52 protein-coding genes and 1 pseudogene (2 of these 53 running past the window's edge) are annotated in these 57671 nt (G+C 68.0%); 33 read left to right on the top strand and 20 right to left on the bottom strand.

The features are described from left to right. The 5 genes from rpsK to truA form a co-directional block, all read left to right on the top strand. On the top strand, positions 1-74 hold the 3' portion of the coding sequence (gene rpsK, locus ACWEKR_RS16770) for a 30S ribosomal protein S11 (protein ID WP_039795647.1). Its footprint begins 340 nt before the window's first position; the window shows 74 of its 414 coding nt (coding positions 341-414); its start codon lies off the left edge, out of view; its stop codon occupies positions 72-74. 20 nt (positions 75-94) lie between these two features. Then, positions 95-700 carry a 30S ribosomal protein S4 gene (gene rpsD / locus ACWEKR_RS16775; RefSeq protein ID WP_452355208.1) on the top strand — a complete coding sequence of 202 codons (606 nt, stop codon included), beginning with the start codon at positions 95-97 and terminating at the stop codon, positions 698-700. Between the two features lie 106 nt (positions 701-806). Further along, the gene (locus ACWEKR_RS16780; RefSeq protein ID WP_039796155.1) at positions 807-1865 is read left to right on the top strand and encodes a DNA-directed RNA polymerase subunit alpha; all 1059 of its coding nucleotides are present in this window, start codon (positions 807-809) and stop codon (positions 1863-1865) included. A 127-nt stretch (positions 1866-1992) separates the two neighbouring features. Continuing rightward, a complete protein-coding gene (rplQ, locus tag ACWEKR_RS16785; RefSeq protein WP_452355209.1) occupies positions 1993-2511 on the top strand; it encodes a 50S ribosomal protein L17 in 519 nt (172 codons plus the stop codon). A gap of 97 nt (positions 2512-2608) precedes the next feature. After that, positions 2609-3478 (top strand): tRNA pseudouridine(38-40) synthase TruA, encoded by an 870-nt coding sequence (gene truA / locus ACWEKR_RS16790; RefSeq protein WP_452355328.1) that lies wholly within the window; start codon positions 2609-2611, stop codon positions 3476-3478. Between the two features lie 147 nt (positions 3479-3625). Here truA and ACWEKR_RS16795 read toward each other — a convergent pair. Then, positions 3626-4057 (bottom strand): annotated as a pseudogene (locus ACWEKR_RS16795) (Hsp20/alpha crystallin family protein); the annotation flags it as partial. A gap of 173 nt (positions 4058-4230) precedes the next feature. Between ACWEKR_RS16795 and ACWEKR_RS16800 the strand changes: the two are divergent. The 5 genes from ACWEKR_RS16800 (at position 4231) to ACWEKR_RS16820 (ending at position 9721) form a co-directional block, all read left to right on the top strand. Then, entirely contained in the window at positions 4231-5064 is an 834-nt protein-coding gene (locus tag ACWEKR_RS16800; RefSeq protein WP_452355210.1) for an LLM class F420-dependent oxidoreductase, read from the top strand. A gap of 168 nt (positions 5065-5232) precedes the next feature. After that, positions 5233-6582, top strand: coding sequence for an MFS transporter (locus ACWEKR_RS16805; protein WP_452355211.1), 1350 nt, complete (start codon positions 5233-5235; stop codon positions 6580-6582). A 46-nt stretch (positions 6583-6628) separates the two neighbouring features. Further along, positions 6629-7288 (top strand): response regulator transcription factor, encoded by a 660-nt coding sequence (locus ACWEKR_RS16810; protein WP_159839700.1) that lies wholly within the window; start codon positions 6629-6631, stop codon positions 7286-7288. Between the two features lie 28 nt (positions 7289-7316). After that, positions 7317-8789 carry a sensor histidine kinase gene (locus ACWEKR_RS16815; protein ID WP_452355212.1) on the top strand — a complete coding sequence of 491 codons (1473 nt, stop codon included), beginning with the start codon at positions 7317-7319 and terminating at the stop codon, positions 8787-8789. Beyond that, complete coding sequence (locus tag ACWEKR_RS16820; RefSeq protein WP_452355213.1) at positions 8786-9721, top strand: TAXI family TRAP transporter solute-binding subunit; 936 nt, start codon at positions 8786-8788, stop codon at positions 9719-9721. The genes ACWEKR_RS16815 and ACWEKR_RS16820 overlap by 4 nt, the downstream gene beginning before the upstream one ends. Before the next feature lie 5 nt (positions 9722-9726). Here the strand turns inward: ACWEKR_RS16820 and ACWEKR_RS16825 are convergent, their stop codons facing one another. Then, positions 9727-10050, bottom strand: a complete 324-nt coding sequence (locus tag ACWEKR_RS16825; protein WP_195084603.1) for a metal-sensitive transcriptional regulator — start codon at positions 10048-10050, stop codon at positions 9727-9729. Positions 10051-10248: 198 nt separating this feature from the next. Between ACWEKR_RS16825 and ACWEKR_RS16830 the strand changes: the two genes are divergently transcribed. Both ACWEKR_RS16830 and ACWEKR_RS16835 read left to right on the top strand, forming a co-directional pair. Next, entirely contained in the window at positions 10249-11058 is an 810-nt protein-coding gene (locus ACWEKR_RS16830) for an S-methyl-5'-thioadenosine phosphorylase (protein ID WP_452355214.1), read from the top strand. A gap of 400 nt (positions 11059-11458) precedes the next feature. Further along, complete coding sequence (locus tag ACWEKR_RS16835) at positions 11459-12019, top strand: NADPH-dependent FMN reductase (RefSeq protein WP_452355215.1); 561 nt, start codon at positions 11459-11461, stop codon at positions 12017-12019. A 73-nt stretch (positions 12020-12092) separates the two neighbouring features. Here ACWEKR_RS16835 and eccE read toward each other — a convergent pair whose 3' ends face one another. Further along, a complete protein-coding gene (gene eccE / locus ACWEKR_RS16840; protein WP_452355216.1) occupies positions 12093-13736 on the bottom strand; it encodes a type VII secretion protein EccE in 1644 nt (547 codons plus the stop codon). A 112-nt stretch (positions 13737-13848) separates the two neighbouring features. Here eccE and eccB point away from each other — a divergent pair, with 112 nt between their 5' ends. Beyond that, positions 13849-15339, top strand: coding sequence for a type VII secretion protein EccB (gene eccB, locus ACWEKR_RS16845; RefSeq protein WP_452355217.1), 1491 nt, complete (start codon positions 13849-13851; stop codon positions 15337-15339). 51 nt (positions 15340-15390) lie between these two features. On the opposite strand, the gene ACWEKR_RS16850 is transcribed toward eccB, so the two are convergent. Then, positions 15391-15693, bottom strand: a complete 303-nt coding sequence (locus ACWEKR_RS16850) for a hypothetical protein (protein WP_452355218.1) — start codon at positions 15691-15693, stop codon at positions 15391-15393. Further along, on the bottom strand, positions 15693-16052 hold the full coding sequence (locus ACWEKR_RS16855) for a hypothetical protein (protein WP_452355219.1): 360 nt from the start codon (positions 16050-16052) through the stop codon (positions 15693-15695). The genes ACWEKR_RS16850 and ACWEKR_RS16855 overlap by 1 nt, the downstream gene beginning before the upstream one ends. 291 nt (positions 16053-16343) lie before the next feature. On the opposite strand from ACWEKR_RS16855, the gene ACWEKR_RS16860 reads away from it, so the two are divergent. The 5 genes from ACWEKR_RS16860 to ACWEKR_RS16880 all read left to right on the top strand — a co-directional run bounded on the left by ACWEKR_RS16860 (position 16344) and on the right by ACWEKR_RS16880 (position 20363). After that, positions 16344-17666 (top strand): helix-turn-helix domain-containing protein, encoded by a 1323-nt coding sequence (locus tag ACWEKR_RS16860; RefSeq protein ID WP_452355329.1) that lies wholly within the window; start codon positions 16344-16346, stop codon positions 17664-17666. A gap of 214 nt (positions 17667-17880) precedes the next feature. After that, on the top strand, positions 17881-18402 hold the full coding sequence (locus tag ACWEKR_RS16865; protein ID WP_452355220.1) for a DUF3558 domain-containing protein: 522 nt from the start codon (positions 17881-17883) through the stop codon (positions 18400-18402). A 26-nt stretch (positions 18403-18428) separates the two neighbouring features. Then, positions 18429-18800 carry a hypothetical protein gene (locus ACWEKR_RS16870; RefSeq protein ID WP_452355221.1) on the top strand — a complete coding sequence of 124 codons (372 nt, stop codon included), beginning with the start codon at positions 18429-18431 and terminating at the stop codon, positions 18798-18800. A gap of 15 nt (positions 18801-18815) precedes the next feature. Next, on the top strand, positions 18816-20123 hold the full coding sequence (locus ACWEKR_RS16875; RefSeq protein ID WP_452355222.1) for a hypothetical protein: 1308 nt from the start codon (positions 18816-18818) through the stop codon (positions 20121-20123). 102 nt (positions 20124-20225) lie between these two features. Further along, entirely contained in the window at positions 20226-20363 is a 138-nt protein-coding gene (locus ACWEKR_RS16880; RefSeq protein ID WP_452355223.1) for a hypothetical protein, read from the top strand. 155 nt (positions 20364-20518) lie between these two features. Here ACWEKR_RS16880 and ACWEKR_RS16885 read toward each other — a convergent pair whose 3' ends face one another. The 5 genes from ACWEKR_RS16885 to eccD all read right to left on the bottom strand — a co-directional run bounded on the left by ACWEKR_RS16885 (position 20519) and on the right by eccD (position 26095). Beyond that, positions 20519-20989: a hypothetical protein gene (locus ACWEKR_RS16885; protein WP_452355224.1), complete on the bottom strand. Its 471-nt coding sequence runs from the start codon at positions 20987-20989 to the stop codon at positions 20519-20521. Next, entirely contained in the window at positions 20986-22206 is a 1221-nt protein-coding gene (locus ACWEKR_RS16890; protein ID WP_452355225.1) for a hypothetical protein, read from the bottom strand. The genes ACWEKR_RS16885 and ACWEKR_RS16890 overlap by 4 nt, the downstream gene beginning before the upstream one ends. A gap of 22 nt (positions 22207-22228) precedes the next feature. Beyond that, positions 22229-23035: a hypothetical protein gene (locus ACWEKR_RS16895; RefSeq protein WP_452355226.1), complete on the bottom strand. Its 807-nt coding sequence runs from the start codon at positions 23033-23035 to the stop codon at positions 22229-22231. Between the two features lie 116 nt (positions 23036-23151). After that, positions 23152-24618, bottom strand: coding sequence for a type VII secretion-associated serine protease mycosin (gene mycP, locus ACWEKR_RS16900; protein ID WP_452355227.1), 1467 nt, complete (start codon positions 24616-24618; stop codon positions 23152-23154). Positions 24619-24628: 10 nt separating this feature from the next. Further along, complete coding sequence (gene eccD / locus ACWEKR_RS16905) at positions 24629-26095, bottom strand: type VII secretion integral membrane protein EccD (RefSeq protein ID WP_452355228.1); 1467 nt, start codon at positions 26093-26095, stop codon at positions 24629-24631. Between the two features lie 170 nt (positions 26096-26265). Here eccD and eccCa point away from each other — a divergent pair, with 170 nt between their 5' ends. Together eccCa and ACWEKR_RS16915 are read left to right on the top strand one after the other, a co-directional pair. Beyond that, positions 26266-30297: a type VII secretion protein EccCa gene (gene eccCa, locus ACWEKR_RS16910; RefSeq protein ID WP_452355229.1), complete on the top strand. Its 4032-nt coding sequence runs from the start codon at positions 26266-26268 to the stop codon at positions 30295-30297. Next, positions 30297-31733 (top strand): type VII secretion-associated protein, encoded by a 1437-nt coding sequence (locus ACWEKR_RS16915; RefSeq protein ID WP_452355230.1) that lies wholly within the window; start codon positions 30297-30299, stop codon positions 31731-31733. The genes eccCa and ACWEKR_RS16915 overlap by 1 nt, the downstream gene beginning before the upstream one ends. A 98-nt stretch (positions 31734-31831) precedes the next feature. Here ACWEKR_RS16915 and ACWEKR_RS16920 read toward each other — a convergent pair whose 3' ends face one another. From ACWEKR_RS16920 to ACWEKR_RS16945, 6 genes are all read right to left on the bottom strand, one after another. After that, positions 31832-32134, bottom strand: a complete 303-nt coding sequence (locus ACWEKR_RS16920; protein ID WP_039795677.1) for a WXG100 family type VII secretion target — start codon at positions 32132-32134, stop codon at positions 31832-31834. A 36-nt stretch (positions 32135-32170) separates the two neighbouring features. Next, a complete protein-coding gene (locus tag ACWEKR_RS16925; protein WP_039795679.1) occupies positions 32171-32488 on the bottom strand; it encodes a WXG100 family type VII secretion target in 318 nt (105 codons plus the stop codon). A gap of 410 nt (positions 32489-32898) precedes the next feature. Then, positions 32899-34434, bottom strand: coding sequence for a protein kinase domain-containing protein (locus ACWEKR_RS16930; protein WP_452355231.1), 1536 nt, complete (start codon positions 34432-34434; stop codon positions 32899-32901). Between the two features lie 82 nt (positions 34435-34516). Beyond that, positions 34517-35746 (bottom strand): DUF7373 family lipoprotein, encoded by a 1230-nt coding sequence (locus tag ACWEKR_RS16935; RefSeq protein WP_452355232.1) that lies wholly within the window; start codon positions 35744-35746, stop codon positions 34517-34519. After that, entirely contained in the window at positions 35743-36942 is a 1200-nt protein-coding gene (locus tag ACWEKR_RS16940; protein ID WP_228829429.1) for a DUF7373 family lipoprotein, read from the bottom strand. Before ACWEKR_RS16940 ends, ACWEKR_RS16935 begins: the two co-directional genes overlap by 4 nt. A gap of 111 nt (positions 36943-37053) precedes the next feature. Then, complete coding sequence (locus tag ACWEKR_RS16945; RefSeq protein ID WP_452355233.1) at positions 37054-38259, bottom strand: DUF7373 family lipoprotein; 1206 nt, start codon at positions 38257-38259, stop codon at positions 37054-37056. A 142-nt stretch (positions 38260-38401) separates the two neighbouring features. Here ACWEKR_RS16945 and ACWEKR_RS16950 point away from each other — a divergent pair, with 142 nt between their 5' ends. Then, entirely contained in the window at positions 38402-39748 is a 1347-nt protein-coding gene (locus ACWEKR_RS16950) for an FHA domain-containing protein (RefSeq protein WP_452355234.1), read from the top strand. A gap of 9 nt (positions 39749-39757) precedes the next feature. On the opposite strand, the gene ACWEKR_RS16955 is transcribed toward ACWEKR_RS16950, so the two are convergent. Next, positions 39758-41203 carry a metallopeptidase gene (locus ACWEKR_RS16955; protein ID WP_452355235.1) on the bottom strand — a complete coding sequence of 482 codons (1446 nt, stop codon included), beginning with the start codon at positions 41201-41203 and terminating at the stop codon, positions 39758-39760. A 107-nt stretch (positions 41204-41310) separates the two neighbouring features. On the opposite strand from ACWEKR_RS16955, the gene ACWEKR_RS16960 reads away from it, so the two are divergent. From ACWEKR_RS16960 to glmM, 5 genes are all read left to right on the top strand, one after another. Beyond that, positions 41311-43809 carry an FHA domain-containing protein gene (locus ACWEKR_RS16960; protein WP_452355236.1) on the top strand — a complete coding sequence of 833 codons (2499 nt, stop codon included), beginning with the start codon at positions 41311-41313 and terminating at the stop codon, positions 43807-43809. A 91-nt stretch (positions 43810-43900) separates the two neighbouring features. Beyond that, complete coding sequence (locus ACWEKR_RS16965) at positions 43901-45595, top strand: hypothetical protein (RefSeq protein ID WP_452355237.1); 1695 nt, start codon at positions 43901-43903, stop codon at positions 45593-45595. A gap of 174 nt (positions 45596-45769) precedes the next feature. Beyond that, positions 45770-46213: a 50S ribosomal protein L13 gene (gene rplM / locus ACWEKR_RS16970; protein ID WP_040864934.1), complete on the top strand. Its 444-nt coding sequence runs from the start codon at positions 45770-45772 to the stop codon at positions 46211-46213. After that, positions 46210-46719, top strand: coding sequence for a 30S ribosomal protein S9 (gene rpsI / locus ACWEKR_RS16975; protein ID WP_159839607.1), 510 nt, complete (start codon positions 46210-46212; stop codon positions 46717-46719). Before rplM ends, rpsI begins: the two co-directional genes overlap by 4 nt. 215 nt (positions 46720-46934) lie before the next feature. Further along, positions 46935-48311 carry a phosphoglucosamine mutase gene (gene glmM, locus ACWEKR_RS16980; RefSeq protein ID WP_452355238.1) on the top strand — a complete coding sequence of 459 codons (1377 nt, stop codon included), beginning with the start codon at positions 46935-46937 and terminating at the stop codon, positions 48309-48311. A gap of 74 nt (positions 48312-48385) precedes the next feature. Here the strand turns inward: glmM and ACWEKR_RS16985 are convergent, their stop codons facing one another. Beyond that, positions 48386-50041, bottom strand: coding sequence for an ABC-F family ATP-binding cassette domain-containing protein (locus tag ACWEKR_RS16985; RefSeq protein ID WP_452355239.1), 1656 nt, complete (start codon positions 50039-50041; stop codon positions 48386-48388). A 147-nt stretch (positions 50042-50188) separates the two neighbouring features. Here ACWEKR_RS16985 and ACWEKR_RS16990 point away from each other — a divergent pair, with 147 nt between their 5' ends. From ACWEKR_RS16990 to ACWEKR_RS17010, 5 genes are all read left to right on the top strand, one after another. Beyond that, a complete protein-coding gene (locus tag ACWEKR_RS16990; protein WP_039795694.1) occupies positions 50189-50380 on the top strand; it encodes a PspC domain-containing protein in 192 nt (63 codons plus the stop codon). A gap of 96 nt (positions 50381-50476) precedes the next feature. Beyond that, positions 50477-50785, top strand: a complete 309-nt coding sequence (locus ACWEKR_RS16995) for a DUF6802 family protein (protein ID WP_159839602.1) — start codon at positions 50477-50479, stop codon at positions 50783-50785. Between the two features lie 126 nt (positions 50786-50911). Continuing rightward, positions 50912-51223 (top strand): hypothetical protein, encoded by a 312-nt coding sequence (locus tag ACWEKR_RS17000; protein WP_452355240.1) that lies wholly within the window; start codon positions 50912-50914, stop codon positions 51221-51223. Positions 51224-51281: 58 nt separating this feature from the next. Beyond that, positions 51282-53072 carry a hypothetical protein gene (locus tag ACWEKR_RS17005; RefSeq protein WP_452355241.1) on the top strand — a complete coding sequence of 597 codons (1791 nt, stop codon included), beginning with the start codon at positions 51282-51284 and terminating at the stop codon, positions 53070-53072. A 47-nt stretch (positions 53073-53119) separates the two neighbouring features. Further along, positions 53120-53470 (top strand): hypothetical protein, encoded by a 351-nt coding sequence (locus ACWEKR_RS17010; RefSeq protein WP_195084627.1) that lies wholly within the window; start codon positions 53120-53122, stop codon positions 53468-53470. A gap of 29 nt (positions 53471-53499) precedes the next feature. On the opposite strand, the gene ACWEKR_RS17015 is transcribed toward ACWEKR_RS17010, so the two are convergent. Beyond that, on the bottom strand, positions 53500-54357 hold the full coding sequence (locus tag ACWEKR_RS17015; RefSeq protein WP_452355242.1) for a poly(ethylene terephthalate) hydrolase family protein: 858 nt from the start codon (positions 54355-54357) through the stop codon (positions 53500-53502). A gap of 36 nt (positions 54358-54393) precedes the next feature. Here ACWEKR_RS17015 and glmS point away from each other — a divergent pair, with 36 nt between their 5' ends. Beyond that, on the top strand, positions 54394-56271 hold the full coding sequence (glmS, locus tag ACWEKR_RS17020) for a glutamine--fructose-6-phosphate transaminase (isomerizing) (protein WP_452355243.1): 1878 nt from the start codon (positions 54394-54396) through the stop codon (positions 56269-56271). Positions 56272-56330: 59 nt separating this feature from the next. Here glmS and ACWEKR_RS17025 read toward each other — a convergent pair whose 3' ends face one another. Further along, a complete protein-coding gene (locus tag ACWEKR_RS17025) occupies positions 56331-57518 on the bottom strand; it encodes an MFS transporter (RefSeq protein ID WP_452355244.1) in 1188 nt (395 codons plus the stop codon). 135 nt (positions 57519-57653) lie between these two features. On the opposite strand from ACWEKR_RS17025, the gene ACWEKR_RS17030 reads away from it, so the two are divergent. Further along, positions 57654-57671, top strand: partial view of a MarR family winged helix-turn-helix transcriptional regulator gene (locus ACWEKR_RS17030; RefSeq protein WP_195084628.1) — the 5' end (the start) only. The gene runs 474 nt beyond the window's last position; 18 of the gene's 492 nt are visible here — the first part of the coding sequence; its start codon is at positions 57654-57656; its stop codon lies off the right edge, out of view.

The raw sequence follows: 57671 nt of genomic DNA on the forward strand, positions 1-57671 counted from the left end.
AGGTGGGCACGATCTCCGATGTCACCCCGCAGCCGCACAACGGCTGCCGTCCGCCCAAGCGGCGTCGCGTCTAGCGGGAAAGGAATAACGAACAATGGCTCGTTACACAGGCCCTATCACCCGCAAGTCGCGCCGTCTGCGCGTCGACCTCGTCGGCGGCGACCAGGCGTTCGAGCGTCGCCCCTACCCGCCCGGCCAGCACGGCCGCGCGCGGATCAAGGAGAGCGAGTACCTGCTCCAGCTGCAGGAGAAGCAGAAGGCCCGCTTCTCCTACGGCGTCATGGAGAAGCAGTTCCGCCGGTACTACGAAGAGGCCAACCGCCTCAAGGGCAAGACCGGTGACAACCTGCTGCGTCTGCTCGAGACCCGCCTGGACAACGTCGTGTACCGCGCCGGTCTGGCGCGTACCCGCCGGCAGGCTCGCCAGCTGGTCTCGCACGGCCACTTCCTGGTGAACAACAAGAAGGTCGACGTTCCCAGCTTCCAGGTCACCCAGTACGACATCATCGATGTCAAGGAGAAGTCGCTGGGCACCCTGCCGTTCCAGGTGGCCCGCGAGACCATCGGCGACCGTCCGGTCCCGGGCTGGCTGCAGGTGATCCCGGGCCGGCTGCGGATCCTGGTCCACCAGTTGCCGGAGCGCGCCCAGATCGATGTGCCGCTGCAGGAACAGCTGATCGTCGAGTACTACTCGAAGTAACACGGCACACGTGCTGCTGGTGCGTGGTCGCTCTGGATGGGCGGCCACGCACAACCCCTGAGACGAGGCGTCAAATAGCGGGCGCCCAAAAAGGAGGATGATCCCCATGCTGATTTCACAGCGTCCGACGCTGACCGAAGAGGTCGTCGCCGAGAACCGCTCGAAGTTCACCATCGAACCGCTCGAGCCGGGCTTCGGTTACACCCTCGGCAACTCGCTGCGGCGTACCCTGCTGTCCTCGATTCCGGGGGCGGCGGTCACCAGCATCCGCATCGACGGTGTCCTGCACGAGTTCACCACTGTCCCGGGCGTGAAGGAGGATGTCACCGACATCATCCTGAACCTCAAGGGCCTGGTCGTGTCCTCGGAGGAGGACGAGCCGGTCACGATGTACGTGCGCAAGCAGGGCCCGGGCACCGTCACCGCCGGTGACATCGTCCCGCCCAGCGGCGTCGTGGTGCACAACCCGGACATGCACATCGCGACCCTGAACGACAAGGGCAAGCTGGAGATCGAGCTCGTCGTCGAGCGCGGTCGCGGCTACGTCCCCGCCGTGCAGAACAAGGCGTCCGGCGCGGAAATCGGCCGGATCCCGGTGGATTCGATCTACTCGCCGGTGCTCAAGGTGACCTACAAGGTCGAGGCCACCCGCGTCGAGCAGCGCACCGACTTCGACCGGCTCATCCTGGACGTGGAGACGAAGAACTCCATCAGCGCGCGGGACGCGCTCGCCTCGGCGGGCAAGACCCTGGTCGAGCTCTTCGGCCTGGCCCGTGAGCTGAACGTCGAAGCCGAGGGCATCGAGATCGGCCCCTCGCCGGCCGAGGCGGACCACATCGCCTCGTTCGGCCTGCCGATCGAGGACCTGGACCTCACCGTCCGGTCCTACAACTGCCTCAAGCGCGAGGGTGTGCACACCGTCGGCGAGCTGGTCGCCCGCACCGAGTCGGATCTGCTGGACATTCGCAACTTCGGCCAGAAGTCCATCGACGAGGTCAAGGTCAAGCTGCACGCGCTGGGCCTCTCGCTGAAGGACAGCCCGGCGTCGTTCGATCCGTCCAGCGTGGTCGGCTACGACGCGAGCACCGGCACGTGGAGCGACAGCGGCACGTTCAGCGACACCGATGGCGGCGAGCAGGACTACGCCGAGACCGAACAGCTCTAGGCCGCCGGGGTAGGCGCCCCGGCCCGGCCTCGTACCCGCGGCGTGAGCGACGCGCCCGGAGGCGGTAGCAGAGCGTAACCACGCAGGGCGCCGGGAGCGCCGCAAAAAGACACAGGAGAACACCACAATGCCCAAGCCCAAGAAGGGTGCCCGCTTCGGCGGGTCGGCGTCGCACCAGAAGGCGATCTTCGCGAATCTGGCCACGGCGCTCTTCGAGCACGGCCGGATCACCACCACCGAGGCCAAGGCCAAGGCCGTGCGTCCCTACGCGGAGAAGCTGATCACCAAGGCGAAGGGCGGCACCCTGGCCGACCGTCGCGAGGTGCTGAAGGTGATCCGCAACAAGGACGTCGTGCACGAACTGTTCGCGCAGATCGGCCCGTCGTTCGAGGGGCGCGAGGGTGGCTACACCCGCATCACCAAGACGCTGCCGCGTAAGGGTGACAACGCGCCGATGGCGATCATCGAGCTGGTCCGGGAGAAGACCGTGACCAACGAGGCCGATCGCGCTCGTCGTGTGGCCGCGTCGAAGAAGACGGAGGAGGCTCCGGCCGCCGAGGTCGTCGAGGCGCAGTCCGACGAGGCCGCTGCCGAGGCCGAGGCTCCGGCTGCCGACGAGGCCGCCGAGGACAAGAAGGACGCCTGACGCTGAGCGTCGGAGTTCGCGCACGAGCCCGCCACCCGAACTGGGTCGGCGGGCTCGTTCGTTTCGACCAGGGGATCATGTGACCGTGGAGGAATCGATGCCGGACCGGCCGCGCGTGGACGCGCCGGGCGTACCCGAGTCGTCGCGGGTCCGGGTGCGGCTGGACATCGCCTACGACGGCACGGATTTCATCGGCTGGGCCCGCCAGCCCGGTTTGCGCACCGTGCAGGGTGTGCTGGAGGACGCGCTGAGCAAGGTGTTCCGCGAGCCGATCCAGCTGACCGTGGCGGGGCGGACGGACGCGGGCGTGCACGCCGAGGGCCAAGTCGCGCATTTCGACACCTCCGGCGAACTGGACGCGGGAAAACTGGTGCACCGGATGGCGCGATTCCTGCCGAAGGACGTGCGGATCAAGCAGGCCGGACCGGCCGCGCCGGAGTTCGACGCCCGTTTTTCCGCAGTCCGCCGCCACTACGCCTATCGGTTGACCACCGCGCCGTACGGGGCCGAGCCGCTGCACGCCCGCAGTGTGGTCGCCTGCCGATCCGGCGTCGATGTCGAAGCCATGCGGGTGGCTTCACGAAAGCTGCTGGGGCTGCACAACTTCGCCGCGTTCTGCCGGCGCAGGGAGGGTGCGACGACGGTCCGGGAGTTGCAGCGCTTCGATTGGGTGCGCGACGGCGATCTGCTGGTCGCCTACGTCAGCGCCGACGCGTTCTGCTGGTCGATGGTTCGCAGCCTGGTCGGCGCGGTCCTCGCCGTCGGCGAGGGGCGGCGCGCACCGGAATGGGTGGGCGATCTGTTGCGGGAGACGGAGCGTTCCAGTTCGGTCACCGTCGCGCCCGCACATGGTTTGAGCCTGATCGGCGTCGACTACCCCGCCGACGAAGAACTCGCCGCACGCAACGCGCAGACACGCGAGATGCGGTCGGTTCCGGTTCCGGGCGGAGGTTGTTGCGGCGAGTGAGGACGTCGGCGGACTACCCGCACCCGTGGGTGGGTGCGGGTAGCGGCACGGTTACTTCGACGACTGCGGATATTGCTGCTGCGACTGTCCTGGCTGCTGACTCTGTTCCTGCTGCGTCGGCGACATCTGCCCGGACCGGCTCGATTGCGCTTCGATGGTCCTCGGTTCCTGGGACGCCCCGGAGATCTGGATGCGGCGCGGCTTCGCCCGCTCCGCGATGGGGATCGTCACCGACAGCACGCCGTTGTTGTAGGTCGCGCTGATGTTCTCGACGTCGACATTCTCGCCGAGGGACACCTGGCGCATGAAGGTGCCCGCGAAGCGTTCCGAGGCGATCCACTGGACGCCTTCCTCGCTCGGCACGGTGCGTTGCGCCCGCAGGGTGAGCGTGCCGTTGTCGACGCTGACGTCGATCGAGCCGGGGTCGACGCCGGGCAGGTCTGCGTTCAAGACGTAGTGATCTCCCGCTTTGAACAGATCCATCGGCATGAATCGTGGTGCGCGTCCGGTGCCGGCGCTCTCACCCAGCAATTGGCGGGCGACGGTGTCGATGTCGTGGAATGGATCAAATCGAAGCACAGCAATCACCTCCATCTCCTAGTGGTGGCGACCGCCACAGCGGCGGGCGCCGATAGCTGTGCAATAGCCACAGTAGCCCTCGGTAATCGGGAGAGCGTCGACCTGACAGGGTTGGCAAGCGGAAGATCCGCGGAGCCGGAATAGCCGCCTCCGGGCACGTGTTGGCTCGGGACATGGCATTCGACAGTCTCGGACGGTTCGGAGTGTGGCGGGCGTTCAACGGGTTCAGCCCAGCGGACGCACGGGAATTGGAGCAGCTGGGCTACGGCGCGCTGTGGCTGGGGGCCTCACCCCCGGCCGATCTGGCAGTGGTGGAACCGCTGCTCGAGGCGACCGAAACGATCACCGTGGCCACCAGCATCGTCAACATCTGGGCGGCGCCCGCGAAGGAAGTGGCCGATTCGTTCCATCGGATCGAGGCGCGTTTCCCCGGGCGGTTCCTGCTCGGCATCGGTGCGGGCCACCCGGAGCACACCGGCGAGTACCGCAAGCCGTACGACGCGCTGGTCGAGTATCTCGATGACCTCGACGCCGCGGGAGTACCCGCGCAGCGCCGCGCGGTGGCCGCGCTCGGCCCGCGCGTGTTGAAGCTGGCCGCCGAGCGGTCCCTGGGCGCGCTGCCCTACTTCGTGCCCTCGGCACACACCGCGAAGGCCCGCGAGATCGTCGGGCCGGACGCACTGGTGGCGACCGAGCACAAGGTGGTGCTGACCGATGACGCCCGCGCGGCGCACACCGTCGCCGACGAGACCGTCGGGTTCTACCTGGGCCTGACCAACTATGTGTCGAATCTGCGCCGGTTCGGCTTCACCGACGCCGACCTCACCGTTCCGCCCGGTGATCGCCTATTCGACGCCGTCATCGCGCACGGCACACCGGAGCGGATCGCCGACCGGCTGGTCGAACACCTGGACGCGGGCGCCGATCACGTCGCGGTGCAGATCCTCGGCGACAACTACCTCCCCGCGCTGCGAACCCTCGCCCCGCTGCTGACCGAACGATCCTGACCGGTCCGACGGAAGCTTCTCCGGCCCCCGGCCTCGCGCCGGGGGCCGGATCTGTTTTCCGATCGTCCTAAGGGATTGTTAGGAAGCCGCGAGAGCCATTCCGTACGCATGTGACTGTCGACACACTGATCTGCGACGACGTGATGAGGCGTCGGAGAAGGAGATCTTGTGACTACGACACAGCCCGTGGGCGAGCGCCGGGTGGTCGCGAACGTTTTGCGCGGCTCCATCGGCAATCTGGTCGAGTGGTACGACTGGTATGTCTACACGGCTTTCGGCCTGTATTTCGCCCAAGTGTTCTTTCCCAAGGGTGATCCGGTCGCGCAACTGCTGTCTACTGCGGCGGTGTTCTCGGTCGGCTTTCTCATGCGCCCGCTCGGGGGTTGGGCGCTCGGATGGTATGCGGACCGATTCGGGCGGCGCTCGGCGCTGACGCTGTCGGTGACGGTGATGGCGGCGGGGTCGCTGCTGATCGCCGTGACACCCGGCTATCAGACCATCGGTCTGGCGGCACCGATGATCCTGTTGATCGCTCGGTTGCTACAGGGGCTTTCGGTGGGCGGCGAATACGCGACGAGTGCCACCTACCTGTCCGAAGTGGCCTCGGTGGGACGGCGCGGATTCTATTCCAGTTTTCAGTACGTGACACTGGTAGCCGGGCAGCTGACCGCTCTCGGCGTACAGATCATCTTGCAACAGGCGCTGACGTCGGATCAGATGCACGCGTGGGGATGGCGGATTCCGTTCTTGATCGGTGCGGGTGGCGCGATCGTGGTCATGGTGCTGCGGCGCGGGATGGACGAGTCGGAATCGTTCCGCGCGCAAGCAGCGCACGGCGAGAAGTCCGGTGAGGCGCGCGGCTCGTTCCGCGTGCTGCTGCAGTATCCGCGCGAGTGCCTGTTGGTCGTCGGTTTGACGCTCGGCGGCACCGTGGCGTTCTACACCTTCACCACGTACATCCAGAAGTTCATGGTCTACACCAGTGGCATCGCCAAGCCGACGGTGGCGTGGATCAACTTCCTCGCGCTGTTGGTCTTCGTGGTGCTGCAGCCGCTGGCAGGCGGCCTGTCCGACCGCATCGGCCGCCGCAAGTTGTTGATCTTCTTCGGCGTGACAGGAACGCTGCTGACCGTTCCCATCATGGGGCTGCTCGCGCACACCACCAATCCGATCGCCGCGTGGGGCCTGATGATGGCGGCGTTGGTAATCGTCACCGGCTACACGTCGATCAACGCGATCGTGAAGGCCGAATTGTTCCCGACGAAAATCCGTGCGCTCGGCGTCGGGCTTCCCTATGCGCTGACCGTCGCCATCTTCGGCGGTACTGCCGAGCTGATCGCGCTTGCACTGAAGAAAGCGGACCTCGAAGCGGTGTTCTTCTTCTATGTCGCGGGCTGCATCGCCATCTCGCTGATCACCTACTACTTCATGCGGGAGACCTCGGCCTCGTCGGCGATCGACGCGGCCGAGCCCGCCGATGCCGGGCCGGGACGGCCGATGGTCACCGTGCGTGACTGACCGACCGGCACACGCGCCGATCCGCCCGCTGTGGGAGGATCGGCGCGTGCGGCTTGCGGTGGTCGAGGACGACGACGGCGTGGGAGACGCGCTGGTCGAAGCGCTCAACGCCCGCGGGTACCGCGCCGAACGCAAGCGCCGCGGCGCGGATCTGCTGATCGCCCACCGCGACTACGACGCGGTGATCCTCGACCTCGGACTGCCCGACGGCGACGGTCTGCAGGTGCTGCGCCGGCTGCGCGAGGTGAGTTCGGTTCCGGTGCTGATCCTGACCGCCCGCAGCGACGAGCGCTCGATCGTGCGGGGTCTGCGCGGGGGCGCCGACGACTATCTGGTGAAGCCGCCTCGGATCGCCGAACTGGTCGCGCGGCTGGAGACCGTCGCCAGGCGAGCGGCCGCAGCGGCGCGGCAGGCGCAGTCGGTGATCGTCACCGGTGATGTGCGGGTCGATCTGGGCGCCCGCGTGGTGGAGGTGGCCGGGGAGCCGGTGTCGCTGACCCAGAAGGAGTTCGAGTTGGTCGAGGCGCTGGTGGAACGGCCCGGTGCGGCGGTGAGCCGCCAGCAGTTGATGGACCGCATCTGGGGTGACGCCTTCGTCGCGGTCTCGCGTTCGCTGGACGTGCACATGACCGGCTTGCGGGCGAAACTCAACCGGCCCGGCCTGATCACCACCATCCGCGGATACGGATACCGGTGGGGGCAGTGAGCACGGTCCGGTGGGCCGGAGGTAGGCCATGCGGCGTCGCCTGCTCGTCGCGCTGACGCTGTTCGCGGCCATCGCGGTGCTCGGCTTCGCGGTCCCGCTGTCGCTGACCGTCGCCACCAGCCGCACCCAGCAGCTGGTGCTGGCGCGCTCTGGAGACGCCGATCGCTTCGCCACCCTGGCGGACAACGCCGTCACCGCCGGGGACAGCCGAGCGCTGGCCGACGAGGTGCTTCGCTATCACGAGTTGTACGGCGACAACGTGCTCGTGGTCGACGCCACGGGCGCGACGACCGTGAACGCGGGGGCGGACGTGGACGATGCCGGCATCATCGCGGCGGTGGCGGCCGCGCGCCGCAACCAGCGCCCGCACGCGGCGGACAAACTGACGCCGTGGGGCGCGCGGACCATGCTGGTGGCGCGGCCGGTCGGAACCGGCGTGCAGGTGAACGGAGCCGTGGTGATCGAGGCGTCCACCGCACGTGCCCGGGGCGACATCGCGCGGACCTGGGCGATGATCGTGCTCGGCGGCGTCGTCGCGATGGGTCTGTTCGTGCTGCTGGCGGTGACGATCGGCCGCTGGGTGCTGCGGCCGTTGGCGGCGCTGTCGCACGGTGTGGCGGAGTTGACCGCGGCACTGCCCAAACCGCGCGCCGACACTGTCGCTCCGGTATCGATCGCGGGACGCTACGGGGGGCCGCCGGAGATGCGCGCGTTGGCGGAATCCTTCGACGCCATGGCGTTGGCCGTGGCCGATTCGGCGGACGCGCAACGTCAGCTGGTCGCCGACACCGCGCACGCGATGCGCAACCCGCTGGCGGCGTTGACCATCCGCCTCGACTCCCTGGAACCCGCGATCCCGGCGAGCGCGGCGGGCACCTTCCGCGGCGCGGGCGCCGAGGTCGACCGGCTCACCGCACTGCTCGACGGCCTGCTCACGCTGGCCGTCGCCGAGACGCCCGCGGCATTCGACCTCGCGCGCACCACCGAGGGCGACGACCAGTGCGACGCCGTGCAGGTGGTGGCCGACCGCTTCGACGCCTGGTGCTCGGCGTTCGTGGCGGCCGGACAGGAGCTGCGGGTGGCGCCCGCGACGGCTCGCGCGGCGACGCTGGGCGATGCGGTCGACACCGGTAGTGCCGCGAGCGAGCACGCCGAAGTCGCGGTTCCGGCCGACGTGCTCGCGCAAATCCTCGACGTACCGTTGAGCAACGCGACGCGCTACGCGGGGGTGGGTGCGCGTGTCGAGCTGATCGTCACGACCGAGCCGGGCTGGGTCACGGTGACCGTCCGCGACGACGGCATCGGTGTTCCCCCCACCGAAATAGACAAGCTGACCACGCGTTTCTTCCGCGGATCGTCCGCCGGGGCCGGTGGCTCCGGGCTGGGCCTGCCGATCGCCGCGGCGTTGGCGCAGGCCCGCGGCGGCGTGCTCACCGTGGCGGCGGTACGTCCGCACGGCCTCGCGGTGACCGTGCGATTGCCGGCGGCGGAGGCCCGATGACCGGCCGGGAACCGATCGTCCGGCGCGGCATCGGCCGGCGCGCTTTTCTCGCGCTGGCCGTCGCGGCGGGTGTCGCGGGGTGCGCGCCGGGCGATCGGGGCGCCACCGTGCGATTGGCTTCCGGTGAGGTAGGCGGTTTCTATCACGCCTTCGCGGGGTTGCTGGGTCTGGCCGCCGCTGACCTCGGAGACGTGCGGATCGAGCGGATCACCACCTCGGGCTCGCAAGCCAATCTGGCGTTGCTCGCGCGCGGTGAGGTCGATGCCGCGCTCACGCTCGCGGATTCCGTCCGCGACAGTGCCGGTCAGGTGTTCGCGCTGGGGCGGGTCTACGAGAACTACCTGCAGTTGGTCGTGCGCTCGGACAGCGCGATCGGTTCGGTGGCGGATCTGCGCGGGACGCGAGTGAGCCTGGGTGCGGAGGGATCGGGTGCGGCCCTCACCGGCGAACGGATCCTGCGCGTCGCTGGACTCGACCCGGGCGCCGACGTGGCGATCGCCCATCGGCCCTTGTCAGCAGCGGTAGCTGCCCTCGACGCGGGCGAAGCCGATGCGCTCTTGTGGGCGGGCGGTGTGCCGACCGCCCTGCTCGCGGTGCCGAGCCGGATGCGGCTGGTGGACATGGGCGAACTGGCCACGCCGATGCGAGAGCTGTTCGGGCCGGTGTACGACCGGGTCGCGATCCCCGCGGACGCCTATCCGGGCGGTGCCGCGGTGCACACCATCGGGGTGGCGAATCTGCTGCTCGCCGCGGTCGGCATGCCCGACGAGGTGGCCGCTTCGATCGTCGAACTGCTGGTCTGGCACGCCGACGCACTCGTGCCCACCGAAGCGGCGGGCACCCAATTCCTCGACGGCCGGTCGCTGATCAGCACCGGGCCCATCCCGCTGCACCCGGGCGCAGCGGCGGTCTATCGCCGCTGGCACGGTTAGCCGCGTCAGGACCGGACCAAGCGGGCGATGGCGTCGGTGGCCTCCTTGATCTTGGCTTCCGCTTCCGGGCCGCCCGCGACGGCGGCGTCCACCACGCAGTGGCTGATGTGGTCCTCGAGCAGGCCCATCGCCACCGCTTGCAGGGCTTTGGTCATGGCGGAGACCTGGGTGAGGATGTCGATGCAGTACTTCTCCTCCTCGACCATCCGCTGCAGACCGCGGGCCTGGCCCTCGATGCGTCGCAGCCGCTTGAGGTAGTCGTCCTTGGCGGTGATGTAGCCGTGCGCGGCGTGGTCGCCCGCCGTGTGGTCGTGGGGGGAATCCGCCACCGATGTCTCCTCGCTGCCTGCCGGTCGCCGGAACCGGATTAATACCCCCCTAGGGTACAGCTATCGGGTCGTCTTGTCAGGTCCGGCGGCTGACGACGGCGTCGACCGGTCCGTGAGCAGCCTCGGGGCCGCCACGGAAGCAGGGTAACGCGGATCCCGGCGCACGACCGCCGGCGCGGGGACGAGACAATTGGATCTATGAGTTCGCACCCTCGGCCCGCGCTCGCCGTCATCGGCGGCAGCGGCTTCTACGATTTCTTCGACAACGAGGCGACCACTGTCGAGGTCGAGACACCTTATGGTTCCCCGAGCGCCGGAATCGCCGTCGGAGAGGTCGAGGGCAGGCCGGTGGCGTTCTTGCCGCGCCACGGCAAGAACCACGAGTTCGCGCCGCACACCTTGCCCTACCGGGCCAATTTGTGGGCCCTGCGCTCGCTGGGCGTGCGTCGCATCTTCGCGCCCTGCGCCGTCGGCAGCCTGCGGGCGGACTGGGGACCTGGCACGGTCGCGGTGCCGGATCAGCTGGTCGACCGGACTTCCGGTCGCTCGCAGACCTACTTCGACGGCGGCGGCATCCACGTGTCCTTCGCCGACCCGTACTGCGAGGAGCTGCGCGCCGCCGCCATCAAGGCCCAGTCCGACGAGCTGCACATGATGCACGCGGCCACGATGGTGGTGGTCGAGGGCCCGCGCTTCTCCACCCGCGCCGAGAGCCGGTGGTTCGCCGCGCAGGGCTGGGAACTGGTGAACATGACCGGCCACCCGGAAGCGGTGCTCGCCCGCGAACTCGAGATGTGCTACGCCGCCGTGGCGCTCGTGACCGACCTGGACGCCGGTCTGGAAGAAGGCGAGGGAGTGCACGCCGTCGACGTGTTCGCCGAGTTCAAGCGCAACCTCACGCCGTTCAAGGAGCTCATCCGTCGCGCGGTGGCCGCGGTGGACGGCACCGACACGTGCGACCGGTGCCGCGTCCACGCGGAAGTGTCGCTGCCGTTCGAGCTGCCCTGAGTTTGATGCGGAGGCTGGTCACCAGGGCAGCGGCGTTCCTCGGCGGGCACCGGGCACTGCTCGCCGCGGAGTGACCGGGGGCGGATCGTCGAGCGAGTGCACGGGCCGGACTCGCGGGCACCGAAAGGGGTCGTGTGCGACGCCGGAGCGATCGCTCCGCTGCTGGACAGAGTGGGCTACCCGCAGCTGATCCGGCAGCCGCGATCTGCGCGCCGCCGGGGGGCGGTGAGCTGTGCGTGTGCGGGTGGTGTGGCTATGTCGAGCCTATGGTGGTCCGCTCGGGCAGGGTATCCGGCGCGCTCGGGGCGGTGAGTTCGCCGATGCTGCGCAGCCGGTTCGACGTAATGTGCCGAGCCCGCCGGTGCGTGAGGACGGACGGGTACCGCGTTAGGCTCGCGCGGTGGATACCCCGTTGCGGCTCGAGGTCATCGTGGCCAGTGTGCGTCCGGAGCGGTTCGCGCCGGTGGTCGCGGACTGGTTCCTGCGCACCGTGCGCGACCATACCGAATTCGACACGGGCGTCATTGATCTCGCGCACACACCCTTGCCGGTGGAACTCACCGAGAACGACGAAACCGCGGCTTATCGTGCGCGTCTGCGGGATGCCGACGCATTCGTCGTCGTCACCTCGGAGTACAACCACGGCTATCCGGCGTCGCTGAAGACGGCGTTGGACACCGCCAAACACGAGTGGCGCGCGAAACCTATCGGCTTCGTCTCCTACGGGGGGCTCTCCGGCGGTCTGCGTGCGGTGGAACAGTTGCGTCAGGTCGTCGCGGAGATCCATATGGTTTCCGTCCGCGAGACGGTCAGCTTCCATCAGGCCAAGAAGCGGTTCGACGAGACGGGAGAGACCCGCGACGGCGCCGCGATCGATGCAGCGGAACGAATGCTCCGTCAATTGGCGTGGTGGGGACGCACATTACGAGCCGCGCGGACCGAAGACCCGTACCCGGGCTGAACCCATCGCCACGAACGGCGGACCGAGGCGCCCTCGTCGCAAAGGATCGCCGCACCGGCCATCCGGGTGAGTTCTATTGCGGCTGCATAGCCCGACGTCCACGCGGCTGGCCGATGTAGGTGGCCTCGGCGGGGATCGACACCAGCGTGAGGTCGACCTGTGCCGTCCCCGTGCGCAGCACCACGTGGTTGCCGATCGCGCCCGGCTGGTGGATGGCCAGGTCGGGACGGCTGGCGGGCCAGCCCATCGGATCGCCCGTCACATAGACGGTGGTGACACCCGCGTGCGGTGCGGGTGCGAGCACGCCGTCCACCACCGTGGCGGTGAAACCCGCGTCGGACTGGTGGGTTTCGACCGCGATGGTCAGCCGCTCCGGATTGCCGATCGTGGTGACCAGGTTCTCCCATGCCCGCGCCCGGTCGGTGCGAATGAGGATCCGCTCACCGACCGCCAGCGCGCGGAAGACCAACTGCTGCGCCAGATACAACTCGCCCGCGACATACACCGTCGAGATGCCCGCGCCCACGATACGGACCGCGACGCCGTTGCCTTCGTCGTCCGATCCGATCAACTGTCCGCAGCCGGAGGAGGGCAGATGCAGATCGTCGACGATGTCGATGAGGTGCTCGATCATCGGGACGGTGTCGTCCACACCAGGAACCCCGATGGGCAGATGGGCCAGCAGGCTGTCGCGGTGGCGTCCGTTCATCGAGATCATGCCCGGCAGTTCGGAGCGTTCCGGCAGCTCCCGCGCGGTCAGGCGCCAGGCGGCGCCGATGCCGACCGAGGCGGCCGAACTGCCGGGGCGCAGCCGCACCGCCACCGTCGTGCCGCGCGAAGGCGCTACCCACAGCTGGGCGAGCAAGTCGGATTCCAGTCGTTTGGGATCCAGTGCGCTGCCGACGTTCACGCTGTTGCCGATTTCGGCGTAGCGCCAGCGATGTTCGAGCGTGCGCGGGTCGTAGCCGCTGGTGATCTGCAGGACCGCTTGGCGGATCTCGGGTGCGGTCAGGATGCGGGCGTTGCAGTCGGCGTCCTCCAGCGTGCGCATGATGCGCTGGGTGGCGATGGTGACTGCGCGCGAGGCGCCTTCGGCTCCGCCGCCGCGCCGGTCCGCGGCCTCCGGGCAGGCCACCGCGTCGAAGCTGATCGCCAGCCACACCGTGCGATGGGCGGTGGCGGGCAGCGGGCCGAGCAGCGATTCGTAGATCTTGCCAGCGGGGGTGCCGGAGCGGCTGCGGTGGCCGTGGCTGATGATGTCGATGCCGCTGAGCAGGATGTCGTGCTGGTTCAGGCATTTCGCCAGCTCGGCGAGCGGAAGCAAGTGCGAGGCGTGCACCGTGGTGCGGGCGATCCTGGTCAGTCCGCCGGGCGGGGGAAGCACCTCGACCACCGTCACCACGCGGCTGCCGTCCCAGAACAGGCCGAGCGAACGTCCGTCCGCGCCACGGAAATCGACGGTGTCGCCGATCTCGTAGTCACGGTGGGTCAGGTAGCGCCACCACGTGGCGACCCAGTCCAGCAGGGTTCGTTTGGCGACGGGAATCAGCGGGATCAGCCCGACGACCAGCGCGACGGCGAATGCGGCGAGACCCGGCAGGCCGGCGAACAGCGCGGCAACCGCGGCGAGCAGCCCGATGACTTGCGCGATCAGCAGGTTCTGCATCGAGACGCGCCCGAAGAGCGGTCGTGGTCCCGCGCCTGCCGGTTCCGCCATCGTCGTCCCCCAAGTACCCAGTGTCGGCCGGTGCGCTGTGGCCGAGCTGAACAAACGTCCCCGGGAACTGTACTGTGTTCGGCGAACGTGAGCACTGTTCGGGGGAGGAATAATGCCTTCAAAACCCACCACACGCTGGCAGGTGAGCGGCTACCGCTTTCTGGTCCGGCGGATGGAGCACGCCTTGGTGCGCCGGGACGTGCGAATGCTGCACGACCCCATGCGTTCCCAGTCCCGCGCGTACGCGGCCGGCCTGATCCTGGCGTGCGTCGTGCTGGCCGGATGCGGCGTGCTCGCGTTGCTGCGTCCGCAGGGCAAGATCGGCGACGACAACAAGATCCTGATCGGCAAGGACTCCGGCGCCGTCTACGTGGTGCTCGACGACGTGGTGCACCCCGCCCTCAACCTCGCCTCCGCCCGCCTGGCCGCGGGCGAGGCGGCCAAGCCCGCGACCGTGAAGGAGTCCGAGCTCGGGAAGAAGCCGCGCGGCCAATTGATCGGCATCCCAGGCGCTCCCGGCTCACTGCACTTCGACAAGGAGGGCGAGGGACGGGCCTGGACGGTGTGCGACTCGTTGAAGACGGACGGCACCGACGACCGCAGCACCTCCGTTCTCATCGGCGACCCGGAACTCGGTGACAAGGCGTCGGCGACAGGTCGGGACAAGGCGCTCCTGGTGAAGGGCAAGGACGCGACGTATCTGATCTGGAACAAGACGCGTGCTCGCGTAGATATGAACGAACCGGCCGTCACAGGCGCCTTGGGAATCCGCGGCATGACCCCGCGCCCGATCAGCGAAGGTCTGTTGAACGCTATTCCCGAGGTGGACGCGATCGTCCCGCCGAAGATCGATGATCCGGGCGGGCAGCCCGGCTACTCGATCAACGGCCTGCGAATCGGCACCGTCGTCCAGGTGGCAGGCAAGTCGAACCAGAACTTCGTCATCCTGCACAACGGCTTGCAGCCCATCAGCCCGTTCACCGCCGAAGTCATCCGCAGCTCGCAGCGCAACCCGGATCACGGCGCCGCCATCGGTGACTTCGAGCAGACGCATGCGCCGGAGTCCAGGGCGTTGAAGGTCGACACCTATCCCGAGGTAGCGCCGACCATCATCCAGCCCACCACTAGACCGGTGAGTTGCCTGTCCTGGAAACCCATTCCAGGAGTCGCGAGCAATGCCGACGTCGCTGTGCGTGCGGAACTCACCCTCATCGACGGCAGCGACCTGCCGATGTCCGGCAGCGCCAGGCTGGTTCCGCTCGCCCAGGCCGACGGCAGGGGCGACAACGTGGATTCCGTGTACTTCAAGCCGGGCTCGGGCGCCTTCGTCCAGACCACCGGAATCGAACCGGACAGCCGCCGTAAGGACAGCATGTTCTACGTCGCCGACACCGGTGTCCGCTTCGGCATCAGGGACAACGACGCTGCGAAGGCGCTCGGCATGGACAAGGAATCGGGCGTGACTCCCGAACCCGCGCCCTGGCCGATCGTCGGACTGCTCGCGAGCGGACCCACCCTGAGCCGCGAGGCCGCCATGGTCGCCCACGACGGTGTCGCCCCGGACCCGGCCCCCGCCAAGCAACCCATCGCCTCGGCCAAGTAGTCGACTGCCGACTCTGTGTGCCGGCGCCCTCAGTGGCTGAGATAGTGGCATTCACCGGAAGTACCTCGCCGGTTTCATGCGCCCCGCATCGATGAGCACGTCGATGGCTGCGGCCTTGGCGCCGCAGGTGCGGGCGTCGCAGTCCCTGTGGTCCTGTGTCACCCAGTGGGCTTCCTCCACCGGGTACGGCCTGCGCGGCGCGGCATGGGGTCCGGTGCGTCGGCGGGATGGGCCGGTGCGGTCGGATGCGGGCGATGCGCTGTCGATCATCCAGGGCAGCACCCAGAACAGCAGGATGAGCAGTCCGGCGACGGCGGCCGCGACGATCAATGCGACTGCGAGTTCCGCGGGCACTACTGCCCACTTCCGTCGGGTCGCTGGTAGGCGAGCGCCCAGTTGTATTCCGGGCTGATAGTGATCAGGGAACAGACTCGGCAGATGCGGCCGGGGCTGCCGATGTGCTCGAGGGTCGGCGTGATCACCGCGGCGACATCGAGGCGGCGGACGACAATCAGCAGCCGGTGCAGCGGATCGTGGACGCCGGGGTTCATCCGCACGGTCTTCACCAAGTCGTAGCCGAGCCGGGCAGCCAGTGCCAGGATCGCCCGCTCGTCGTGCTCCCACCCCTGCCCGCTCACGTCGTCACGCAGGTAGCCCAGTGCTTTGGGGCGGACGTACGGGATGTCCGGCAGCGCCTCGTGTGGCCGTGTCATGCGGTGTCCCCTTCGGGTCGACGGTCGATTGAGCGTCCGGCGCCGGGGGCTTGCGCCACCGACCCGCAACCCTTTGCGGCCGATGTGCCGTGGACATGGCATCGGCCCGGCGCCGGAGCCACCGATAGCCTCGGTTCCCGCGTGCGGTGCGGCGACTGCCTCGGGCGATCAAGTCGATTGCGCGGTATCTGCCGTTTGCCGCCGCGAATTGCCTTGCCATGAATAGAGTCCGGCTATCGCGTATCGCTTCGCATCAGGGGGACGAATGTGACCGATTCACCTTTCATCGCAGTGTGGGAGTCGCCGCGATTCCGGCAGTTGCTCGCCTCGGGCAAGCCCGGTCCGGCGCTGGCTCTCGTCCGCAAGCAGATGGGCTTGTCCCAAGCGGATTTCGCGGAATTGCTGCACTGGGATCGAACGCATGCCGGAAGAGTCGAACGGGGTGAGGTCGGCACGATCTTCGATGTGCGGGAACTGATCCGCGCGGCGGACGCACTGGGCATACCACGGACCGCGCTGCTGCCCCTCTTGCTCGAGGATGCCGATGCGGGGACCATCGAGGGCGGGGGCGGCGAAGGAGTCGATGACGTGGATCGCAGGCAATTCGTCCAGACAGCGACGATCGCGGTGACGACGACGGGTGCGGCGGCCGACCTGCCGTGGTCGGGTTCGGTACGAGTCGGGGCTGGGCATATCGCATATCTGCAAAGGATGCGTGAGCGGCTGTGGGAGCACGACAACGTATACGGTGGTGGCAGGATTGCCGATTTCGCAATACGTCAATACTCCCTGGTTCGTCGTCTGGTCGATCACGGTGAGTACGGTTCCGGCATCGGCGCGGAGTTGATCGATACGGCCTGTCGCCTGGCCGGTTTGGCGGGCTGGGTCGCCGAAGACAGCGGTTGGGTCGACCTGGCGAGGCGGTTCTACGCGGAGGCAGTCCTTCTCGCCGAACAACGCGGAAAGGAAGAGCTGCTGGAGGACGCCATCGCGAACATGTCCTTCCTCGCCACAGAACGTCCGACAAGCCGTGAGCCGGTACGGCTGGCCCAACGTGCAAGCGAACTTGCACGCCGAATCCCTTCAGCGCGCCTGAATGCGCTCCGTGCCGCAAGAGAAGCCCTGGCACACGCGGCGGTTGGCGAGCACCGCGAATTCGAACAGACCATGATCCGCGCCTGGCGGGAAGTGGACCGCGGTCTCGATGATTCCGAAGACCCGATCTGGTTGCACTTCGTCACACCGGCCGAGATCCGCTCCATTGAGGCCAGAGGCCGATCATACCTAGGGCAGCACCGCAGGGCGGCAACCGTCTATCGCGAGGCGATCAGTAGTGAAGGAACTATGCCACTCCGAGACGAGGCGTCATATCGTGCCTACTTCGCCGCGTCGCTTGCCGGCCTCGGTGATCTCAACGCGGCAGTAACCGAGGGGAATAGAGCCGTTTCGCTATTGGAAGGTCCGGTCAGCTCCTCGCGCTTGGTGCAAGAGCTTCGACCGGTGCGGGTCGGTGCCTCGCGGTTGCGAGGAGACGATGCCGAACACTTCCGTCACCGCTTCGACGCGTTGTGTGTTTCGGCTGCGGGGCACGGTGGTTCCTTCCGATCGACGTAGGTCCATCCCGTTCCGGCGTGCTACGACAGCCGGGAGCAGCAGGGGGCGTGGTCTGGCAGGATGGATGGCCAGTCTCCGCCAGCGAAAATATCCCGGTCGATCACGGATCGGCCGTATCCAGTGGAACCGTATCCACGGCAGGCGCGTCATAGACTTCGGAGGACGTGTGACGGCTGGACGGGAGGCGCAGGTGGGACGACGAAGGAAGGCGGTCGTGCTCCTGGTCGGGACGGTGGCGCTCAGCGCCGGATGCACGCAGCTGTCCGATGGGGTGGCGGCACCGAGTACGAGCATCGACAAGAAGGCTTCCACTGCGGCGCTGTGGGATCCGTGCACGCAAATCAGTGATCAGACGCTGCGAAGTCTCGATGTCGACCCGTCGACTCGTGACTCGAAGGTGAGCGGGGTTGACGTCGAGGGCTGGAAGACCTGTTCTTGGCACAAGACGCCCGACTGGGATTACACTCTCGGAGTTTGGTCTACCGTTTACACGGTCGAAGACTTCAAGAAAAAGAGCGACAATGTCGATTTCGCCGCAATCTCAATTGCGGGTCACTCAGGATTTAGATTCCGTAGAGCATCCGATACGCGGAACGAGGATTGCTCGTTAGTGTTTCCGGTGAGTCAAGGCTCAGTTCAGATAACCATCTACAGCGTGGGTTCCCGTCCGACAGCATCACCGTGCGATCGAGCTGCTGCGGCGGCGAATTCGTTGGTGTCACTGTTCCCGCAGTGAAAAAAAGGGGGTGAACAACCGTGGGGATGAATGAGGACATCACACTCTGGCGATTCTTGGCCGACGAGGCGAAGGGTGGCCGACTGTATTTGGATGATTCGGTCGCGCGAGATTGCCTCGAGGCCGTCGAGGACCGGATCCACGTGTACAGGGAAGGCCGTGACATGCTTAAGCGGATGTCAAACGTCTCCGGTCTCGGTGACTTCCCCTGTGCCGACGACCTGGCAAAGATGTTAGGAGCCAAGGCGATCGGTGGTGAAGGAGACTTCGACTCCGCTCTGGCCGAGCACATCACGGTTCTGGAGCTCATCCGCGATACGATCAAGGTGTCGGTTGATCGCTTGGTGGAGCAGGAGCGGGTCAACGCACAAGCTTTGGCGAATATCCAGCTCGACTGATCAGGGGGAGTGGTCGTGAGTATCCCGGCGCTGGCGGCGGTGATTATCGCATTGGGGGAGCAGTCGAAGAGCGGTCCGCCGGATTCGTATGCGAACGCCAATGGCGATCAGAGTCCTGATGCGATCGCGGCACGGAATCGGATCAGTGAAATCCTCGACGGCGGCGCCGGTATCCAGTTCCAGCCTTCGCAGGTTCCGGCGGATTCGTACAAGAACCCGGAGAGTCTGGACGACATCTACGAGCGCGTGCAGGCGATGGATCAGTCCGCGATCACCGGCCTGCACCAGATGTGGGAGGGCCTGCGGAACAAGCTCCAGGACAGTCAGAAGGAGTTCGCTCCGGCGATTCTGACGGCGATCGCCGAGAAGTGGCAGGGCGGTGCCGGCACGAGGGCGGCCGAGGGGATCCGCAAGTACGCCGACGAATCCCAGCAGCTGGTCGCTTCCGCGCAGATCGTGGCGGAGAAAGTGAAGCTGGTGCGGTCGGCGGTGGAGATCACCAAACCGGCTGTGCAGCCGGATTATCAGCCGACCTGGACCAGCGATGTCGCCAGCTGGGTACCTGGTCCGACGTGGAAGTTGAACGATCACCGCCGCGAGGTCACCACCGCCGCGAACGCCCACGTGATCAACAATGTCTTCTACCCGGCCGTGAAGGAGAGCGATACCCAGGTTCCGCTGGCACCACGCCCGCACAATCCGGTGAACGATCCCGGCGCGAACACACCCTGGGCACCGCCGCGCACATCGAGCCAGCTGAGTATGCCGGGCGGGTCGACTCCGGACAGCCCGGCCACCGATCAGCCGTCGAACCCGCGAGATCAGGCGAACGACGAGAATGCGCCGGACACGACTTCTGCGGGTGTGGATTCCTCGGCTACACCGGCTTTCGATCCGTCGAAGGCGAACCCCACCATCCCTGCGGGCGCTGACCCCGCCGCGACGACGCCGTCCAGCGTCCAGCCGGGCAATCCGTTCAGCAACCAGCCCGGCAATCCGTCCAGCTCCGTCCCGGTCGGCCCGGGTGGCCCAGGGTCACCGTCCGGCACTCCACCCGGTGGACCCGGGAAGTCGGTACCCAGCGTGCCGGGCGCGCCGGTCACCCTGAGCGCGGGCAGGTCGGGCGCGGGCAGGCCCGGCACGCCGGGAACGGGCGGATTCCCCGGCATGATGCCACCGGGTGCCCGCAGTCGACGCGACGAGGAAACCGAACACAAGTCGAAGATCCGCGAAGCCCTCGTGTCGCAGGAGAACGGTGCGGAGTTGACCGGCCTGGACGAAGCGCACCGGCCCAAGTCGGTGCCCCCGGTTCTCGGCGGATGAGTGTGCGGCTGTGAGATCTAGAGGAGAACGCCATCATGGCAGGCATGCAATATCGAATAAACCACTTTTCGCAGTCCAACCCGGCCGGCCAAGGTCAAGGGGATGTTGCGAAACTGCTTCGTACCGTGGGCTTCGATCGAGGAACTCGAAGATGTCTCGATCCAGGACCTTGTCCTGCACAACGAGATCACGTCCGAAGGAGTTTGCCCCTCGATCACCGTCTATTACAGCGGCGCGTAGACCAGAGTGCGGTGTGAGAACGGCATTGGCGATCTGCACAGCCGTTTCCGGTATCTGCGTATTGGCGGTCGTGAGCGCTTGCTGGACCGGAATGGCAGAGGCTGCCATCGCGGACCGCGTCACGGTTGACGGCATGGCCAAGTTGCACTAGCTGGTCAGATGAGCCATGACTTCTGGCCTGGGTACTCGTCGAAGTCGTCGGGCCAGTCGCTGGGGCCCACTATGTTGTCGGCCCGTTTCGGTCGGTTGGTTGGTGTGGGGTCCGGTGGTGCGGGGGGCGGCTGCGGGTTCCAATTCCAGATGAAATTCGGTGAGGTCTTCAGGTCGGCCACTTCCGGTGGCAGCGGTCGGGCGAGCACTTCGATTTCGGCCCAATGGCATTCGCCGTTGCGGACGAGTTCGGCGTAGGACCGCAGTTCGGGCGAAGCATGGGGCGACGCGGCCAGGTCGAACATCAATTCTTCGGTGACCGGCGTCGGCTGACGCAGGATTTCGGCGACGTTCATGCGCTCGACGCGGAGACGGGCGGTTCTCAGGTCATCGACACGGTCCATGACCCGCCGGGCCGCTGCCTCGATCTCGGGATCGAGGTCCGGCTCGCGCATGCTGCCCCAGCCGGGTTTCATGCGTTCTCCCATGGTTGGGCGCCGCTGCCGACGTCATAGCTGTCTCTTGGTCTCTCCAGAGTGTGGTTGACCTGGGCGATTTCAGTGAGGTCCTTGCCGACGGCGGCCCTCTTGAGGTAAGGCTCCAGCTTCTCCGTCACTTTGCCCGCCGCTTTCCCTACGGGGTCGGTAATGAAACTCAGGAACTCTTTGAGCCTGTTCTTCAGTTCCTCGATCTTGTCGACTATCTCCCGTATCGTGGACACGATCGTGTAGATCTTGTGGCCGAGATCAACGGCCTCGATACACCATCCCACGCCTGGGACCTTCTTTATCGCGTTCTTGAGGATGCCCTTGGCGCTCTTGACGTCGATGTAGTCGAGGAGCATGTCTCTGAGCTTCGTGAGGGCGGTTTTGACGCCTTGGCGGATCTCGTCGGCCATGACCCCGAAGACGTCCGAGATGACCCTGCCGACGGGCCCTTCCCATTTCATCGCCGCGATCTGGCGTCGCGCCCAATTCTCCTCGAAGGAGATGGCCGCCTTACCGTTCCAGTGCTCGCCGACGAGTTTGACGCCGTTTTCCAAGTTCTTCCCGGACGCTTCCATCGCGTTCCCGGCGACTTTGTAGGACTCGCCGATTCGTCTGAGCTCGTTCCAGTTTCCTTCGATCGGCTGTAACACCAAGACCAGCGGATCCACCTCTTTACCGGCCATCCGGGTCACGTGCTTGATGGATTCGTTCGCCTCACGCAGCCACGGCGCGATCTCCCCGAGAAGCGCGGCGGTGTCCTCCCTGTTGACCTGCGGCGGATCCAGGCTGAGTGACTCCGGTTTCGGGTAGGGGACAGGGTCGGCGTAGGCATCGGTTTGTCCGGGCCGCTCACTATCCGGCCCATACTCAGCGGGAACAGCGCTCGGCACGTCCTGGGTGTGCGCGTTGAGTGCCGCGTAGTTCTTCTGGTCCTGCCGGTGATACATCCAAGCGGTCTTGTTCAGCTCGGCGCCGGTGCTCAGGTTGTGCACGCCCATCTCGTGCATGCGGCCTCGGGTGATCTCGGTGAGGCTGCGGAGGGGTTGCACCAGGTCGCTGATGATCACGCCGGTGAACAATTCACCTTTCGGAGGACCGTTCTCGCCGATGAACTTGGCGATCGTCGTGCAATCGGTTCCGAGGTCGGTGACCAACCTGCTCAGGCCCGCGATCTGACTGGGACGAGCCCAGAATTCCTCGCCCATGTGTCTTATCCACTCCAGATCATTATTCGGTTTTGCGAAGCGACTTGATGATCGTGTCGACATCGCTATCCGTCAGCGCCTGCGGCAGACCTACATGATGTTCGACCATGAGCATCATGACTTCAGCGGTGGCGTAGGCCGGCGTCGCGACGATATCGAATTGGGCTCGGCTCGGATCGCAAGACTTTTCTTGCGGGATGTCGGTGACGATAGCGGTGTAGCGGACCGCGGGTCTCCCAGAGACATCGAACGTGAGCGGACCCCGAATCTCGACTTTCGGCCTTCGGCCCGACTTGTCGGCGAAGATTCGTTCCGCCTTGGCGGCTTCCTCGCGCGCCACCGCTTCGATTTCCACGCCGTTGCGGCCCGTGACGCCGACTCTGGCCAGGGATGCACCTCTGACCTCCGGACAGTATTTGTAGCGGTAGCGGCTCGCCGCGCCATAGGTGGCGATCTCCCCGGCATTGTCGGTCCAGCCCATGACCGCGTCGTTGGTCGGCTGCCAGTTGTCATCCGACGGCACGCTGTAGCTGAGCCCGAACCTGGTGGGCACCGGCTGTGGCTGCCCCTTGGGCACTTCGGGCATCGGTGGGGGGAACTCCATCGATGGAAAGCCCGGTGGCGGTGGCACAAACGTGGTGCTGGGCTTCGGCAGGGGCGACGCTGTCCACGACGGCGCAGCAGCGTCCGGGGATTTCGCGTCATCGAGATACGGATTGCCGATCCAGGCCAGCACCGAGAGGAAGACAATGGCCGCAGCGACCACGGCCACGATTCGCCCGATCGGAGTCAGTACGCCAGACCGGTAAAGGAGTTCGACAAATCTCATCGGGACAACGCACCGTGGATCGAAGCGCCCGCCCCCCGCGCACCTGGGCTCATGGGCCACCACCCTAAGTTGGTTGTGCCGGATGCGTCAATACGCGTTGGCACGCAAGTCAATTCTTATTCGTCCTCGCGGACGCCGAAACGGCGGCGGATCGGGAACGAGGCGAGCATGCCCAGCACCAGTACTACCGCGACGGTACCGCTGCCGATCAGCGCTACGTTTCGTGCGCGATGGTCGGGCGGTGGGGTCGGCGACGGAACCTGTAATTGCACGCTCGAGGCTGCCGCAGGTCGCTTGGGCGGCAGCGTTTTCGGCACTTCGGCGGTCAGGGCGGCAATCGGATCAACGGCGCCGTAGCCGATGTAGGGGTTCCACCCCTCGGCAGGGGCATGAGCGGTGGCCTGGATGCGCTTGATGACTTCCAGCGCACTCAGCTCCGGGAAACGGGCGCGCACCAGGGCGGCTACGCCGGAAACCAGCGGGGTGGCGAAACTGGTGCCCTGGATCGGCCCGAGCTTTCCCGCTTGCTGGACGCTGCCGAGTTGGACCGCGGTTCCTTTGCTGTTCGGATCACTGAACAGTGGATCGAGGGAAGTGATGTTCTCGCCGGGCGCTGCCACGCCGAGCCATGGACCGGGCACAGTGAACGTAGACGGCTGCCCGTTCCCATTGATGGAACCGACAGCGAGCACGTAGTCGTCATAGCGGGCGGGCGACACGTTCAGGTCGACTTTGCCCCACGGGTCTCCGGTGGGGTCGAGAGGATCGATGATCGCGTTGTTGCCCCTGCAGCTGTCGGCGCTTTCGCTGCTGTTACCAGCTGCCACCACGACGACCACGTCTTTCTCGAGCGCGGCATACCGGACTGCGGCGCCCAGCTCGGTATCTTCGAAAGGTTCGGAGGTCGGCTTGCACGCGACTTCGGAAATGTTGATGACGGTAGCTCCCATGTCCGCCGCCCGGCGGATCGCCGACGCCATGGTGCGAGTGGTGCCGTATCCCTGGGGTAGCGCATCTGGACCTTTGTCCCGATTCGCTCCCTCCTTCTGGTACAGCTTGCTGGTCTGGCGGATAGTAAGGATTCGAGCCTCCGGGGCGACCCCGGAGAAGCCCTGACCGTCGACCTCGGTCGCCGCGATCAGCCCCGCGACCAACGTCCCATGCGCATCGCAGTCTTCGGTTCCGTCACTATTGCTCACATAGTCGCCGCCTGCGACCAACCCCGGCAGGCGCGGATGGCGGGCGACACCGGTGTCGATGACCGCCACGAGTTGGCCTGCGCCCTTCGAGAATCGCCAGGCATGCTGCAGGTCGAGGGAACGTTGCGCCTCGGGAATCGAGGGCCCGTTGCCTCCCGAGCCGGTACTGACACACGGAGTATTGGATGCCCGCTCGGTCTTGTCCGGTGGAGCGGCCGGCTCGCCTGGCGGCGGTGGCGTATTCGGGCTCACGGTGGGTTTCTCCGCTTGCGCATGCGGGATTCCGGCAGTAGCGCCCACGGAGACGCCGAGCGTCAACACGCAGACTGCCGTGCCCAACCGAACCGCTCGGAAACCCCTGGCGATCAGCTGTTTCGAACTCATCGCTGCGAACTCACAGCCCGCGAACGAGGGCGTAGAGGTCCGCTACCCAGAAGACCAGCGGCAGTACCGCGGCGACGAATGTGTATTCGAGCAGTTCGACGCCACGGCGCATCGGTGGAGTGGCCGACTGGTTGGGAACGATGATGCCGAGGATCAGTGCCGCGACCAGGACCACCATCGCCGCGCCGAAGACGGCCAGCGGCTGGTGCATCGCGAAACCGGCGCCCACCAGCATGATCAGCACGATGCCCGCCCCACCGGCGATGAGCACGACGGCTTGCTCCGCGCCCGCGTAGGTGCGGCTGCGGAACATCAGCACCGCCGCGCAGACCAGGGCGAGCGCGATGCCGGGCCAGTACGGGTTGTCGGCGGCCGGATCGGTGGCGGCGAGCGCGCCCGCGGCGGTGACCAGCGTGGTCGCCGCGACCAGCCCGGCCAGATACATGCGGGCGCGTTCCGACTTCACCCGCAGCACCTCCATGGTGGGCAGCGCGCGGTGATCGTCCGGATCGTCCTCGGTCGGATCGATGGGCGTTCCCGGCGAAGGCACCGGCGGCAGCGGCAGTTTCGCCAGCAGCATGGACACCCGCGGGGCCAGGGAGAGCCCGGCGAGGCCGAGCGCCGCCGCGCCCGCGCCGATCGCCCGTTCCGGCTGGTCGGTGAGCAGGCCGACCAGCGACGCGGGCACCGCGTACGTGGCCAGCGTGGCCACACCGATGAACAACGCCAGGCCGACGCCGGTGACCCGCCAGGCCAGGATCGCCGTCGCGCCCGCGAGAACCGAGCCGAGCAGGACGTGCGCCCAGCCGTAATCATCCGGCACGTAGAGCATGCCCGCGCTGAACGCCGCGGGCAGCGCGCAGCCGCCGAGCACCAGTGCGGTGGCGGTGTCGCCGTACATCCTGCTGAGCACCATCGCGGAGACGACGAGCAGGATCGCGACCACCAGCGCGATCGAACCACCCACCGCGATCGGCAGCGAGCCGGGCGACAGCAGCAGGCCGAGGCACCCGACGATCATGGTGAGCGCCGCGAGCGCCGAGCCCGTGATCCGCGCTACCCGCGGCGTCCAGCTGCGGTAATGGTCGGCGTCGGCGATCGCGACGTTGTACATGATGTCGTCGAACAACGGTGTCGGCGCGGTGTGCGAGGCGCTTTCCAGCATCAGCAGTTCGCCGTCGCGGACGCCGTGCTCGCCGAGGCTGAGCGAGTTGGAGAAGGGCGGATGACCGATCCGGGCCAGCACCCACTCCGCGGGTTCGTAACGCTCGCCCTCGTTGTCGAAGTCGTTGGTGCGGCTGTGCTGGGCGACCATGTCGACGACGCTCGGAATCACCAGCGCGACCGGCACGTCGACCGGTATGGCCATGTCGACCTGAGTGTGCTTGGCCAGAATCGTCACCCGCGCGAGGTCGGGTGCGCGGACGATGCCGCGCGAGGATTCTTCGTCGATGTGGTCAAGTCGCGCGTGCGTCAAGCTTCCCCCAACTCGGTCTTCTACCTCGTGATTCCACGGCTCAGCAGGCCGGGGGCGAGCTTGCGAACCCACGGTCCGGGCAGCAGAATGCTGGTCGAACTGTACGACATGTCGGCTGTGACCTCTACACTGAGGCCGGATCACAGCTGGCCGAAGGGGGAATCTCGTCGATGAGCACTGTCCGCTTCCAGCGCCGTGCGCGCCGCGAGATGCCTCGAACGCCCGGCGGCGAGGTCACGCTGCAGCCCCCGCCTGAAATCCCCCGAGTCACACCGGGAAACCTGGTGCTCAAGCTCATGCCGGTCGTGATGGTGATCGGCATGGTCGGCATGATGGCCCTGCTGTTCACCCAGGGCGGCGGCATCGCCTCGAATCCGATGAGCATGATGTTCCCGCTCATGATGCTGTTCTCCATGGTCGGCATGTTCGCCGGGCAGGGCGGGGGCAAGGGGCAGAAGGCCGCCGAGGCCAACGAGGATCGCAAGGATTACCTGCGTTATCTCGACCAAGTCCGCAAGGACGTCAACGAGACCGCGGCGCAGCAGCGCGCTTCCGTCGAATGGAGCCACCCGGAGCCGGGACTGGTCTGGATGCTCGCGGGCACCAGCCGCATGTGGGAACGCCGCGCGGGGGACAAGGACTTCTGCCACGCCCGCATCGGTCTCGGCGGGCAGCGCCTGGCCACCAGGCTGGTCGCGCCCGAGACCGGCCCGGTCGAGGAGCTCGAGCCGATCGCCGCCGTCTCGTTGCGCCGCTTCGTGCGCGCCCATTCCACCGTGCCCGACCTGCCGACCGCCATCGCGGTCAAGGGCTTCGCCACCATCGCGCTGGACGGCGACCGCGGCCAAGCGCGCGACATGACCCGCGCGATGCTGGTGCAGCTGTGCATGTTCCAGGCGCCGGACCAAGTGCTCGTCGCGGTCGTCTGCGGCCCGGATACGGCGCCGGAGTGGGAGTGGACCAAGTGGCTCCCGCACACCCAGCACCCCGATACGCAGGACGGCATCGGTACCCAGCGCATGTTCTACGGGTCGATCCGCGAGGCCATGGCGGGGTTGCATCCGTTGCTCGGCAACCGGGTCCGATACTCGCGCAACCAGCCCGCCAACGCCAACATGGTGCACATCGTCATCGTGGTCGACGGCGGGCTGCTCGAGGCCGAAGACGATCAGCTGCGTGAGTCCGGCTACGAGGGCGTCACCATCATCGACCTGTGCGGTTACGCGCCGCGCCTGGCGGTGTCGCGCGGGATCAAGATGATCGTCGAGAACGGCGAATGCGTCGGCCGCGGCGCCACCGGCAATCAGGAGCGCTTCGCGCTGATCGACCGGATCAGCCCGGAGCAGGCGCAGCAGGTCGCGCGCAGGCTCGCGCCCTACCGCGCGGCCACGCAGCGCAGCAGCGACGTGGAAACCGACGACTCCGACGTGATCTCGACCTGGGCGCAGCTGATGGGCCTCGGCGACATCGGCTCGTTCAACCCGGAGCACGCCTGGCGGCCACGCTACGGACGGGAACGCCTGCGCGTCCCGTTCGGCGTCGGCGCCGACGGCCTTCCGGTGGAACTGGATATCAAGGAGGCGGCCGAGAACGGCATGGGCCCGCACGGCCTGTGCATCGGCGCTACCGGCTCCGGCAAGTCGGAGTTCCTGCGCACCCTCGTGCTCAGCCTGCTGGCCACGCACTCGCCCGACCAGCTGAACCTGGTGCTGGTCGACTTCAAGGGCGGCGCGACATTCCTGGGCCTGGAGGGGGTTCCGCACGTCGCGGCCGTCATCACCAACCTGGAAGAAGAGGCCGACCTCGTCGACCGCATGAAGGACGCTCTGGCCGGCGAGATGAACCGCCGCCAGGAAGTGCTGCGCGCGGCGGGCAATTTCGCCAACGTCTCCGAGTACGAGAAGGCCAGGGCCGCGGGCGCCGACCTGGACCCGCTGCCCGCTTTGTTCGTGGTGCTCGACGAGTTCTCCGAACTCCTGACGCAGCACCCGGATTTCGCGGAACTGTTCGTCATGATCGGCCGCCTCGGCCGCTCGCTGCACGTGCATCTGCTGCTCGCCTCGCAGCGCCTGGAAGAGGGCAAGCTCAAGGGCCTGGAGGCCCACCTGTCCTATCGCATCGGTCTGAAAACGTTCTCGGCCAACGAATCCCGCCAAGTGCTCGGTGTGCCCGACGCCTACAACCTGCCGAACAACCCCGGCGGCGGCTATCTGAAGGCGGACTCCGGTGAGATCCAGCGCTTCCAGGCTTCCTATGTCTCCGGCGCGTACGTCGGCGGCGGCTCGCAGCGCGACATGACCGTGGCCACGCAGTCCGGCGAGATCGATGTCAAGGCACGGCCGTTCACCGCGACCCATGTCGACTTCCGTGCCGCGGACCGTGTTCCGCTGCCGCCCGAACCGAGCCTGGAGCCGGCGCAGGACGAGGACGGCGAGCAGCTGTCCAACCTGAACATGCTGGTCTCCCGGATCCGTGGCCACGGCCGTCCGGCGCACGAGATCTGGCTGCCGCCGCTGGACGAGGCGCCGACGCTCGACCAACTCCTGCCGCGTTCCATTCTCACCGGCGAGTACTCCGCGGTGTCCTCGCTGCGTGCCCCGATCGGGATCGTCGACCGGCCCTACGACCAGCGTCGCGACCCGATGGTCGTCGACCTGTCCGGCGCCCGGGGCAACGTCGCGATCGTCGGCGGCCCGCAGTCCGGGAAGTCGACCGCGCTGCGCACGCTCATCATGGCGATGTCGTTGACGCACACCGCCGAACAGGTGCAGTTCTACTGCCTCGACTTCGGTGGCGGCACGCTGGCGAGCCTGCAGGGGCTGCCGCACGTCGGCTCGGTCGCGAGCAGGTTGGACGAGGACCAGGTCCGGCGCACCATCGCGGAGATGACCACCATCGTCCGGCAGCGCGAGGCGCGTTTCCGCCAGCTCGGCATCGAGTCGATGACCGACTTCCGCAGGCTGCGCGCGACGGACCCGGCGAGCAGCCCGGGCGCCGCCGGAGCGCACGAGGATCCGTTCGGTGACGTGTTCCTGGTGATCGACGGCTTCAGCTCGATCCGCCAGGACTTCGAGATGCTCGAGCAGACCATTATGAATCTCGCCGTGCAGGGCCTGTCCTACGGCGTGCACGTGGTCATCGCGCTGAATCGCTGGGCGGAGGCGCGGCCCGCGCTCAAGGACCAGATCGGCACCAGGATCGAGCTGCGCCTCGGCGATCCGATGGACTCCGATCTCGGGCGCAAGTTCGCGTCGCTCGTTCCGCAGGGTCGTCCGGGCCGCGGCATGACTCCCGAGTGCCTGCACATGCTGACCGGTCTGCCCCGCATCGACGGCAACTCCGATCCGACCACGCTCACCCAGGCGGTCGGGGACGCGGTCGCCACCATCGCCAGGCTGACGCCGGGCCGGCATGCCCCGCAGGTGCGCATGCTGCCCGAGCAGCTTCCGCGCGAACAGCTGCTGTATCTGGCGGGCGATTGGCCGTCGCAGGTCGACCCGAACACGAAATGCCTGCGTATCCCGTTCGGCATCAACGAAGCCGAGCTGGCCCCGGTCTACATCGACTTCGTGGAGAGTCCCCACTTCATCGTCATCGGCGACACCGAATCCGGAAAGACGACGCTCTTGCGCTCGCTGGTCGAGGGGATCGCCGCGTCGAACACCCCCGATCAGGCCCGCTTCATCATCGGCGACTACCGGCGCAGCATGCTCGGCCTCGTCCCGGAGGGATACCTCGCGGGCTACGGCTCGACGGCGCCGCAGTTCACGCAGAACATGAACGACCTGGCCGCCTACGTCGGCAAGCGCACCCCGGGCCCGGACGTCACGCCGCAGCAGTTGCGGGATCGCTCGTGGTGGAGCGGCCCGGAACTGTACGTCATCATCGATGACTACGACCTGGTCGCGACGTCCGCGGGGAACCCGGTTCAGGCACTGCTCGAACACCTGCCCCACGCTCGCGACCTCGGCTTCCACGTCATCATCGCGCGGCGTTCCGGCGGTGCCAGCAGAGCCATGTTCGAGGCGACGTTGGCCAGGATGCGGGACCTGGGCTCGGCAGGCTTGATCCTCAGTTGCAGCAAGGACGAGGGCGTCCTGATGGGCACCAAGCGGCCGAGCCCGATGCCGCCGGGACGAGGCACCTACGTCACCCGGAACATGGAGGGTCTGGTGCAGACGGCGTGGATGCCGTCGCCCTGATGTCCGAGGTCGAGCTCGTCATCACCGAGGCGCGGGTCTGGGCCCGCGGCGCCGACACGCACTGGGACGCGCCGCCCACGATCGTGCTGAGCAGCAATGGTTTCGATCTCGTCGTAGGGCAGTCGCCGAATCCGCAGGCCCAGGTCGGCTCGGCGGTCCAGTTCGTGCCCGCGGATGCCATAGCTTTGCCGCCGCGCACGCCTTCGGTAGTGGACGCGATGGGCGCCGTGTTCGCGAGTGTGCTCGAGAACCTCCGCGTCGTGTCCCCGTGTGCGCGGATGACGCTGATCTGTCCCACCGAATGGGGCGCCCGCCGTCGCGGTGTGCTCGATCAGGCGGCGCGTCGTCACACCGTGGAGGTCGTTTTCGAGGACATCGCGGTGCGTTCGGTCGCGTCGGACGAGGGCACCCGCCACAGCCGACGGACGCTGGTACTGGAATTCGGCACGCTGGCCACCACGGCCTCCGCGGTGATCCGGAGCCATCGCGGCGTGCACATCGAGTCCTGCGAGCACGAGCCGACCCTCGCGCTGGCGGAGATCAGCGCGGAATCAACGGATTTCGCCGACTTGTGCCGGCTGATCGCGCGGGTCCAGGACAGCGGACCGATCGACCTCGTGCAGGTGGTGGGTATCGCCGCCGCGGGGAAACTGGACTTGCTCCGTGCGGCGATCGACCAGACCATAGGCGCCGATGTCGAGTTGCGTCCGGTCGCAGGGGCCGATCTGGTCCGCGGTCACCGGCTCGAGCCGAGCGATCGCCGCGACGTGCAGGCCGCAGCCACGGAGTGGATGCAACCGCTTCGGGCGCGCGCCGCTGCCCAGCAGCCTCGACGTGACAACGTGCGTTTCGCCATCGCCGCGATCGCTGCGGTGCTGGTCGTCGCTCTGCTGATGGTCGGGGCGATCACCTTGTCGGGCCGCCGGGACGACGTTTCCGCGGCGGCCCCCACCACGGAAATACCATCGATGAGCCCCGCGCCGCCGCCGATCCCTCCGTCGGCCGCGACGGAACCGGAAGCCTTCGGCCGGGTCCGGTTTCGGATTCCTCCTGGCTGGCGCGTTGCCACATCGCCGGACAGCGGACGTGCCCGCGTCGATCTGGTGCCCGAAGTCGCTGCGCGGCAGCGCATCACGCTCATGCAGTCCCCACTGACGGCGTCGTCCAGCTATGAGCAGGTGGCCACGAAGCTGGAGGCGCAGATCGCGCAGCGCCCGTCCGGGGTGCTGACCGACTTGAGACGCGACGTCATGTTCGGCGGCCGTTCCGGTCTGGCCTATGTGGAGCATCCCGGAGACGGATCAACCGTGCGATGGCATGTCTTACTGGAGTTCGGAATTCAGGTCAGCATCGGTTGCCAGTATGCGGGAGACGAGTGGGGGCAACTGGAGGCTCCGTGCTCACATTTCGGGGACACTGTCCGCGTCGTCCCCTGACCCGCGGTGGCGTCTCTCGGTAGACGTTGCTGCGATACAGAACGATTCGAGCCCCCGGCACCGAAGTACCGGGGGCTCGAATCAGCCGAGACGGGATCTCAGAAGAGGCCCGCCAGCGCGGTGTCGGTGCCCTGCAGGTCGGAGTTGCCGCTGCTGACCAGCTTGCCGGCGCTTTCCAGCGTGGTGTTCAGCTGGGTGACCTGGGTGTTCCACTGCGCCTGCAGCGAGGCGAACGCATCGTTCGCATCACCCTTCCAGTAGTTGGTCACGAAGTCGGTGACCTGCTTGTGGAAATCTTCGAGCATGGTCATGACGCTGCGCGCCTCGGCCACGATGGCCTGGGCGCCCGCCTCGACCTCGCCGAAGTTGGAGGCAATCCGACCGGGATCATTGGCTACCATGAGGAGCTCCTTGTTGTCTGGGGTGCGGCTATCGGATCAGGGAAGGTCCAGGCTGGAGGCCTGCGCGGCCACCTGCTGGGCGAACTGCTGGTCCTGATCGGCGAACTTCCGTCCGGCGTGGGCGAGCTTGTCCGACGTCTGATCCAGTTGGTCGTTCAGCTTCCGCGCCTGAGCGAAGTAGCTGTCCATGAAGGTGTCGAACGCCTGACGGGCCGCACCGCTCCAGGTGGCGGTCGTCTGATCCGACTTGCTGTTCAGTGCGGTGATCGCGGTCTGCAGATCCTGGTGCCGCTGCCGGCAGTTGTCCACAAACTTCGAGATCGCCTCTTCGCTCGCTTCGAGCTGTCCTGCCATTTCGGCTCCTTTCGGTTCCCGTCTCGGCCAACGGCGGAAGCCTCAGTTGGCCTGTACATCTGGTTGGACGCGGTGCGGGTCTGATCGGTTCCATCCGACTCGAGAAAGTTCGGCATCGCCCCACGGGATCAGGGCCCTGCGCCCCTCGGCCCGGCTCGTCCGTGATTTCGGCGGCCGCGATGCGGGCCTGCTCGGAAGACCACGATGCGATCCGGGTCCGCATGACTTGTAACGCCAGCGCTCGGCTCCCCTCCTTCCCCCTGCTCGCTGCTGTAATGATCGGCGAGTGGGCTGGCTGCGGTACACCTTACCGAACGCATAAGTCCGCCGCTACCAGCAGAATGACGAGAGCCGATGGCCTCGGAAACCGAAAAGCTGTATACCGCCTTCGATTCAGCGAAGGGGCCGTATCACTTCACGCGATTGCGGAGCACCGGCACAAGACGGTCGAGCAAAGTCTGCTCGGAGGACGCGCTCCAATTGCGGAGCGCGGCGACGGCTGCGGGATCGTCCAGCGGAATCACCGTGGCCCGGGTGCCCGCCACCTGGTACGGAAGACCGAGCAGCCCACCGCCACCGGCCTTTTCGTCACTGCGCACGGCCAGCACGTAGCCGTCCGCAGCGACTTCGAGCCGGGTGCTTCCGGTCAGTTCCCGCGGCGAGGCCTCGTCACCCTGACGTGCGTAATTGAAGTTGTAGACGAACCCGAGGTCCTCCAGGAACTTGGTCTGCGGGGTGCCGCTCAGAAAGATCGAGACCTGCGAGCTGCGCGGCACGTCCACCATCGTGATGGTCTTGCCCCGGAACACCGGATTGTCCGCGCGTGCCCGCTCCAACGGCGACTGGGCGGCCGTGCTGCTCGGTGTGGCGGCCGCAGGCCCCGGTGCGGACTCGTCCCGGTTGAGTGCCCAGATCCCGATGCCCGCGGCGAGCGCGACGGTCACGATGCCTGCCCCCGCGGCGAGCAGCCAGTTCTTGCGCGCGCTCGGTGCGGGGGCGCTGCCCTGTCCGGAGATGGCGACGCGCGGATCGGTCCTCGGACGCGGGTCGAAGACCTGGATCGGATAGGTAGGGGAGGTGTGCGTGGCGAGAGGGTTGTAGCCGGGAGTGAGTGCGCCGGCTGCCGCGTCGGTGAATTCACGGCAGCTGTAGAAACGTTCGGCCGGGTCCTTCGCCAAGGCACGGGCGAAGACCTGGTCGATGGCCGGCGGCAGGCCGGGGTTGACCGCGGTGGCCAGCGGCGGCGGCTCGTGGAGATGCCCCATCATGACCAGCGCGGGTTGCGTTCCCGGGTAGGGGTTGCGTCCGGTGAGCAGTTTGAAGAACGAGCAGGCGAGGCTGTAGACGTCGGCGCGGTGATCGAGCGGACTGCCGGTGAGTTGCTCGGGCGGGGCGTAGGCGATGGTGGCGACGAAACTGCCGGTCTGCGTGAGTTCGGTGGTGTCGTCGTTGGCTTTGGCGACGCCGAAATCCGTGAGGAAGACGCGTTCTTCTTCACCTTCGGCAGGCGAGGACAAGAGGAAATTCGCCGGTTTGACGTCGCGATGCAGCAGGCCCTTGCGATGCGCGTAATCGAGGCCCTTGCCGACCTCGGTGGTAATGCGCAGGGCGCGCAGCGGATTCATGGCGTGCGGATCACGGGTCAGTTCGGCGGAGGCGTCGGTGCCGTCCACGTATTGCATGGCGATCCACAACTGGCCTTGTTCTTCTCCGCGGTTGTAGACCGAGACGATGTTCGGATGGTCGAGTCCCGCGGCGAGATTCGCCTCTCGCTCGAAACGGGTGCGGAACTCGTAGTCGCGGCTGAGTTCGCCGCCGAGCACCTTCAACGCGTCGGTTCTGGGCAGGCTGGGATGTTTGGCCAGATACACCGTGCCCATGCCGCCCGCGCCGAGCACCCGGATGATGCGGTACCCGCCGACGATGGTCCCGGGGCTCATCGCCATCTTCACGATCTCCTGACTCCACGCGGGCCGCTGGCGTTCGCCACGCAGCATACTCGACCCGATTCGCGGCGAAAATGCGGCATTATCGGCTGTTCGCGAAAATGGAATACTGTGCGGCAGCGCGTTGCTGAGCGTCCAGCAGTTGATTCGCCGCGACGAATCCGACGTATTCTTTGTAGGCGACGACACAGGTGAAACGTCGGTCGTCGAAAAGTCCGGAGCGATTCTCCACGCATGCCGAATCGGGCACCTGCTGCGGCGGCTCGGCCGGGCCCGCCACTACCGTGGGGGTGATGCGCTCGGCGACCACCCGGCGCGCCTGCTCCGCGTTCGGGGCGCGGATCACCAGCGTGCCGCCGGAGACCGCGAATTTCTCGGCTCCCATCGCCGTGAAACGCTGTTTCGCGTAATCACGGTCTTCGGCGTATTGCATGATGCCGCGCAGACCCAGCAGAGCGTTCGAATCGTCGTAGCTGGGGGACTGGACCTTGGCCGGATTAAGCGTGCGGCTCAGCAGGTGGTCGGGGTCCCAGGGCAAGCGCAGCATCTCCTCTTCGGTCAGCGCAGGCAGCTGGTCGAGCATCGGCAGCTGGACGTCGAACGCTTTTTCGGCGAGGCCGACGAGGGCGTCGCGGTCGGGTGCGTTGGCCGAGACCAGGAATGCCACCACGTACGAGCCGTGCGCGAGTATCGCCCGCAGGAAAGGCGAACCGGGACGCCAGTGCGCTCGCGCCTGCGGCTGCCGCGGCAGCGTGACCGGCTCGTTCTGGTCGCGGTAGCCGCCGAAATCGGCGTCGAAGAACTCGGCGGCGGCTTGCCGGGCGCGGTCCGGGTCGGGGAACTGCATGACGATCGTGCCGACCGTCGTGGAATTGGGCCGCGGCTTGGTCGGCCACCCCGAGGCGAGCAGGCTGACGTCCTGATCCGAGCCGTTGGTGTGGAACCCGTACATCATCCGGTGGCGTTCCGCGATCGGCTCCAGGACCTCCGGGCGTCCGAGTTCGCCGGGCAATGCCCCCTTGCTGATGCTGGAAGGCGTCCAGCTGTACTTCATCCGAGGATCGATGTCGTAGGCCGACGCGATGTGATCGGCCAGCCGCATCGCGGCGACCTTCCCCATCTCGATGAACAGTGGCCGATAGTCGTCGTCGTGCGCGTTCGGCGGTTCGGTGGGGTAGTTGCCGACATCCAGACGGCGGATGTCGATCTCCCCCGGCTGCGCGGTGCCCGCCAGCGTGGAACCACAGCCGCCGAGGATCGCGGCGGCCACCGTGCAGGCGAGGGCGGTGGCGGCGATGCGGAATGTTCTCATGCGGCGTTCACCAACAATGCGTACTGGGCGGAAATGCGTTGCTGTGCGTCGAGCAGCTGATATGACCAGGCGAACGCCGCGTAGCGGTCGTAGGTCACCGAGCAGTAGAACCGGACGACCACCGTCTTGTTGCCGATGTACTCCTTGCAGCGCGCGACCGGCAGGCCTTTCGGCGACTCGGCGCCGCGGAATTTCTTCGTCAGCCCGCCGCGCTGCTCGCGCAGCTGTATCGCGGCGGCGGCGTCGCGTGCGCGGAACAGGTCGGTCCCGTCGGTGGCGTACCGATCCACGCCTGCCGCTTCGATGATTCTGCGGTCCTCGGCCGAATCGGTGGTGAAGTGCAGCGCGCCGTTGCCGGTGTACGCTCCCGGTGGATCGATCCAGGAATCTTCCCTGGGCCGGGGGAGGGCTCGGTTGAGCATGCCGTCCATATCGATCGGCGCTGCCATGAGCTGGTCGACCGGGGTCGGGGTGAACCGGCCGATAGCTGGGACGACAGCGTCGAGGCTCTTCTCGACCATCGTGAGCAACTCGGGCAGGTCGACCTTCTCCAGGTAGTTCTTCACGTAGTCGAAGACCCAGGTGTAGACGACGAATTTGCCGGTGGCGAACCATGACCCGATCGACTGGTTCTGCGGCTGCCAATGGGCGTGCGCGGCGGGATACTTCGGAATCTGCACCGGCGTGTTCCGGTTGTTGGCCTCGAAGTCGACACGTTCCAGCGCCGCCGCGGCCGCGGCCGCCTTCTGCTCGTCCGGAAAGATCATCACGGCGTTGATCAGGTCGGAACCGCGGTTGTCCGGCGCGTTGCCCGCGCTGCTGAGGAACCCGGCGACGAAATCCGGCGCGGCCTCGGCGAACCGGGAGACGTCCATGATCCGCCCGAGCGAGCCCTTCGGGTCGATGAACACCTTGGCGATGGAGGGATTCGCGGAGACGAACGCGGGATCGATGTCCGCGGGCAGCGGGACGAAGTTCGCCAGCCGTTCCGCCTCGATCATGCGCGCCTGCTCGGGATTCTTCGCTGTGCCCAGCGCGCGCGGGGTCGTCGCGTAATTGCCCACGTCGAGCTGCGCCAGATCGATGGGCTGCGCGGGCTCTTGCTTCTCGGCCTCCGGGCCGCCGCACGCGCCGCCACCCAAGGCGACGGCGCCGGCCAGCACCAGGGCACAGGCGGTCCGAATCGGTTTCGACATCGCGCCGTGCTGCACTCTTCCCTCCCCTGACTGCGGTAGTTGCGCCGGATCCTACTTCGGCGCACCCGCGACCCGGGCTCGCGCAAGCGCCGGGGTCAACCGTCGCTGGTCTCAGAAACTGTTCGCCAGCAGCGCGTACTCCGCGGCGACCTTCTGTCGCACGTCGGGTTCCTTATCACTGGTGACGACTCCGACGTATCTCTTGTACGCGACGTAGCACCGGTACTTGTACTCCCGATCCGGGTCGCCTTTGCTGTTGAGCTGCAGGCACTTGGCGCCGGGGACGTCTTTGGGCGCGCCCAGCGAGTCGTAATGCGCGCCTTCGCTCTCCAACAGGCCGGTGACCAGCTTCTGCGCCGCCGCCGCGTCGCGGGTGCGAGCGACGTAGCTGTCGTCCAGCAGGCCGATGTGGTCCACGCCGGTCTCCTCGACCAGGCGCAGGTGCACGGATTCGTCGTCGGCGCGGTGCACGGTGTGGTAGCCGCCGTAGACGGCGAAGGTCGCCGGGTCGGGCGCGCGGTTCTTGCGGTCGGCGACCGCGACGCGGGCGAGCAGATCATCCGGGTCGGTCTGCAGGGTGTCGAGCTTCTCCACCGGTGTCGGGGTGAACTTGTCCAGCTGCGCGACCTGGGCGGCCAGCGTCTTGTCGACCCACTTCACCAGGTCGTCGCCGTCCGCCTCGGGGCGCTGGATGAACAAGGAGATGACGAATTCCTTGTGCGCCAGGAAGGCGCCGACGGTGGGAACCCCCGGCCGCCAGTGGATGTAGGCGTCGGGATACTTCGTCGAGGACAGTTTCCGGTTGTCCGGCGAGACGGCGATGTCGACGTCCTCGAGTTCGCGCGCGGCGAGCTCAGCGGTGGCCTCGTCGGGAAAGCGGAACACGGCGTTGGTGACCGCGGTGGCTTCCGGCGCCGGATTGGTTTGCCCGGCGGGGTCGGGACGGTCGGCGCCGCTGGCGGCGTATCCCACGACCAGCTTGCGGTTGTCGAAGACCGGCCTGGACACCTTGGCCACGAAGTCGAGCGCCTGCTCGGCGTCGGCGACGACGGTGCTGCCGCGCCCGACTTTCAGCACGGGGTCGATGCGCACGGTGGGGACCACCGCGTCCGACATCCGCATGCCTTCCAGCAGCGCGCCTTTGCCCGCGGAATCCTGCTTGTACTCGTGCTTGTCGGTGGGATAGGTGCCGACTTCCAGCGCGCGCACATCGATCTCGCCCGCCGTCGGCGTTCCCTGCACGCCGGCGCAACCGGCCAGCATCCCTGCCAATGCCAGGCAAGACGCCGTGAGCGCGATGCGTTGCGTCCGAACCATCTCAGGCCCCTCGTTCCTCCCGTTGCTGACACTGAAGTTACCCGACGGACGCCGGGGAGGGGGACCGATGCCGTTCGTCTTGCAATACCCTTGTCGGTGTGGCGACGACCTTGCACTGCATCTCCGGTGGAGGCCGATACCGGTGAAGGATCGGCAGGTCGAGGTCGTCGTAGGCAGCCACGCCGTGGCCGCGGTCGCGGGCGCGGTCGTCGTCGTCGCGCACCGCAAGACCGGCAGGCCGACCCCGGACTCGCCCGCCGCCGCCGCCCTCGAATCGCTGGCCGAACTGGTGCGCGACGCGACCGACCGCGAGCCGGGCGGCCCCGGCGCCCTGGTGGCGCGGGAGGCGACGCGCTGGCTGATGAAACATGCCGAGCGGATCAGCCCCGGCGAACCGATCGACTTCGGCATCCTCTCCGCCGCCGAGAACGGGGGCGTGGCGATCTTCCTGCACGGTGCGGTCACCGCCGTGCTCGCCGGTGACGGCGGGATCGAGCGATACCGTGGCAGCGACGCGGCTTTCACCGTGGATCGGGTCGCGGCCGTGCCCGCGCGGGCGGCGGCGTTGTTCGTCGACGACGCGAAAGGCCGCATTCCCGATCTGCCACCCGAGCGCGGCATCGGCAGGCTGGTCGAGGGCGTCGCCCAGGCGGGTGGCGCGATCGTGTGGTCGGAAGGCGCCCACACGAGTGCGCCGGCGAACGACGGGGAGCCCCGTGCCGTGGGCGCGCATCGCCGCTCGGAGACGCCGCCGCCGACGGCGCGCGTCGAGCCCGACCCGCCCACCGAGTCGGTGCGCCGGGAGCGGCCCGCGCCGCAACCGCAGCCCGTGGCCGGGCGGCCGCGGTACCCGACCGCGCCGTCGACCGCCATGCTCGACGCCGAGGCCGAGCAGACGCCGATCGACCCGCACCATGCGCCCACTCAGCTGGGCGGCACCAATCCCGCTCCGCGTCCCGACCCGGACGTGCAGCGCAGGCTGGAGGCGACTGCCAAAGCGACCGCGCTGACCGTCAAGGTGATGGGGTTCAAATGCGCGCGAGCGCATCCGAGCGATCCGAGGGCGGCGTTCTGCACCGTCTGCGGTATGCCGGTCGACCAGACCCAGGCGCTGATCGAAGTGGTCCGCCCGCCGCTGGGCATGCTGATCCTCGACGACGGCATGACCTACATGCTCGCCGCGGACGCGGTGATCGGGCGCGATCCGGAGCGTTCGCCCGCCGCGGAGAGCGGACTCGTCCCGCTGCGCGTCGACGATGCCTCCGGCGGCATGTCCCGCGCCCACGCCGAAATCCGGCTGGTCAACTGGGATGTGACGGTGGTCGACTGCGGTTCGACCAACGGCACCCGCACGCGTCTGCCTGGCTATCGGGACTGGGTGCGCTTGGCGCCGCGGCAATCCATGGTGCTCCTGCCCGGCACCGAGATCATGCTGGGCAACCGCGTCCTGCGCTTCGAACTGGCCGCCCCGCCGCCGTTCGGCCGCTGAATACCCGCATCACGAATAGCGGGCGGCGCAGACACTCTCGCCGTTCAGTACTCCGGCGCGAAACGCCTCGACCCGGGAGAAACCGCTGGGCACGGTCTTGCCTTGGGCGTCGCTCGCCGCCAAGCCGTCGGTGAGCAGGCCCGAGACCGCCTCGTCGAGATCGCCCGCGGCGAGTTTGATATCGCCCTCGCTGACCGGCCGCCCGGATTCGGCGAGCTTGCCGGTGACCACGCCGGACAGACAGGCCGCGCGCAGCCCGGTCTTGGCGCCCACCAGGCTCTCGCCGCGGTTCTGCTGGACGGCCAGGGTGTAGCGGGAGATGAACACGACGTAGCCGTTGTAGTCGCCGGTCACCTTGACCGGCAACGGGTCGTCGGCGCCGGAGCTGGACATACCTCGCTCCGCGAGTGCGGGAATGTCCGTGGCGATAGTGTTCTTCACGGGGCAATACGACACCGGTTCGGTGACCACGCCGTCGCGGCATTCGATCTTCGCCCGGGAGTAGTCGTAGGTCGGCTCGTCGTCGACCGGCAGAATCGCTCGGAGGGCCTTGGTGAGTTCGATCAGGGTTTCCTTCGTGATCGGGTACTCGCCGCGTCCGGTGTCGTCGCTGAAACTCTGCGGCAGATTGGCGCGGCGCTGGTCGATCTCGTCTTGATCGATGCCCTTGCATCCCTTGGGACCGTCGGTGAAACCGATCTGCACCGCGGTGACCCGTTCGAACGCGGAGCCGTGCACGCTCTCCGGGTCGTCGGGATCGGAGTCACGGATCGCGACGGTGGCCGCGAGCACCGTGTTGAGTCCGTCGGATGTGTTGATCGTGAAGTGCCTGGCCTTGCCCTCGGCCACGTGGCGCATGAACGCGCCCGCGAAGCAATCCGCCTGTTGTTCCTTGACGATCACCGGGGTTTTCGGAGCGACGATCTTGGCCATCGTCTGCACCGCGTGCCCGTACTCGTGCGCGAGCACCATCACCACGGACATCTTCCCGAAGGTCTCCTCCATGGTGGGAAGCAGCACCGACCGATCCCAGCCGATGGAATTGTCCAACCGGCAGTAGGCGGCGTTCACCAAGCGGTAGGTGGTCTCCTTGCAGAACTCCACCGACTCCGGGCGCCCGGCTTTCGCGCTCCAGGACAGCAGCTTCTCGACCGGCTTGAACTCGCCCTGGAACTCCTTGCCGAACTCGCCGCGCCAGTAGGTCTGGATGTCGTCGACGGCGTTGAGCGCCAGCGTGTCCACGGCGCCGCCGTCGCCGTTGGTCGCGGTCAGCGTGCTGTCCGGGACGCCGGTGCGCGGACCGCTCGGACCGCTGGTGGTGGGCAGTCCGGCGACCTTGAACGGATCGTCGTAGACGGAGACGGCCCGGCCGTCGACCACTCGGATGCAGCCCCCGGCCAACACCAGAATGCTGAGCAACGCCGCAACCAGCGCGCTCGCTCGGACTCTCGGCAAGGCTCCCCCTCGTCGGCCGGTACAGCGTTCACATCGGTGGCCGGATCGGGGCATATGGCGCATCGGGGGCACCGCCGATGTCCGGGTGATGGAATAGTATCCGCTGCATGTCTTCACCGGGGGCGCAGACCATCACCGTGCGCCATGATGGAAACGAACGAGTATTCGATTCGAGCCAGCAGGTCACGATGGGCCGCGCGCCGGAGGTGACGCTGTTCGTCGACAGCCCGCTCGTTTCGCGTGTGCACGCGACGCTGGCCTGGCAGGGCAGCGCCTGGGTGTTGACCGACAACAGAAGCACCAACGGGGTGTTCGTGGACGCGCGCAGGCTGACCCAGCCGGTGTCGATCGACCGTCCCACGCAGGTCCGGCTGGGTGACGCGATCAGCGGCCCGCTGTTGCACCTGCTGCCGGCGAACCCGCAGCCACCGCAACGGCCTTCCCTGCGCCCGCCGCAACCGGCTCCCCAACCGGTCCCGCAGCCCGGTCCGCCGCCGCACGCGGTCCACCGGCCCGCGCAGCAGTTCCAGCGGCCGACCTACCCGCCGCCGCAGGACGCGCCCGCGCCCGCGCTGAACGTCAACATGACGACCAGGGCGGACACCTCGAACATGCCGCCGGTGCGGGCCAGGCCGAGCACGGCGCCCATCGCCCGCGGCGACCGGATTCCGCAGACCGGCCTGAGCATCGGTCGCACCACCGACAACCAGATCGTCGTCAACGATCCGCTGGCCTCCCGCAAACATGCCCGCCTGCTCTCCTCCGCCGAAGGCCTGACCATCGAGGACCTCGGCTCGGCGAACGGCACGTTCGTCAACGGGCACCGTCAGCAACGGGCGGTGCTGCGCGAGCGGGACATCATCACCATCGGCAACGTCGACTTCGTCGTGCAGCAGGGCGCGCTGGTGCACCGGCAGAAGCCGGTCGCCGAGCAAGGTCTGGCGGTGCACGGCGTCGGCTTCACCGTCGAGGGCAACAAGCAGCTGCTCGTCGACGTGAACATGTCGGCCAGCCGCGGGACGCTCACCGCGCTGATCGGTCCCTCCGGCGCGGGCAAGTCGACGCTGTCGCGCCTGATCGCGGGCACCACCCGGCCTTCGGGCGGCGTGGTCACCTTCGAGGGGCGCAATCTGCATGCCGAGTACGAGGCGCTGCGCTCCCGCATCGGCATGGTGCCCCAGGACGACGTGCTGCACCGCCAGCTCACGGTGCGCCAGGCGCTCGGATTCGCCGCCGAGCTGCGGCTGCCGAGAGACAACAGCAAGCAGGACCGGCAGAAGGTCATCGACGGTGTGCTGCAGGAGCTTTCGCTCACCGAGCACGCCGACACCAGAGTCGACCGGCTGTCCGGCGGTCAGCGCAAGCGCGCCTCGGTGGCGATGGAACTGCTGACCGGTCCCTCGCTGCTCATCTTGGACGAACCGACCTCGGGCCTGGACCCGGCACTGGACCGGCAGGTCATGGTGATGCTGCGGGAACTGGCCGACGCGGGCCGCGTGGTGATCGTGGTGACCCACTCGGTGGCGCACCTGGACATGTGCGATCAGGTGCTGCTGCTCGCCCCCGGCGGCAAGACCGCTTACTGCGGCAACCCGGCCGGTGTCGGCGCTGCGCTTGGTACCAGCGATTGGGCGGAGATCTTCGCCAACGTCGCGGCCAACCCGGATCAGGCGTTCGCCGCCTATCGCTCCCGGCAGGCGTTCGCGCCGCCACCCCCGCCGCCCGTCCAGCCGTACGGGTCCGCGGGCAGTCCGCCGCAATCCAGTCGCGGCAAACAGTTCTCGACGCTGGCGCGCAGACAGGTCCGGCTGATCCTGGCCGATCGCGGTTATCTGACATTCCTGGTGCTCCTGCCGTTCATCCTCGGCGGGCTCTCGCTGGTGGTGCCGGGGAAGAACGGTTTCCAGCGCGGCGCGCTGAAAGCGCTACCGGATGGCACATTCGTGCCCGAGGGCGGCAGTGAGACACAGCAGTTGCTTGTGGTGCTGATTCTGGGCGCCTGTTTCATGGGCTCCACGCTCACGGTGCGCGATCTGGTCGGTGAACGGACGATCTTCCACCGCGAACGCGCGGTGGGGCTGCTGCCCTCGGCGTACCTGCTGGCGAAGATCGCCGTCTTCAGTTTCACCGCGCTGCTGCAGTCGGCGGTCCTGGTGGGCATCGTGCTCGCGGGCAAGAAGCGCCCGGGCGAAGGAGCGGTGCTGGCTTCCGGCAGCGCGGAGTTGTACATCGATATCGCGCTGACCGCGATCTGCTGCGTAGTCCTCGGCCTGCTGTTGTCGTCGCTGGCGAAGTCGAACGAGCAGGTGATGCCGCTGCTGGTGGTGGCCATCATGTGCCAGCTGGTGATGGCGGGCGGCCTGATCCCGGTCACCGGCCGGGTGGTGCTGGAGCAGGTGTCCTGGCTGTTCCCGGCCCGGTGGGGGTACGCGGCCGGTGCGTCGACGGTGAACATTCGCGAACTGTTCCTCAACGCGCAGCCCGACACGCTCTGGCAGCAGAAGCCGGAGATCTGGGCGCTGGACATCGGCGCGTTGTTGCTGATCACCTCGGTGCTGGCGATCCTCACTTGGCGCCGGTTGCGTCTGAAGAAGTCGGCCGCGTGACGCCGTCGGCGCGAATCATGGGCACCCCGCGGCGCGGCGGCGGCGCCGGACGGGTGACGACGAGCATCTCGGCCGCGAACCGGGCACACTTATGCCTGTGACGGTGCGAGTAGGGGCAGTGCATCTCGGCTGGGATGTGGTGTCCGTGGCAGCCGGTGGCGGTGGCGTTCCCATCCGGCCGGTACAGGTGGAGGGGATGTGGACGCCGCCGGCCTATCTGCTGGCGGATTCGTCGGGCCGGCTGCACACGGCGGGCGTGGAACGCAACCGGCCGGATCTCGGGATGGCGATCGCCGACGTGCGCGACATCCTGGGACATCCGCAGATCGTGGTCGCGGGCGCGACATGGCCCGCCGAACTGGTCTTCCGCGCGCGCATGTACAACCCGCTCGCCGAGATCGGCAAGCACTTGCGCGGCAAGCCGGACCTGGTGGCGTTGCCCTTCCCGGACAACTGGCCGGACGAGAAGGTCGAGATCTACGCGGCGATGGTGGAGCAGCTCGACGTCGTGGTGGAGCCGCTGCCGGAGAGCGTGGCGTTGTCCGGTTACGTCCGCGCGCTCGGGCTGGTGCACCCGCCGGACCGGGCCAGGCCGCAGGGCCTCGGCGCGACGGGGGTGTACTCCGACGGCCGCGGCATGCTGGTGGTCGCGGTGCACGGCGACGACGAGCAGCCCACCGAGTCGGTGGACGTCCCGGTGGACGCGGAGGCCATGCGGGATGCCCGGTCGGCCGACGACGTCGTGATCGAGGTCATGGCGGCCGCCCGTTCGATCGGCGCGGACACCTCGACGGTCCTGTTGTCGGGCAACGTGCGCTTCAACGACGCGTTGCGCCTGGCCTTCCAGAATCATTTGGGACATCGCCTCCGAGTGGCCGACCATCCGATGCACGCGCTCGTGCTGGGCGCGGCGCACCTGCTGGTGAGCGACACGGAGGCGGGTGAGCCGGAGCAGGCGGGCAGGTACGCCGAATCCGTGCCCGCTCCGCAGCGCCCGGCGGACGCCCGCCCGCAGGCCGAGTACGCGCCGCAGCCGCCGGCGCCGCCGCAGGCAGCGCCGCAACCGGCGGACGCGGGGCCGCGCAGGCCGGAGCATCCGTCGGCGCGTCCGGTGCCCGGCGTCCAGTACGGGCCGGGCTACCCCACGCGGCCCGACGAGGAGACGACCCGGATCGGGCGCGACGAAGCGCCGCGCGGTCTCCCGCCGAACCTCGCCGAACTGGGCAGCCGCTTCACCCGGCCGCCGAGCGCACCCGAGGATCAGGCTGGTCCGCCGTCCGGGCCGCCCGGTGGACCGGTGCCGCCGCTCGGTCCGCGGCCGCCCTACCCGGGCGCGGCGCAACAGCAGTCCTACCCCGGCCAACCACGCCAGGACGCCTGGCAGGACCAGGGCGCGGAGTCCGAAGACGAGGAGCGGCACCGCAAAGGCAAGCTCTGGAACAAGATGAAGGGCAATTTGTTCGGCGCCAATACCGTCGTCGGGGCGATGGCGCTGGCCGTGGTCGCGCTGCCGTCCGGGAATCACCAGGTGCAGACGGCGCAGCCGGTGATGCTCGACGCGGGATCGGTCGTCTCCGAACAGGCGGGCGAGGCCGAGCCGGTCGCGTGCCCGACTGCTCCCTACGCGATCACGCGGCCCAAACCAGGCGTCACCACCGCACGCGGCGACCAGCGGGAAGCGCAGGAAAGCTCCGCGGAGTGCGGGCGGCCGGACGCCGACACCCTGCGCTACCTGGTCCCCGGACCGCCCGGCGCGATCGACTTCGGACCCCCGATCGAGATCTGACACGATTTCTTCCCGCGATACCCCACTGGTATCGTGGCTCGTCGGCGTGTGGAACGCCCGGTCGAACCCTGTGGATCGCCCGGACGTCCACCGAGGCCCGGGTCTCCACCGGCCGCCGGGAACACCTCGACCGCACGCCTGGCCGGCAACACCGACGACAGACAGGGAAGCACTGTGCCTACGTACAGCCCCAAGGCGGGTGACGTGACCCGTAAGTGGTACGTCATCGACGCCACTGACGTAGTGCTCGGCCGTCTCGCCGTCCAGGCAGCGAATCTGCTGCGTGGCAAGACGAAGCCGACCTACGCCCCGCACGTCGATGGTGGCGATTTCGTCATCATCATCAATGCCGACAAGGTCGCCATCAGCGGCAACAAGCGGCAGGACAAGCTGATCCACCACCACTCCGGGCACCCGGGCGGCCTCAAGTCGCGGACCGTCGGTCAGGTGTTGGAGACCCGTCCCGACCGGCTCGTGGAGAAGGCCGTCAAGGGCATGATCCCGAAGAACAAGCTCGGCAACGCGATCGCGGGCAAGCTGAAGGTGTACGCGGGCCCGACGCACCCGCACGCCGCCCAGCAGCCCATTCCGTTCGAGATCAAGCAGGTGGCCCAGTGACCGCTCCCGAGGAATTCAACGAGGACTACGTCGAGGAATTCGACGCTGCCGAGGCTGTCGAGGACGGTGCGGGCTACGAGGACTCCGAGGTCTCGGCGTCCTACACCCCCGTCGTGATCGATCGCCCGGTGCAGACCGTCGGCCGCCGCAAGGAGGCCGTCGTGCGCGTTCGCCTGCTGCCCGGCTCCGGCAACTTCGTGCTCAACGGCCGCACCATCGAGGACTACTTCCCGAACAAGGTGCACCAGCAGCTGGTCAAGTCGCCGCTGGTCACCGTAGAGCGCACCGAGTCCTTCGACGTGCACGCCCGCCTGGTCGGCGGCGGCCCGTCCGGCCAGGCAGGCGCCCTGCGGCTGGCCATCGCCCGCGCGTTGATCGAAGTCACCCCGGAGGATCGTCCCGCCCTCAAGCGGGCCGGCTTCCTGACCCGTGACCCGCGCGCCACCGAGCGCAAGAAGTACGGTCTGAAGAAGGCGCGTAAGGCGCCGCAGTACTCGAAGCGCTGACATCGGCAACGTCGACCTTTCGCGTCCGGCATCCTCGCGGTGCCGGACGCGGTACGGTCGACGCGGCAGCTGTACGAGAGCAGGCTCCCAGCGAACAGCTGGTCGCCTGCTCTCGCGCTGTATGAAGACAGGGCGTTCGCGGGGCCTTCGTGGTGCACGGGCCGGTGCCTCCCGGGCCGACGCCCACGCCACAGATCACCAATGAGGGGCGAGGTATGGGACGGTTGTTCGGCACCGACGGAGTCCGCGGGCTTGCCAACGAGTCGCTGAGTCCGGAGCTGGCGCTGCGCGTGTCCGGTGCGGCCGCGCAGATCCTGAGCCGGGGCAAGAAGCGTGCGCTCGCGGTGGTCGGCCGCGATCCGCGTGCCAGCGGGGAGATGCTCGAGGCCGCCGTGACCGCGGGGCTGACCGCGGCGGGCGTGGATGTGCTGTCGGTGGGGGTGCTGCCGACGCCTGCGGTCGCCTACCTAACCGGTTTGTACGACGCGTGTCTCGGCGTGATGATCTCCGCCTCACACAACCCGATGCCCGATAACGGGATCAAGATCTTCGCCGCGGGCGGGCACAAACTCGACGACGCGATCGAGGACCGGATCGAGGCGCTGGTGGCCGCCCAGGCGCCGTTCCGCCCGACCGGCGCGGGCATCGGACGGGTACGCAGCGCGGCGGGCGCGCGCGATCAAGGGCTCACCGTCCCGGATCAGTACAGTCTCGCGGGCACCCACGAACGCTATGTGGAACACCTGGTCGAGGCGACCGGCCAGGACTTGTCCGGGCTGACCGTCGTGGTCGACTGCGCGCACGGCGCCGCCGCCGAGGTGGGGCCCGCCGCCTACCGCGAGGCGGGGGCCACGGTGATCGCGATCAACGCAGAGCCCGACGGGCTGAACATCAACGACGGCTGCGGCTCGACCCATCTGGACCAGGTGCGGGCCGCGGTGCTGGAGCACGGCGCCGATCTCGGTCTCGCGCACGACGGCGACGCCGACCGCTGCCTGGCCGTCGACGCCTACGGCAATGTGGTGGACGGCGACGCGATCCTCGCGATCCTCGCCCTCGCCATGCACGAGGCGGGCGAGCTGGCCGCAGACACCTTGGTCGCCACCGTGATGAGCAATCTCGGCCTGCACATCGCCATGCGCGCGGCGGGAATCACTCTGCGCACCACGGCCGTCGGCGACCGCTACGTGCTCGAGGAATTGCGGCGCGGCGGCTACACCCTCGGCGGCGAGCAGTCGGGGCACGTGGTGTTCCCGCGATACGGCACCACCGGCGACGGCATCCTCACCGGCTTGCGCCTGATGGCGCGGATGGCGCAATCCCGGCGCACCCTGGCCGATCTGGCCGCCGTGCTGCAAACCGTGCCGCAGATCCTGGTGAACGTGCCGGTCAGCGACAAATCCGTGGTCGCGCGCGCCCCCGAGATCCGCGACGCGGTGCTGGAGGCGGAGCGAGCGCTCGGTGACTCGGGGCGAGTGCTGCTGCGGCCCAGCGGCACCGAAGAACTGGTGCGGGTGATGGTGGAAGCCACCGACCCGGCCCAGGCACGCCAGTTGGCGGACGACCTGGCCAAGCGGGTCGCGGCTGTGTAGTTCGGCCGCGCCTTCGGCGCGGCGTGTTCGCGGCCCCGTTATGGCTCGCGTTTGCGCGGGTAGCGCGGTCGTGGTCAATGGGTTTCGGTGAGTACCCCCGCGTTCATGTGCCAACGCCGGGTCGCGTGGACCGTGTCGAGCATGCGGCGGTCGTGGGTGACGAGGATCAGTGTGCCGGTGAAGGATTCGACGGCCTGCTCCAGCTGTTCGATGGCGGGAAGGTCCAGGTGGTTGGTCGGCTCGTCCAGCACGAGCAGGTTCACCCCGCGGGCCTGGAGCAGGGCGAGCGCGGCGCGGGTGCGTTCGCCGGGGGAGAGGGTGTCGCACGGGCGCAGCACGTGCGGGCCACGCAGGCCGAATTTCGCCAGCAGAGTGCGCGTCTCCGCCTCCGGCCACTCCGGGAGTTCGGCGCCGATGGTGTCGGCCAGCGCGGCAGGACCGCGGAACAGCCCGCGAGCCTGGTCCACTTCGCCGATCCGGACGCCGGAGCCCAGGCTCGCGGTTCCGCTGTCGGGCCGCAGTTTCGCCAGTAACAGCGCCAGTAGCGTGGACTTGCCCGAGCCGTTCGCCCCGGTGAGCACGATGCGGTCCGCCCAGTCCACCTGGGTGGTGATCGGGCCCAGCGTGAAGTCACCCCGGGTGACCCGCGCCTGGGACAGTGTCGCCACCACCGAGCCGCTGCGCGGGGCCGCGGCGATGCTCATGCGCAGCTCCCATTCCTTGCGTGGCTCCTCCACCACCTCGAGTCGTTCGATGCGGCGCTGGGTCTGCCTGGCCTTGGCCGCCTGCTTCTCGGTGGATTCGGCGCGCATCTTGCGGCCCGCCTTGTCCGAGTCCAGCTTCCTGGGATCACGCGCTTTGCGGCGTGCGTTGCGGACGCCGTGCTCGAGCCAGTTGCGCTGCATCTGGGCGCGGGCCTCCAAGCCCGCTTTCGTGTCGGCGTACTCCTCGTAGGCTTCCCGGGCGTGCCTGCGGGCGATCTCGCGCTCCATCAGGTAGGACTCGTAACCGCCGTCGTACCACCCGACCTGCTGCTGAGCGAGATCCAGTTCCACGATGCGATTCACGGTGCGCGCCAGGAATTCCCGGTCGTGGCTGATCACCATCAGCGGCACCCGCACGCCGGCGACGAATTGCTCCAGCCGGGCCAGCCCGTCCAGATCCAGGTCGTTGGTCGGCTCGTCCAGCAGCAGGATGTCGAAGCGCGACAGCAGGACCGAGGCCAGCCCGGCGCGGGCGGCCTGACCACCGGACAAACCGGTCATCGGGGTGTCCAGGCCACTCGGCAGACTGTCGGCGAGGCCCAGATCGGCGGCGACCTCGTGGGCGCGCTGGTCCAGGTCCGCGCCGCCGAGGGCGAGCCAGCGTTCCAGCGCGGGGGAGTATTCGTCCGGCCCGCCTTCGGCGAGGCGCTCGGCCGCGGTGTCCATCGCTCGCTGCGCCTCGGTGACACCGGTCCGGCGTCCGAGGAATTCGAAGACGGTCTCGCCGCGCACCCGCTGCGCCTCCTGGGCGAGATAGCCGACCGTCGCATCCGGGGGACTGAGCGTGATGCTGCCCGTGGGCGAGTGCCGGTCGGCGAGCATGCGCAGCAGGGTCGACTTGCCCGCGCCGTTCACGCCGACCAGGCCGATCACGTCGCCCGGCGCGAGGGTCAGGTCGAGGTCGGCGAACAGGATGCGCTCACCGTGAGCGGCCGACAGGCCGCGGGCATGCAGAGTGGTGCTCACCAGCACGAGTCTGCCGTGCTCGGGGTTGCACCCTGAGGTCGCCCCCGGGAGAAATCAGGGTCGGGATCGGTCGCCGGGCCGATGGCGAGGCCCATGGTGGCGGGCAGAGTGGAACTCGTAGCGATCACCGCACGAGAGGGAAGACCAATGACCGCCCCCACCCGCCGTTTCACCCGCTCCACCCACGACAAGTGGATCGCAGGCGTCTGCGGTGGCATCGCCGAGTACCTCGGCTGGAACGCCAACGTCGTCCGGCTGCTGTTCGTGGTGTCGTGCCTGCTGCCCGGTCCGCAGTTCGTCATCTACCTGGTGCTGTGGCTGCTGATGCCGAAGAAGTGAACTCGGGGGCTGCGTGGAGCCCGCGCGGGTGTCAGGATGGAACGATGCCGCTGCTGCGGCACCGCGCCACCGCACGAGTCCTGCTGAGGAGGAGTCATGATCACCTCGAGCGAATTCCCCGGTCTGGATATACCCGGCATCGACGCGTCCTCGTCCCTCGGCGGACTGGGTGCGATCGAACTGCAGCACCCGACCCAGGACATCGACGGCGACGGCACCCTGGACACCATCACCACCACGGGCGACGAGGCGATGCAGGTCTGGACCGACTACGACCACGACGGCTTCGCCGACCACGTCACCGTGGTGGAGAAGGACGGCGACTACGCCGCATGGGAATTCCACCGCCACCCCGACGGCACCTCCGAATGGGTCCGCACCGACCGAGGTCGCATCGGCAGTTGACCGTCTCCGCGCGAGTGGAATTCGGGGGAACCGAGTGTCGGCGTGTTGCGTCGAAGGAAGTACGGCGGCAATCGGCGCGAACGAGTTTCGCGCCGCGCGATGACACTGTGAAGAGGGAGGGGAAACGTGGGCGGATCGGAAATGGTCGGCGTCCGCACGGGGGAATTGGGTGCGCTGGGCAGCGACTATCGAAGATCGGCGGACGCGGTCCGCGATCAGGCGAAGCGAGTGGCCGACCATGTGTTCGGCAGCGGCGGCGAGGCGGGCCGGAACTACGGGCCGCAGGGCATCGCGGTGCATCAAGGGCTGGAGCGGATCGGCGCGTGGCTGCGGAATTGGAGTGACGCCACCACCGCCACCGCCGACGCGCTGGGAGCAGCCGTGGTGGTCTACGCCGAGACCGACCGGCAGCGCGCGTCCGAGACGAACAAGTCATGAGACCGCCGAACGACCTGTGCTCGCACCGGCGGCGTCACACCTTCGAGGAGTCGGGATCATGACTCTTTCCTGGCACGGCAAGGCGATCGACGCCCTCTTGGACGAGGGCAGCGCCGGACTGCAGTACTGGATCGAGTTCATGCCGCTGTACGAGGCGGCGTTCGGCGGCAACGGAGGCCGGGGTGACCTCGGCACGCTGCTGGCGAGGTACGACGAGCAGCGGGGCACCCGGCTGGAGAAGCTCGAGCAGGCGGGCGAGGCACTGAAAGTCGCTCTCGCCGAAGTGGATCGGCAATGGGACGCGCAGCAGGGCTACACCCGTCGGCTGCCCGAATTGTGGCAGGGCGCGGCGGCCGTCGCCGCGCTCGACATGCTCGGCAAACAGTCGGTCCTCGCCGACGAGGACCGGCAGCATGCCAGGGCGGCCATGACCGTGATCGCCGATCTGGCGAATGCGCTGCGCTCGGCGGTGGCCGCGAAGGCGTTCGCCACCCGGGAATTGCTGGAGGGTCCGGTGGGCGGCGGCAAGGCGGTGAAGATCGACGGAAAGACTCCGGACGAGGTGAAGGTCATCGTCGACGTGCACAAGGCGCGGGAATGGATCAGCGCGGAACAGGTGCGCGAACTCGGCCGCATATTTCCCGCGCTGGCCGTGCCAGAAGCCAAGATCAACAAAAGTGTGCTCGGTTTCCTCAACTCCGACAGCAAGAATTTGCTCACCGGCGCGTACGGCGACCGGGTGCGCAGCGTCACCGAAGAGTGGCTGACCAAGACCTTCAAGCCGGACTTCGATCGCAAGCTGGCGTCCTACGTCGACGTCTGTTCCGAGGTCGATCGATTGTTCAAGGATCAGTACAAGAACCTCACGGACGCATTGGCGCAACTGTCCGAACAGGCCTATCCGTGCCCGGAAGGCCCGTCGCAGACGCAGCCGGGTACACCGTCCGGCCCGGACAAGCCCCAGCAAACGAGTCTGCCTGGCACACCCGCGGCCACGGTCCCGGCGAGCACCGTGCCCGTATCGACCACACCGGCGACACCGGGCACGTTGGGGCCGGAGACGCCGACCACTCCCAGCGCCCCGGCCACGCCGAGCGCCCCGGCCACGCCGAGCGCCCCGACGACGCCGAGCGCCCCGACCACCCCAGCGCCCAGGATGCCCGGGCTGGACGGGTTGGCCGCGCTCACCCAGGCGGCACAGGAATTCGCGCCGCTGGCAACGGGTCTCGGTCGAGCGGTGGAGCAGGGCGTGTCCGCGCTGAGCGGCATCATCACAAGCGGAGTCGATGACGCGATCGAAAAGCTCATGCAGAGTATTGATCCGCAGACCGCCCAAGCCGACGATCAGAACAACGAAGAGCGAGCCGCAGAGCCGCACGCCGCGGCGGAATTCGACCTCGGCGGGAAGCATGTCGAGTTCGAGATGGGCCCGGACGGCCGGCTGAAACTGCTTCTCTCCGATGCCACGGGCGCGCGGCAGGAGTTCACCGTCGAGCTGAACGAACAGGGGATACCGGTCATCTCGATGGAGCCGAGAACCGATGACGCACAGCCATCGCCGCCTGCGCCGGCACCGGAGGCGCAGCAGAACGAGGAGCCTCCCGCGAAGGAATCTCAGGAGGAACAACAATCGCCTGGTCCGGCCCCGCAATCCGACGCCGGCGACGGTAGCTCCGGCCTGCCGGGCGGGACCCTGCCGGGCGCCCGTCGTGAGGAAGACGGCGAGCACTACCCGAAGCCGTTGCCGGACCGACGCGAGCCGGACCCCGACGCCCCGGTGGACGGCGGCGCGGAACTCGCCGAAGCAGGCCCGTTGGACGCGGATTTCGCCGAGGCGGGGCCGTTGTGAGCCCGGCGGCGATGAGTCCGCACACCGAATGAACAAGGAGGCGCAGCATGGTCGACTACGCCGAGGAAGCGAGGCAACTCGCCGCCGAGAACCAGCGCCGCATGTCGCTGCTCCTCGACGAGATCCAGGCGATCAACGAACAGACCGCGGCGACCGGCCGGGCGTTCGCCGACCGCCTGACCGCCGACATGGACGAGTTCTGGGCGACGCACGCTGAGAACCTCGACAGGGCCGCCGCCGAGGCGGAGGAGCAGCGACGGCTGCAGGAGGAAGCACAAGAGCAACATGCGGCCATCGCGCGGTCGATGGCCGCACGTCGGGCGAATCGAACGGTGGCACCGGTCGACGAGGAGGACGAGGAGGCCGCTTTCTATCGACGCAAGAGCTGGCTGATCTGACCGGCACTCCGGAATGTCGCGGGGCAGGGCTATCGCCGCAGCAGTGCGGCGAGCTGTCCGACCTTCAGCTTCGGTGGCTCCTTCTCCTGTGGGGCTTCCGGGTCGACGACCGCGGTGTGTGGGATGACCTCGTCGGGATCGGCGAAGGCACGGTAGGTCTTGTCGCCCGCCAGCGTGGCGAGCAGGTAACCGGCCAGCAGGGCGCGGGTGGTGCGCGTGGTCTTCGCTTCGTGCTTTCCCGCGCCCACGGCGGCGAGCACGCGACGGCCTTCGATGATGCCGTTGTGCGAGGCCTTGTCGATGGCGCGCAGGATCGCGGGACCGCCCCACGCGGTGGCCAGCGGGACGGCATTGGAGCTGACCGAGGTGATGTCGGTCGCACCGGCCAGGATCAATGCCGGAATGTCCAGCTCGGGCGCGATGCCTTCGGCGTCGGGTGCCGTCGGCGCGGGGAACAGCGCCGCGACGGTGGCGACGTCGCGGCGGCTCGCCGCGATGACGGCGGCGCCCGCGCCCATGCCGTGCCCGGCCAGGGCCAGGCGCTCCGGATGCACACTGATCTCGCCGTCGCCGAGCCGCACGCCGGTGCAGATGTCGAGCGTGGTGAGCAGATCGGCGGCCAGTCCCAGATGTGACGGGATCGGCCCGCGCTCGGTATCGGGCGCGGCCGCCACGATTCCCCACGAAGCGAGGTGTTCCAGCAGCGTGCGGTAGTGGCCGGCCCCGGTCAGCCAGCCGTGTCCGAACGCGACGGCAGGCAGATTCCGCCCCTTCTCGGGCGTGAACACCACCCCCGGCTGGCCGGCGATGGCCAGGTTGCCTCGCAACACGCGGTGCGGGCCCCGGCTGGTCAGGGTGCTCAATAGCGATTTCACAGACGCCGACACGACGTGAACGTTATCCGATAAGTAGTGTGGTGAGCCATGTGCGGAATCGTGGGGTACGTCGGGTACCGAGACGCGCTCGGCGTCGTCGTTGACGCGTTGCGCCGCATGGAATATCGCGGCTACGACTCCGCGGGCGTGGCGATCCTGGACGGCGCGGGCACGCTGGCGGTGGAACGCAAGGCTGGTCGCCTGGCCAATCTGGAGGCCCAGCTCACCGAAACCGGGATCGATCGCTTCGTGGGCACCACGGGCATCGGACACACCCGCTGGGCTACGCACGGCGCGCCGACCGACCGCAACGCGCACCCGCATCGGGACGACAGCGGCAAGGTCGCCGTGGTGCACAACGGCATCATCGAGAACTTCGCTCCGCTGCGGCGCGAACTGGAGGACGCCGGGGTCGAGTTGCGCAGCGACACCGATACCGAGGTCGCCGTGCACTTGGTGGCCCGCGCGTACGCCCAGGGCCCGACCGCCGGTGACTTCGCGGCCAGCGCGCTGTCCGTCCTGCGCCGCCTGGAGGGCGCGTTCACGCTGGTCTTCACGCACGCCGACCACCCGGACATGATCGTGGCCGCGCGCCGTTCCACACCGCTGGTGGTGGGCGTTGGCAAGGGTGAGATGTTCATCGCCTCGGACGTCACGGCGTTCATCGAGCACACCCGCGAGGCGGTCGAGCTCGGCCAGGACCAGGCCGTCGTGATCACGCTGGACAGCTACCGGGTCACCGACTTCGCCGGCGAGGAGGCGAGTTCGCGCCCCTTCACGATCGACTGGGACCTGGCCGCCGCCGAGAAGGGCGGCCACGACTACTTCATGCTCAAGGAGATCGAGGAGCAGCCCGCCGCGGTCGCGGACACCTTGATGGGGCATTTCAGCACCGACCGCGACGGCGCGGGCCGGATCGTGCTGGACGAGCAACGTCTCGCCGACCAGGAGCTGCGCGATTTCGACAAGGTGTTCGTCGTCGCGTGCGGTAGCGCCTACCACTCGGGTCTGCTGGCGAAGTACGCCATCGAGCACTGGACGCGGCTGCCCGTCGAGGTCGAGCTGGCCAGCGAGTTCCGCTACCGCGACCCGGTGCTGGACCGTTCGACGCTGGTGGTGGCGATCTCCCAGTCCGGCGAGACCGCCGACACGCTGGAGGCGGTGCGCCACGCCAAGGAGCAGAAGGCGCGCGTCCTCGCGATCTGCAACACGAACGGCGCGCAGATTCCGCGCGAGTCCGACGCGGTGCTCTACACCAGGGCCGGGCCGGAGATCGGCGTCGCCTCCACCAAGGCGTTCCTGGCCCAGGTGACCGCGAACTACCTGGTCGGGCTCGCTTTGGCGCAGGCGCGCGGCACCAAGTACCCGGACGAGGTGGCTCGCGAGTTCGCCGAGCTCGAGGCGATGCCGAAGCTGGTGGAGCGCGTGCTGGAGACCGCGCCACAGGTGCGGACCATCGCGCGCGAGCTGGCCCAGGTGCCGACGGTGTTGTTCCTGGGACGGCATGTCGGCTATCCGGTGGCGCTGGAGGGCGCGCTCAAGCTCAAGGAGCTGGCCTACATGCACGCGGAGGGATTCGCGGCGGGCGAGCTCAAGCACGGGCCGATCGCGTTGATCGAGGACGGTCTACCGGTGATCGTGGTGATGCCGTCGCCGAAGGGGCGCGCGGTGCTGCACTCGAAGCTGCTGAGCAATATCCGGGAGATCCAGGCCCGCGGCGCGCGCACCATCGTGATCGCGGAGGAAGGCGACGACACGGTGCGTCCGTTCGCCGACGACCTCATCGAGATTCCCAGCGCGCCGACGCTGTTCCAGCCGCTGTTGTCGACGATCCCGCTGCAGATCTTCGCCGCCGAGGTGGCGCAGGCCCGCGGCTACGACGTCGACAAGCCCCGCAACCTGGCCAAATCCGTCACCGTGGAATAGCACGGCGGCCGCGCACCCACGGGTGCGCGGCCGCTGTTCCACTCGGGGCCACCGGTGGTCTACGCGTGCACGGCGGCCAAGGGCTCGTCCGGGACGACGGGCGTCGCGCGACGCTCGAGGCGGCCCGACAGCACCGCGAGCAGCAGCGCCACCAGGACCAAGCCGACGCCGACCCAGTTCGGTGAGGTATAGCCGAAGCCGGCGGCGATCACCACCCCGCCGAGCCAGGCCGACACGGCGTTGCCGAGGTTGAACGCGCCGATATTGACCGCGGAGGCCAGGGTGGGCGCGCCCGCCGCTTGATCGAGGACGCGCTTCTGCAGCGGCGGGACGGTCGCGAACCCCAGCGCGCCGATCAACACCACCGTGCCGGCGGCGGCGACTTTGTCGTGTGCGGTGACGGTGAACAGCGCGAGGACGAGCGCGAGCCCGCCGAGCGTGAGATACAGCATCGGCATCAGATGGTGGTCGGCGAACTTGCCGCCGATCAAGTTGCCCGCGAAGAAGCCGAGGCCGAACAGCACCAGCAGCCACGTGACCGAACTCTCCGCGTAGCCGGTGACCTCGGTCATCATGGGCGCCAGATAGGTGATCGCGGCGAACACGCCGCCGAAGCCGAGCACCGTCATCGCCATTGCCAGCAGCACCTGGGGGTTGCGGAACACCGCCAGTTCGGGGCGTAGCCCGGCGTTCGCCGCGACGGGCTGCCGTGGCACCAGCGCCGCGACGCCCACCAGACCGATCACCCCGATCAGCGCGACGAACAAGAAGGTCAGCCGCCAGCCGAAGTGCTGGCCGAGCAGCGTCCCCAGCGGTACGCCCACCACGGTGGCGACGGTGAGCCCGGTGAACATGATCGCGATCGCACCGGCGCGCCGGTGCGCGCTGACCAGGGTCCCGGCGACCACCGAGCCGATACCGAAGAAGGCGCCGTGGGCCAGCGACGCCACGATGCGCCCGGTGAGCATCAGTGCGAAGGTCGGCGCGACGGCGGACAGGACGTTGCCGGCGACGAGCAGCGTCAGCATGCCGAGGAGCATGCGTTTGCGCGAGACCCGGGTGCCGAGACCGGTCATCAGCGGCGCACCCGCCACGACACCGAGCGCGTAGCCGGTGACCAGCAGACCCGCGGTGGGGATGGTCACCGCGTAGGTGCCCGCGATGTCGGGCAGCAAGCCGACGACGACGAATTCCGTCGTGCCGATGGCGAATGCCCCGAGCGTCAGGGCGAGGAGTGCGAGGGGCACGGGAGCCTCCACAGTTATTTGCGTCAGATCCTTACAAGCGTCCACAATAATTGCAGACGCTCTTTAATTGCAAGCGCGGGCTATTGTTGACTCTGGCTATCCTGGAGGCACGAATCCCGACGCGAAGGAACGCCGATGACCGCGGACGCCGCA

This window comes from Nocardia sp. NPDC004573 (genome assembly GCF_053602135.1).

What these genes read in the sequence shown, in the direction of transcription:
- rpsD (WP_452355208.1), top strand. Translation starts at nt 95, where the DNA reads ATGGCTCGTTACACAGGCCCTATCACCCGCAAGTCGCGCCGTCTGCGC.
- ACWEKR_RS16780 (WP_039796155.1), top strand. Translation starts at nt 807, where the DNA reads ATGCTGATTTCACAGCGTCCGACGCTGACCGAAGAGGTCGTCGCCGAG.
- rplQ (WP_452355209.1), top strand. Translation starts at nt 1,993, where the DNA reads ATGCCCAAGCCCAAGAAGGGTGCCCGCTTCGGCGGGTCGGCGTCGCAC.
- truA (WP_452355328.1), top strand. Translation starts at nt 2,609, where the DNA reads ATGCCGGACCGGCCGCGCGTGGACGCGCCGGGCGTACCCGAGTCGTCG.
- ACWEKR_RS16800 (WP_452355210.1), top strand. Translation starts at nt 4,231, where the DNA reads ATGGCATTCGACAGTCTCGGACGGTTCGGAGTGTGGCGGGCGTTCAAC.
- ACWEKR_RS16815 (WP_452355212.1), top strand. Translation starts at nt 7,317, where the DNA reads ATGCGGCGTCGCCTGCTCGTCGCGCTGACGCTGTTCGCGGCCATCGCG.
- ACWEKR_RS16820 (WP_452355213.1), top strand. Translation starts at nt 8,786, where the DNA reads ATGACCGGCCGGGAACCGATCGTCCGGCGCGGCATCGGCCGGCGCGCT.
- ACWEKR_RS16830 (WP_452355214.1), top strand. Translation starts at nt 10,249, where the DNA reads ATGAGTTCGCACCCTCGGCCCGCGCTCGCCGTCATCGGCGGCAGCGGC.
- eccE (WP_452355216.1), bottom strand. Translation starts at nt 13,736, where the DNA reads ATGGCGGAACCGGCAGGCGCGGGACCACGACCGCTCTTCGGGCGCGTC.
- eccB (WP_452355217.1), top strand. Translation starts at nt 13,849, where the DNA reads ATGCCTTCAAAACCCACCACACGCTGGCAGGTGAGCGGCTACCGCTTT.
- ACWEKR_RS16855 (WP_452355219.1), bottom strand. Translation starts at nt 16,052, where the DNA reads ATGACACGGCCACACGAGGCGCTGCCGGACATCCCGTACGTCCGCCCC.
- ACWEKR_RS16870 (WP_452355221.1), top strand. Translation starts at nt 18,429, where the DNA reads ATGAATGAGGACATCACACTCTGGCGATTCTTGGCCGACGAGGCGAAG.
- ACWEKR_RS16880 (WP_452355223.1), top strand. Translation starts at nt 20,226, where the DNA reads ATGTTGCGAAACTGCTTCGTACCGTGGGCTTCGATCGAGGAACTCGAA.
- ACWEKR_RS16885 (WP_452355224.1), bottom strand. Translation starts at nt 20,989, where the DNA reads ATGAAACCCGGCTGGGGCAGCATGCGCGAGCCGGACCTCGATCCCGAG.
- ACWEKR_RS16890 (WP_452355225.1), bottom strand. Translation starts at nt 22,206, where the DNA reads ATGGGCGAGGAATTCTGGGCTCGTCCCAGTCAGATCGCGGGCCTGAGC.
- ACWEKR_RS16895 (WP_452355226.1), bottom strand. Translation starts at nt 23,035, where the DNA reads ATGAGATTTGTCGAACTCCTTTACCGGTCTGGCGTACTGACTCCGATC.
- mycP (WP_452355227.1), bottom strand. Translation starts at nt 24,618, where the DNA reads ATGAGTTCGAAACAGCTGATCGCCAGGGGTTTCCGAGCGGTTCGGTTG.
- eccCa (WP_452355229.1), top strand. Translation starts at nt 26,266, where the DNA reads ATGAGCACTGTCCGCTTCCAGCGCCGTGCGCGCCGCGAGATGCCTCGA.
- ACWEKR_RS16915 (WP_452355230.1), top strand. Translation starts at nt 30,297, where the DNA reads ATGTCCGAGGTCGAGCTCGTCATCACCGAGGCGCGGGTCTGGGCCCGC.
- ACWEKR_RS16920 (WP_039795677.1), bottom strand. Translation starts at nt 32,134, where the DNA reads ATGGTAGCCAATGATCCCGGTCGGATTGCCTCCAACTTCGGCGAGGTC.
- ACWEKR_RS16925 (WP_039795679.1), bottom strand. Translation starts at nt 32,488, where the DNA reads ATGGCAGGACAGCTCGAAGCGAGCGAAGAGGCGATCTCGAAGTTTGTG.
- ACWEKR_RS16930 (WP_452355231.1), bottom strand. Translation starts at nt 34,434, where the DNA reads ATGGCGATGAGCCCCGGGACCATCGTCGGCGGGTACCGCATCATCCGG.
- ACWEKR_RS16935 (WP_452355232.1), bottom strand. Translation starts at nt 35,746, where the DNA reads ATGAGAACATTCCGCATCGCCGCCACCGCCCTCGCCTGCACGGTGGCC.
- ACWEKR_RS16940 (WP_228829429.1), bottom strand. Translation starts at nt 36,942, where the DNA reads ATGTCGAAACCGATTCGGACCGCCTGTGCCCTGGTGCTGGCCGGCGCC.
- ACWEKR_RS16945 (WP_452355233.1), bottom strand. Translation starts at nt 38,259, where the DNA reads ATGGTTCGGACGCAACGCATCGCGCTCACGGCGTCTTGCCTGGCATTG.
- ACWEKR_RS16960 (WP_452355236.1), top strand. Translation starts at nt 41,311, where the DNA reads ATGTCTTCACCGGGGGCGCAGACCATCACCGTGCGCCATGATGGAAAC.
- ACWEKR_RS16965 (WP_452355237.1), top strand. Translation starts at nt 43,901, where the DNA reads ATGCCTGTGACGGTGCGAGTAGGGGCAGTGCATCTCGGCTGGGATGTG.
- glmM (WP_452355238.1), top strand. Translation starts at nt 46,935, where the DNA reads ATGGGACGGTTGTTCGGCACCGACGGAGTCCGCGGGCTTGCCAACGAG.
- ACWEKR_RS16990 (WP_039795694.1), top strand. Translation starts at nt 50,189, where the DNA reads ATGACCGCCCCCACCCGCCGTTTCACCCGCTCCACCCACGACAAGTGG.
- ACWEKR_RS16995 (WP_159839602.1), top strand. Translation starts at nt 50,477, where the DNA reads ATGATCACCTCGAGCGAATTCCCCGGTCTGGATATACCCGGCATCGAC.
- ACWEKR_RS17005 (WP_452355241.1), top strand. Translation starts at nt 51,282, where the DNA reads ATGACTCTTTCCTGGCACGGCAAGGCGATCGACGCCCTCTTGGACGAG.
- ACWEKR_RS17010 (WP_195084627.1), top strand. Translation starts at nt 53,120, where the DNA reads ATGGTCGACTACGCCGAGGAAGCGAGGCAACTCGCCGCCGAGAACCAG.
- glmS (WP_452355243.1), top strand. Translation starts at nt 54,394, where the DNA reads ATGTGCGGAATCGTGGGGTACGTCGGGTACCGAGACGCGCTCGGCGTC.